Source organism: Amycolatopsis sp. NPDC051758, from assembly GCF_044453095.1.
Classification (GTDB): domain Bacteria; phylum Actinomycetota; class Actinomycetes; order Mycobacteriales; family Pseudonocardiaceae; genus Amycolatopsis.
On record NZ_JBITCJ010000006.1, the window covers coordinates 1 to 55,127 of the forward strand.

Here is a 55,127-nt window from a genome sequence, read left to right on the forward strand (position 1 = left end):
TGGGTGCCCGGGGCCCACCCCCCCTTCTGGGGGTAGGCGGCCACCCCCATAATTTTGGCCGGGGGGGGGGGGGGGGGGCCCCCCCCCCCCAAACCCCCGGGGGGGGGGGGGGGGGGCCCCCCCCCCCCCCCGGCCGGTCCGGCTGCGCTGGCGCGAGCCGGACCGGTTCTCGACCACGCACGTGTTCCTGCCCGCGGGCCTGCTCGAGCGCACCGCGGCCGAGCTTTACGGAGCGGCCGCCGCGCGGCTCGGCTGGCCGGACGCGCCGACCCTCGACGACTCGCTGCTGGCCGCAGTGGCCGGCGGGCTCGGCGAAGCCGCGCTGGCCGGCGCCGACCCGCTCTACGCGGAAACCGCCGGGGCCTACCTGGCCGCGCACCTGGCGACCCGGTACGGCCCGCCGCTCGCCCAGCGTCCGGTCCGGGGCGAGGACCTGCGCGTCCGCCGGGCCATCTCGTACATCCACGACAACCACCACCGGGCGCTCACGCTCACCGACATCGCGGCGGTGGCCACGCTCAGCCCGTTCCACTTCCTCCGTGTGTTCAAGCTGGCGACCGGCCGAACCCCGCACCAGTTCCTCACCACCGTCCGCGTCAACCGGGCCCGGCACCACCTCGAACGCGGTGATCTGTCCGTCACCGACGTCGCCGAGCTGTGCGGCTTCAGTTCACCCGCCCGGCTGACGACGGCGTTCCGGCGCGAGACCGGGGTGTCGCCGAGCACCTACCGGACCACGCGCCGGAACATCGACGCCTAGGGCGCGTCACCCGCGAACCGGGGCCGGCCGCGGTCAGGGGTGATCCAGTCCTGCGCCCGCCGCGACCACACCTCGGCGGCCGGTTCGAGGCCGCTGCGGTCGTCGAGCGTGCCGCCCTTGACGATGATCAGTTCGGGCCGTTCGTGGAGGATCGTGAGGATCGGGGTTCCGCAGTCCCCGCAGAACAACCTGTCCCGGAGCTCGCCGTTCTCGGTTCCCTTGGTCTGGTACGACCTGGGAGTTCCGCTGATCTCGACCGCGTCCCTCGCCACCAGGACATTGAGCGAGAAGGCCGAGCCGGTGTGGCGCTGGCAGTCGTCGCAGTGGCACAGGACGACGGCTTCAGGCTCCCTGTCGAAGCGGTAGCCGACCGCGCCGCACAGACAGTGCCCGGACCTTGTTTCGGTGCTGCTCATTTCCGGTTCTCCTTCTTCACTTGGCTTTTTGCGGGAAGGCATGACGCTTTCCGCCGAAGACCGCGGCGGCCGCCGCGGCCAGCAGGACCAGCGAGGCCCAGGTGAGTGACGAGGCGCCCAGGTCCGCGACCAGCAGTCCCCCGAGGAACCCACCGAGGGCGATGGACGTGGAGAACACCGTGATGGTGATCGACTGGGCGACGTCCGACGCCTCCTTCGTCGCGGTGATCGCCGCGCCGACGAACAGGCTCGGCGAGCTGCCGAACGCCAGGCCCCAGGCCGCCGCGGCCAGGTACACCAGCGCAGGCACCCCGGAGAGCACCGCCAGCACCAGCACGCTCGCCGCGAACAGCACCGTGCTCCCGACGACCAGCTTGCGGAGGTGGCGGTCGATGTGGGAGCCGACCACGACCACGCTCAACACGGACGTGACGCCGAAGGCGAACAGCACCCAGCCGGCCTGGCTCGCCATGCCGGCGGAGCCGAGGAAGTCCGTGATGTAGGTGTAGAGGATGTTGTGCGCGACCATGTACGCGGTCAGGGCGAACAGGATCGTGCGCAGGCCGGGGAGCACCAGGACCTGCCGGACGGTGAAGCGGTCCGTCACCTGCTGTCCCGGCAGGTTCGGCAGCGTCGTGAGCACCCACACCATGGTCAGCCCGATCAGCGCGACCGAGGCCCAGAACGCGGTCTGCCAGCCGCCGAAGCCGCTGAGCCAGGTGCCTAGCGGAATGCCGAGCGCCAGGCCCAGCGGAGTGCCGGCGAGCGCGATGGCGATGGCGCGGCCCTGCCGGCCGTCGGGCGCGAGCCGGGCGGCGTACCCGCCCAGCAGCGGCCAGATCAGCCCGGTGCCCAGGCCGGCGGCGAACCGGATCACCATGGTCAGGGTGTAGCCGGTGGACACCGCGGTCAGCACGTTCGCGACCGCGACGGTGCCGAGCGCCAGCAGCAGCACGTTCCGGCGGGGCCACGCCGAGGTGACGCGCGAGAACGGGATCGCCGCCAGCGCCGTGGCCAGCGCGTAGATCGTCACGATCTGGCCGGTGAGCGCGACGTCGGTGCCCAGCGTCCGGCTGATCTCCGGCAGCAGACCGGCCGGCAGGCATTCGGTGAGAATGCTGATGAACCCGGCCAGGAAGAGGCCGGACAACGCGGCGTGCGGAAGGCGGCCGCGGGTCACCGCGGGCGCGCCTCGGGTAAGTGTTTCGGTCATGCTCCCAAGGTGCGCCGGCGGTGGCGGGTTACCCAGACCCACGCTTTGCCTACGCACCGCGTGCCTACCACTGCCGGGGACAGGCGGTGTTCCCGCCCGTCCCCCGCACCGCGTCACTGCGCGACACGCACCAGCTTGCGGTTCAAGAACTCCCCGATGCCCAGTTCGGACAGTTCACGCCCGAAGCCGGAGTTCTTGACCCCGCCGAACGGAAGGCTCGGCGAATCGACGAAGCACGAGTTGATGTACACCATCCCGGCCTCGAGCCGCGCCGCCACCTCCTGGGCGTGCTCCACGTCGGCGTCGAAGACGTAGCTGCCCAGCCCGAACCGGGTGGCGTTCGCCAGCCGGATCGCTTCCTGCTCGCTGTCCACGACGTAGAAGGACAGTACGGGGCCGAACGCCTCCTCCTGGTAGAGGGGGTTCGTCTCGTCGATGTCGGTGATGATCGTCGGCTCGAGGTAGAACCCCGGGCGATCCACCCGGTGGCCGCCGTGCACGATGCGCGCTCCCCCGGCCTTCGTCTCCGCGATCTGGCCGAGCAGCACGTCCAGCGCGCGTTCACTCGACAGGGGGCCGACCAGGGTGTCCGGGTCCTTCGGGTCGCCCACCTTGATCTCGGCGAAGCGTTCCTTCAACGCCGCAAGCATTTCCTGGCCGCGGTCCCGGCCGACCACGATCACGCGCTTGATGTTGACGCAGCCCTGCCCCGAGTTGTACGTCCGGCCCATCACGACCTGCTCGACCGCGTGGTCCAGCGGCGCGCCCGGCAGGATGAGCGCGGGGTCGCTGCCGCCCAGTTCCAGCACCGCCTTCTTGAGGTTGCGGCCGGCGCGCTCCCCCACTGCCGTCCCGGCCCGTTCACTGCCGGTCAGGGTGACCCCGCGCACGCGGAAGTCGTCGACCAGCGCGGCGATCTGCTCGATGCTGCAGAAGAGGTTCGTGTACGCCCCTTCCGGGGCACCCGCCTCCTCGAACAGCCGCGCGAACGCCAGTGCGCTCTGCGGCACGCTTTCGGCGTGCTTCAGCAGGACCACGTTGCCGGCCACGAGCTGGGACGCGGCCACCCGGGCCAGCTGGTAGTAGGGGAAGTTCCACGGCTCGATGGCCAGGATGACCCCGATGGGTTCGGTGACCAGCTTCGCTCCGGGTTCACCGGGAAGCTGCTGTTCCGCGAGGAATTCCTCGCCCTGCTCGGCGTAGTAGTCCAGGATATCGGCCACGAGGTCGACTTCGAAGTAGCCGAACCGGGTCACCTTCCCCATTTCCAGCGTCAGGTACTCGACGTATTCGTCGCGCTTATCGCGCAGGATCTGCGCGGCTCGCCCGACGATGCGAGCCCGGTCCGCAACGGGCCGGAACTTCCAGTCCTCGCGGTAGAGCCGGTCCGCCTTTTCCAGCGCCGCGAACACTTCCGCGTCCGACTGCAGCTGGTATTCCTTCACCACTTCGCCGGTGGCCGGGTTGATCGACCGAAAACTCATCACCATCTCCTGTTTCTTCGCGACCGTGAGACAAGATCAAGCCTGCTTCGGAACTGCGGTGTCAGCCAGGCATCCGTTCGTCCTACCTCCCGCATGCCTACCACCGGCAGGGACAGGGTCGGGCGACCCGCAAGAAACCGAACGAAGAACCGCAACCAGGCGAAAGCGCGGCCCGACGTCACCTCCTACCGTCGCCGTATGTCCACGAACGACTCGACGCACCCGCTGGCCTGCTCGGTCAACGGCCGCGCCGTCCGGCTCAGACCGGACCCGCGGGAATCGCTGCTCGACGTGCTGCGCGAGCGGCTCGCGCTGACCGGCACGAAGAAGGGCTGCGACCAGGGCCACTGCGGCGCGTGCACGGTCCACGTGGACGGCCGGCGCGTGCTGTCCTGCCTGACCCCCGCCGTCCAGGTCGACGGCCAGGCGGTGACGACCATCGAGGGTGTCACCGGTGACGACGGCGGCCTGCACCCGCTCCAGCAGGCGTTCATCGACAACGACGCGCTGCAGTGCGGCTACTGCACCCCCGGCCAGATCATGTCCGGCATCGCCTGCATCGCCGAGGGGCACACCCGTACCGACGACGAGATCCGCGAGTACCTCAGCGGCAACATCTGCCGCTGCGGCGCGTACGTGGGAATCGTGGCCGCGGTACGCCAGACCGTGGACGGGTCGTGACGTGATGCACGCTTTCACCTACACCGCAACGAAAACCCTGGCCGCCACCCTCGACGCGCTGCGCACCGCGCGGCCCGGGACGAAGATCCTTGCCGGCGGCACCACGCTCTACGACCTGATGAAGCTGGACATCGAAACCCCGCCCGCGGTCATCGACGTGCACCGGCTCGCCGAGCTGAACACCATCGAGGTCGGCGAGGACGAACTGGTCTTCGGGTCCGGGGCGCGCATGGCGGACGTGGCCGATCACCCGGCGATCCGCACGGACTACCCCGGGCTGTCCGAGTCGTTGTGGCGTGCCGCGTCGCAACAGCTGCGGACAATGGCGACCGTCGGCGGAAACCTGTTGCAGCGCACCCGGTGCGCGTACTTCCGCAACGGCTCGGAATTCCCGTGCAACAAGCGGGAGCCCGGCAGCGGCTGCGCGGCCATCGGCGGGCACGACCGCGGCCACGCCCTCCTCGGCGGCAGCGGCTCGTGCGTCGCCACCTACGCCGGCGACTTCGCCATCGCGCTGATCGCCTTCGACGCCGTGGTGGACGTCGCCGGGCCCCGCGGGGAACGCAGTCTTCCGCTGGCCGAGCTGCACGTCGAGCCCGGCGACGACCCGGCCCGCGAACACGTCCTCGAGCCGGACGAGCTCATCGTCCGCATCCGCGTGCCCGCGACGCCGGCCGGGCGCGGCTCCACCTACCTCAAGATCCGCGACCGCGAGTCCTACGCGTTCGCCCTGGCGTCGGCGGCCGTCGGCCTGACCTTCGACGCCGACGGCTTCGTCGACGAGTGCCGGATCGGGCTCGGCGGGGTCGCGACCCGGCCGTGGCGGGCCACCGAGGCCGAACAGGCTTTGCTCGGACGGCGGCTGACTCCAGAGGCGACCCGGCACGCGGGGGAGGTCGCGTTCGCGGGGGCACGACCCGGTGCCGCCAACGGATTCCGCGTCGAACTGGGCATCCGCACCGTCGCCGACGCGCTGCGCACCGCCGGAGAGCGAGCCGTCCGATGACCGCCACCGAAGAGCCGGACACCCGCCGCGTCGACGCCCTCGAGAAGGTCACCGGCCGCGCCCGCTACGCCGCCGACCGCGTGCCCGACGGGATCGCCTACGCGGCCTACGCCACCGCGCGGATCGGCAAGGGACGCATCATTCGCGTCGACACGGCCGCGGCCGAAGCGGTGCCCGGCGTCCGCCTGGTGATCACGAAGTTCGGCCCGGACGATCTGCGCGACGTCGGCTTCCTCATGGCCAACGGCTATGCGGTGCAGAGCCTGCAGCCGCTGCGCGACGACCACATCGCCTACCGCGGCCAGCCGATCGCGCTGGTCGTCGCCGACAACCTGGTCGCCGCGACCGAAGCCGCGCTGGCGATCACGGCCGAGTACAAAACGGAGCCGTTCACGGTCAAGATCGGTGCGGAAGGCGCCGAGACCGTGCTGCAGGAACAGGCGATCCCCGTCCCGGACCTGGCCGACATCCACGTCGGCGACGCGGACGCGGCCTTCGAAGCCAGTCCGGTGCGGATCGCCGAAACTTACGAGCACCCGCCGCAGCACCCGGTGCCGATGGAGCCGTTCGCCACCGTCGTGCACTGGGACGACGGCAAGCTGATCGTGAACGACAGCACGCAGAACGCGGACGCGGTCCGGTTCGGCCTGGCCACCCAGCTCGGCCTGGACCCCGCCGACGTGGAAGTCAGCTCCCCCTACCTCGGCGGCGGGTTCGGCAACAAGAACTCCCTGTACGGCCACCTCGGGCCGATCGCGGTCGCGTCGCGCCGGCTCGGCCGGCCGGTCAAGATGGTGGTGCCCCGGCCCCAGACCTTCCACGTCGGCAGCTTCCGGCCGAACTCGGTGCACCGGGTGCACCTGGGCGCGGACGAGAACGGGCAGCTCCTCGCCGCGATCCACGAGGTCGACCAGCAGACTTCGCGCCACGACCTGTTCATCTCCTTGGCGACGGACGTCTCGTCCCGGCTCTACGCGACGCCGGCGTTCCGCGGCCGGCAGAGCCTCGTGCGCACCGACGTGCAGACCCCCGGGTTCATGCGGTCGCCGTTCGAGAGCCCGGCCATGTTCGCGTTCGAGTCCGCCGTGGACGAACTGGCGCACGCGACCGGCCGCGACCCGGTACAGCTGCGGCTGGCCAACGACGCCGCCGTCGACCCGGTCACCGGCCTGCCGTTCTCCGGCCGGCACCTGGCCGAGTGCCTGCGGCGTGGCGCGGCCCGCTTCGGCTGGGAGAACCGCTCCCCGGAACCGGGCTCGATGGTCGCCGACGACGGTTCGCTCATCGGCTGGGGTGTGGCGGCCGGCTGCTACCCGGGTGGGATGGTCCCGAACATCGCGCACGTGACGGCGAGGGAGGACGGCACCGTCACCGTCGCCGCCGGCGGGCACGAGATGGGCCAGGGCATCCGCTCGGCCATCGCGCTGCTCGTCGCGCGCGACCTGGGCGTGCCGGTGCACCGGGTGGTGGTCGAGGTCGGCGACACCCGCGTCGCCCCGCAGCACCTCACGGCCGGTTCCTGGGGCACCGCGAGCGCGCTGTCGGCGGTCCAGGCCGCCCTCGACGAGCTGCGGAAGGCCCTCGACGTCGCCGGTTCGGGCGACGTGGACATCTCGGCCGCGGTCCGGGCCAAGGGCGAGCCCGAGGTGTGCGCCGAGTCCGCCGTCGTTGCACCCGGCCAGGGCCGGCCGGCCCTCGACCGGCTCAGCGGCGGCCTACTCGCCTTCGCCGGCCCTGTCTACCCCGAGTTCGTCACGTTCAGCTGGGTGGCGCACTTCGTCGAAGTCCGCGTCGAGCCGACCACGCGGCGCATCCGCGTGCCGCGTGTCGTCTCCGTCGTGGACTGCGGCCGGGTGGCCAGCCCGGTCACCGCGGCGAGCCAGGTCCGCGGCGGCGTGGTGTGGGGCATCGGCGAGGCGCTGCGCGAGGAAAGCGCCGTGGACGAGCGGTTCGGTGGCTTCCTCAACACCACGCTCGAGGAGTACCCCGTGCCGGTGAACGCGGACATCCACCGGATCGAGGTCGACTTCATCGACGAACCCGACCTGACGTTCAACCCGGTCGGCATGAAGGGCGCCGGCGAGGTCGCCATGGTCGGCTCGGCGGCCGCCATCGCGAACGCCGTCTTCCACGCGACCGGCCGCCGCGTGCGCCGGCTGCCGATCCGGCTCGAAGATGTCCTCTGAGGACAGACCGGCGGTCAGCCGGCCGGACGCGCTCAGCCCGGCCGCGCTGGCCGATGCCCGAAGCCACCAGCCGCGGCGGGGGCTGATCGGCCTGGCGTTCGTCGTCCCCGTGACGGTGCTGCTGTCCGTCGGCGCGGGCGGAGCCCACCACTCGCTGGTCCTTTTCGGACCGCTGATCATCTTCGCGCTGCCGATCATGGCGGTGGTCGCGTTCTGGTGGGAGGACTGGCCCGGCACGCTGCTCCCGCGACCCTGGTCTGGCCCGACCGACACCGCCCTCGTCGTGGCCGGCGGCCTGGTGCTGGCCGCGCTGGGCCAGCTCATCGTCCACGGACCTGACCTGATCGGGGTGTTCGCGCCGAGCGCGGAACACCCCGGCCTCGATCCGGCCGCGAACTCGCTGTCCGGCAGCATCTTCACGATCGTCCTGCAGCTCACCCTGGTCTGCGAACGCCGGCCCCTGAACCGGCTCGGCCGCCTTCCGGCCGGGCTCACGGCCGTGGCGCTGTGCTGGGTGCTCGGCCTCGTCGCCTGGCTGGCCGTGGTGCACTCACACGCGATCGAATCCGAGGAGTACGGCGCTTGGTTCACCTCGATCGGCGCGTGGCAGATGCTCTTCTGGGTCGCGCTGCGCGGCTGGCCGTTCGCGCGGATCGGCCGGACGCGGCTGCGGCTGATGCTCGGCAACGTCGTCGTGGTCGCCTGCGGGTGGGGCGCCTACCTGCTCGCCGCCGGCGTCCTCGGCTGGCCAGGGGTCCGGATCACCGCGACCGCCGGGACCGCCGTCGGCTGCGTCCTGCTGGTGACCATGCTGTTCGAGGCCTGGCCGGCGATCCGGCTGACCCCCGCACCCGGCCGCACCCTCGCCGTGGCGATCGAGCTGATCCTCACCGCACTGCTGGTGTGGCTGCTGCCCAAGCTCGCGCGGGCGCTCGACGTGCCCGCCGCGCGCGAGTGGAGCTGGACCACGCACGTCATGCTCAACGCGCTGAGCACCGCGGTGATCCTGCACGTCGCGGTGTGGAAGCGGTGGCCCGTGCGGGACGACGGGTGACACCCGGACGGGCGTCGTCGCTGCCTGCTACTGCCAAGGACAGGCTCGGGGGCGGTTCCCGCGCGATACTGGAGACATGGCCACCCCTCCCGATCCCGTGATCGCGCCGGTCGACCCGCGCGCGGAGCTGAGCGAGTTCCTGCGCAGCCGCCGGGCCCGGCTGCAGCCCTCCGACGTCGGGCTGCCCGAGTACGGCCGTCGTCGCCGGGTGCCGGGTTTGCGGCGGGAAGAGCTGGCTCAGCTCGCCGGCGTCTCCGTCGCGTACTACACGCGTCTGGAGCAGGGCAACGGCCGCAACGTCTCGCTGGAAGTGCTGAACGCGATTTCGTCCGCTCTCAAGCTCTCGGAGACGGAGCACGCCCACCTGCTGCACCTCACGAAGCCCGGGCCGAGGCGGCGTTCCGCGCCCCAACGTCAACACGTGCGGCCGGTGCTCCTGCAGATGCTGAGCGCGATGGAGAGCGTGCCCGCCTACGTCTGGGGCCGCCGTACGGACGTCCTCGCCTGGAATCGGACAGCCTCTGCACTCTTCGGCGACTGGGCCGCCCGCGACCCGCGGGACCGCAACTGGGCCCGGATCGTCTTCCTCGACCCCGCGTCCCGCGACCTGTTCCCCGACTGGCGCAGAAAGGCCGCCGACGTCGTCGGCCAACTGCGGCTGGACTCCGGCCGGCACCCGGACGACCCCCTGCTGGCCGAACTGGTCGGCGAGCTGTCGGTCAAGAGCGACGACTTCCGCACCATGTGGGCCGCCCACGACGTCAAGCGGAAGACCCACGACACGATGCGGCTTCAGCACCCGCTCGTCGGGCCGCTGACCGTCCACTACGAAACGTTCAGCCTCCCCGGCGACCAGGACCAAGCCTTGTCGATCTACCACGCGGAACCCGCCTCCCCCTCGGAAGAAGCGCTGCGCCTGCTCGCCAGCTGGGGAACCGACGCCGCATGGGTCGGCAGCGGAGGATCCGGGGGGTCACCTTTCCCGTCGCACGAGTCAGAGGCCTTCCATGCGCATCATCACCCTCGAGGAGCACTTCGCCGAGCCGGCGATCACGGCGCTGTCGGCGAAGAAAATTCTTGAGCTGAGCCCGGGTTTCGCCACCGCATACGCCGCCGGCAGCGGGCTGCCGTACGCGCCGTCCTCAGAAGTCCTGGCGGACATCGGCGCGGCACGGGTGGCGGACATGGATCGCACCGGCATCACGATGCAGGTGCTCTCGTGCCAAACCGCGTTCCTGCCACCCGACGTCGCCCCGGCGCTGACTCGCGCCGCGAACGACCGCGCTGCCGAGGCGATGCGCAGCTTCCCCGGCCGGTTCTCCGCGTTCGCCGCGTTGCCCACAGCCGTGCCCGAGATCGCCGCCGGGGAACTGCGGCGCTGCGTCTCCGAACTGGACTTCGTCGGCACCATGATCATGGGCCGCACCGACGACGAGTTCCTCGACCGGCCACGGTTCGATCCCATCCTGCGCACCGCGGCGGAGCTGGGCGTCCCCCTCTACCTGCACCCGGCCCCACCGCCGCGAGCGACGAGCGCGGAAAACTACGACGGCCTCTCGCCCCAGGTCACCGCCCGGCTGCAGACCGCGGCCTGGGGCTGGCACCAGGAAACCGCGGTCCACTTCCTCCACTTGACCCTTTCCGGCGTCCTCGACCGCTACCCGGATCTGCAGTTCATCCTGGGGCATTGGGGCGAGATGATCCCGTTCTACCTCGACCGGATCGACGAGGCCCTTCCCCCACGGATCACGGGACTCGACCGGACGTTCCGCGAATACTTCGCCGACAACGTCTTCATCACTCCGAGCGGCATGTTCAGCCACGCCCAGCTGCGGTACTGCATCGACACCGTCGGCGCCGACCGGATTCTCCACGCCGTCGACTACCCGTTCATCGGCAACGACGGGGCGGCAGCTTTCCTCGAGGAGGCGACCATCTCCGAGGCGGACAGGGCGAAAATCGCGCACCACAACGCCGAGCACCTGCTCGCGCTCGGCGGCACGGCCCCGAACTGACACCGGGCAGGCTGCACGAAGCGCTCGTTGTTCAGCCCTGCCGTGTCACGAAGGCTTCCTGCGCCTGGTAGTACACCTTGACGACCGCCTTGATGACGGGTCACGCCACTTGGCGCGCGCTCGCTGTCACCCAAAGCGATGGCGGCATCATCCAGCGCGGTCGCTTCCGCCGAGATTTGGCGTCGCAACCGTCCTCGAGCATCGCGAATCGCTGAATCACGGTGCAGCGAATGAGCCGCACCATCGATGGGCCTATGCACAAGCGGCGCCGGGTGATGCCGGCGACGGATCGGCCCGCAGTAGTTGGCCGCTGCCGTGCCAACTCACCGCTGGCCTGGCTCCACGATGGTCAGCCGGCGAGCCACGGAGCGAGCAGCTTCTCCAGGTCAGCATCCGACAGCGCCCGCGGGCCACCGTGGAACTCGTGCCACCGCGACGCGTCACACGCCGCGGTGTACTCGACCTCGAACGCCCGCATCAACACGTACATGAACGTCACCGAGCTGAACCGCTCACCCAACAACGTCCGCGCCTCGCGCGCCACCTCAGTAGCGCCGCGACCGCACACGTCCCCGAGCCGAAGCTCGTCCGCAGCCGGGTCCAGCAGGCTGGGGGCATACATCACGACGAACTCTCCAACATCGAAACGAACAAAATCAGCCTTCAGCAGCCAGCTGACCACAGGCAGCCGCGATATCCTGGCCCCGGGTGTCCCGCACCGTGCAGGCTACTCCGCCGGCGTTGACCAGCCGCACGAACTCCCGCTCCACCGGCTTCGGCGACGCGTCCCACTTCGACCCCGGCGTCGGGTTCAGCGGAATGACGTTCACGTGCACCAGCTGACCCAGGTGCTTACGCAACCGCTTCGCCAGCAGCTCCGCCCGCCACGGCTGGTCGTTGATGTCCCGAATGAGCGCGTATTCGATCGAGACCCGGCGCCCGGAGGTGTCGGCGTAGTACCGCGCCGCCGACAGGACCTCGTCCACCGACCACCGCTCGTTCACCGGCACCAGCGTGTCCCGCAGCTCGTCGTCCGGCGTGTGCAACGACACCGCCAGCCGCACCTGCATCTTCTCGTCCGCCAGCTTCCGGATCGCCGGCGCCAGACCCACCGTCGACACCGTCACCGACCGCTGCCCGATGCCCAGCCCGCCCGGAGCCGGATCGGTGATGCGCCGGACCGCCGCCACCACGCGCTTGTAGTTGGCCAGGGGCTCACCCATGCCCATGAAAACGATGTTGGACAGCCGGCCGGGCCCACCCGGCATCGTGCCGTCGCGCATGACCGCCGCGGCCGAGCGGACCTGGTCCACGATCTCCGCCGTCGACAGGTTGCGGTCGAGGCCACCCTGGCCGGTCGCGCAGAACGGGCACGCCATGCCGCAGCCGGCCTGGCTCGAAATGCACAGCGTCGCGCGGTCCGGGTAGCGCATCAGGACGCTCTCCAGGAGCGTGCCGTCGTGCGCGCGCCAGAGCGTCTTGCGCGTCGCGCCCTTGTCGGCCTCCAGCGCGCGGACCTCGGTCAGCAACGTCGGCATCAACGACTCGACGAGCCGGGAGCGCGAAGCCGCCGGGATGTCGGTCATCTCCGCCGGGTCGACCGTCAGGCGCGAGAAGTAGTGGTTCGACAGCTGCTTCGCGCGGAAGGGCTTCTCCCCCAGCTCGGCCACCGCGGCGGCCCGCTCGGCAGCCGAGAGGTCGGCGAGGTGGCGCGGCGGCAAGCCACGCTTGGGCGCGTCGAAGACGAGGGGAAGGGCAGTCATAACCTAGCCAGTGTCCCACGCGCCCTCCGGCCGCGCCCGGGCCACCCTGGCCGGGTGTACCCCAGGTCACGGGCGAAACCGGGAGGGGCGTTCGTGAGTCCAAGGGCGGACGAAAGAGGTGAGCCCGTGTCCTTCCGGCACATCGTCGTGGCCGTCGCGGCCGTGTTGAGCGCTGCGGCCTGCAGCACGTCGACCGCGGGGCAGGCGCAGCCCGTGCCGACGGTGACGAAGGCCGCGGGGCCGCAGCTCGTCGTCGGGACCCTGCACGTGGCCCTGCCGGTCGGCGCGAAGTACACCACTCGCACTGACGACGGCCTGCTCGACGGGTGCATCAGCGAAGGCACCGTCGTCTGCGAAGCGCGGTTGCTGGACCTGCGCGAAGCGACTTCGGACCCGAACGCGCCCATCAACCTCCCGAGCGCGAAGCGGCCCTTCGGCTGGTACACCGGCACCGACGTGCCGACGTGCATCACCGCCGCTTCGCCGCCGGGTCAGGCCGCGGTGGCCACCGGCAGCAACCTGCTCGAGTCCGGGTTCGCGCCGGTCGGCCCGAAGAAGGCCGAGTACGGCCGCTGGCAGGTCACCTGCGAGGACGAGACGCAGAACAACCAGGTCCGCATGTGGTGGCTGCCGACGAGCAAGATCCTCGTTGTCCAGTACGGGTCGTTCCCCGGCTGGGACGACAAGATGAACACCATGCTCGCCGGCGCGACGTTCTCCTAGGCGACCACGTCGAGCGCCGCGCGGATGATCGCGTCGGCGTTGATGCCGTGGTAGCGGTAGACCTCCTCGAGCGACCCCGACTGGCCGAAGCCCGTGACGCCCAGCGCTACCGACGGCACCCGGTTGATCCCGGCGAGGAACGCCAGCGTGTGCGGGTGGCCGTCGAGCACCGTGACCAGCGGCCGCGCCCGGGACGCCGGGAAGACCTGGTCGAGGATCCACGCCTGGGCGCTCCCCTGCCCGGACCGCGCCTGGGCCGCCTCGAACAGCAGGCCCGGGCTGGTCACGCAGACGACGTCGGCCTCGACGCCGACCTGGGCCAGCCGCTCGGCCGCCGCCAGGGTGTCCGGCACCAGCGCGCCCATCGCGGCCAGCGTGACGGCCGGCGACGAAGCACGCCGCAGTAGGTACGCGCCCGCGACGACCTGACGGCGACGGCGTTCGCGGGCGGCCGGGTCGGCGGGCACGTCGGCCAGGGTCTGGTCGACGGGACGGGTCGAGAGCCGGAAGTACGCCGACGTGCCGCCCGGCTTGCCGAGCCGGCCGAGCGCCGCCAGCAGCGTCCATTCGGTGTCGATCGCGAACGCCGGTTCGTAGCTGGTGCAGCCGGGCTGTTCGATGCCGATCGAGGGGGTGGTGATCGACTGGTGCGCGCCGCCTTCCGGGGCGAGCGTGACGCCGGACGGCGTGCCGATCAGGATCGACTGCCCGCCCGCGTAGATCCCGAACGACCACGGCTCCAGCGCCCGCTCGACGAACGGGTCGTACATGACGCCGATCGGCAGCAGCGGCTCGCCCCAGCGGCTCCAGGTCGCGCCGAGCTCGCCGAGCAGGCCGACCAGGTTCGTCTCGGCGATGCCCAGCTCGACGTGCTGGCCGGTGGGCTTCTCCCGCCAGTGCATGATCGTCTCGGGGTCGTCCTCGAACCAGTCGCGGCGCTCGGTCGCCGACCAGACGCCGACCTTGTTGACCCAGCCGCCGAGGTTGGTCGTCGAGCTGACATCGGGGCTGACCGTCACGACGCGCTTCGCCGCTTCGGGAGCTTCGCGCGTCAGGTCGAGCAGAACGCGCCCCAGTGCGGCCTGCGTAGTCGCGGTCCCGGACGGAGTACGTCCGATGTCGACCGGCAGCTCCAGCGAAGGCGCCGAAGGGACGTCCGGACGGCGAAGGCGCGAAGCAACTTCAGCGCACAACGCGGCTTCGGACGACCCGTCCGCGAAGCCCTCCCACGGCGAAGCGAGGTCCGTCCCCAGCGACGATGCCAGCTCCTCCATCTGCGCAGCGGTCAGCAGCGAAGAGTGGTTCTGCGGATGTCCCTGCGTCGGCAGGCCGCGGCCCTTGACGGTGTAGGCGAAGATGACGGTCGGACGACTGTCCGAAATGGACTCGAAGACTTCGTCGAGCGAGCCGAGGTCGTGGCCGCCGAGGTTCCGGATCGCGGCCAGCAGCGTCTCGTCGTCCAGCGACGCCACCAAGCCGGCCAGTGCGGAGTCACCCGCGGGAAGCCGGTCGCGCAGCTGGGCGGCGTCACACCGCAGCAGCCGCTGGTACTCCGGGTTCGGCATCGCGTCGATCCGCGCGCGCAGCTCGGCGCCGCCGGGCCGGGTGAACAGCTCCTCCAGCAGCCGCCCGTACTTCAGCGTCAGCACCTGCCAGCCGGCCGCGTCGAACATGCCCTGCAGCCGCCCGGCCGCGATGTTCGGCACGACGCGGTCCAGCGACTGGCGGTTGAGGTCGACGATCCAGACGATCTCGCCCAGCTCGGCCACCGCCGGGTCGAGGATGGCCTCCCAGATCGCGCCCTCGTCCAGCTCGGCGTCGCCGACCAGCGAGTACTGCCGCCCGGTACCGGCGGAAGAGCCCCGCGTCGTCAGGTAACGGCGGGCCAGCGCGCCCCAGATCGGCGCGGTCGCGCCGATGCCGACCGAGCCGGTCGAGTAGTCCACCGGGTCCGGGTCCTTCGCGCGGCTCGGGTAGCTCTGCAGCCCGCCGAACTCGCGCAACGTCGGCAGGTACGCCTCGTCCAGCTCGCCGAGCAGGTAGTTGATCGCGTGGAGCACCGGCGACGCGTGCGGCTTCACCGAGACGCGGTCCTCGGGTCGCAGGTGGCGGAACCACAGCGACGTCATGATCGACACCAGCGACGCGCACGACGCCTGGTGCCCGCCGACCTTGAGCCCGGACGGGTTGGGGCGGACCCGGTTGGCCTGGTGCACGATCGCCGTGGCGAGCCACAGCACCCGCTGCTCGATCGAGGCGAGTGTGCCGGTCGCCTGAGCGGACGGGGAGACCTGGGTCATCGTCGACACCTTTCGTGCAGGAAGCGCCCACCAGGACAGCACCAGTGGACGCATCGCACAACCGATGTCACCGTGACTGCGCAGAATGCACACCACGGAAGGACGGCTCAGGCCTCCGGGTGCGCAGAATGCGCACGCTCCAGCAGGGGTGTCAGCCGGTACGGGACGAGCTCGCGCATGACGAGCGAGATGTTCGTCCGCTCCACGCCCGGCGACGCGAGGATGCGCCCGGCGATCCGGTAGAGGTCGTCGGCGTCGACCGCCACGACCTGCACCATCAGGTCGCTCGCCCCGGTCAGCCCGCAGACCTCGGTGACCTCGGGGATCTCGGCCAGTGCGTCCGCGATCTCGGCGAGGCGCCGCTGGTCGACCTGCGCGTTGACGAACGCCCGCAGCGGGTAGCCCAGCCGCGCCGGGTCGATGCGGCGCTCGAACGACCTGAGCACCCCGCGCTGCTCCAGCCGCGTGAGCCGGGCCTGCACCGTGTTGCGGGACAGGCCCAGCCGCTCGGCCAGTGCGACCGCCGTGGACCGGGGGTCCTCCCCCAGCGCCTGCAGCAGGCGCGCGTCGATCTCGTCGATGGTTTCCGGCACGCCGCGAATCTTCTCAGCCGAGGTACTTCTTCAGGTCGTCGAGGACCTGCATCGCCCCGATCGGGCCGAGGCCGAGGAACCACACCGAGTCGTCGACCCGGATCGCGTGGTTCGCCTTGACCGCGCTCAGCCCGGCCCACAGCCCGCTGCTCGTGACGGCCTTCTCGTCCGCGCCCGGCCCCGCGCCCAGGCTGGAGTAGAAGATCCAGTCGGCGTCGGCCTCGTCGATGCGTTCTCTCGAGATCTGCGCGGCGAGCTCGTTCATGTCCTGGTTCGCCGGCCGTGCCAGACCGGTGTCCTTGAGGATGACGCCGATGAACGACAGGTTGCCGTAGAGCCGGATACCGGTGGAGTGGAACCGCAGCAGCGAGATCTTCGGCGTGCCCTTGACCGCGGCCTTCACCTCGTCGGCGCGCTTCTGGTAGTCGTTCAGCAGTCCGGTCGCCTGCGTCTCCGCCCCCAGCGAAGCGCCGATCAGGAGCAGGTTCTCCTTCCACGGGAACCCGGGCCGGATGCTGAACACCGTCGGCGCGATCTTCGACAGCTGCGGGTAGAGGTCGTTGGCGCGCAGCTTGCTGCCGAGGATCAGGTCCGGGTTCAGCGCGGCGATCGCCTCGAGGTTGAGGTTGCTGACCCCGCCGATCGCCGGGATGCCCTTGGCGCGGCCGGCGAGGTAGGCCGGCACGTCGTTCTGCCCGGCGTTGGTGGCCATGCCGACCGGCGTGATGCCGAGCGCGAGGACGTCGTCCAGCTCACCGCTGTCGAGCACCACGACCCGCGTGGGCTTCTTCTCCAGCTTGGTCTTGCCCAGCGCGTGCGTGACGGTCCGCGGGAAGACGCCGGGCCCGGCGTCCGCGCCGAGCTTCGCGGTCTCGGTGTCCGCGGTCGAGAACAGCCGGCCGCCGGTGGCGACGTCCTGGTCGCCGACACCGGACGTGCTCGGCCTTTCCGGCCGGCCGCAGGCGGCGAGCAGCGTGACGGCCGCGAGCGCGGCGGCCAGTCGCGTCCACTTAGGACTCATGAGGGCTTCCTTCCGGGGTGGCCCGCCGGCGGCCGATCGGGACGACCATGGGGGTGCGGGAAACGGGGTCTTCGATGATGCGGCAGGGCATGCCGAAGACGTCGGCGACGAGGTCGGCGGTGAGGATCTCGGCGGGCGCGCCCTCGGCGGCGATCCGGCCGTCCTTCATCGCGATCAGGTGATCGCCGTAGCGGGCGGCCAGGTTGAGGTCGTGCAGGACGATGACGATCGTGCGGCCGTCCTCGGCGTTCAGCTCGGAGAGCAGGTCGAGGACCTCGACCTGGTGGGCGATGTCGAGGAACGTCGTGGGCTCGTCGAGCAGCAGCATCGGCGTCCGCTGCGCCAGCGCCATGGCGATCCAGACGCGCTGGCGCTGCCCGCCCGAAAGCTCGTCGACGGCGCGGCCGGCCAGCTCGACGGTGTCGGTCGCGAGCATCGCCTTCGCGACGGCGTCGTCGTCCTCGTCGCTCCAGCGGCGGAAGACACCCTGGTGCGGGTAGCGGCCGCGGCCGACGAGGTCGGCGACGGTGATGCCCTCGGGCGCGGTCGGCGACTGCGGCAGCAGGCCGAGCACGGTGGCGACGTCCTTGCTGCGCAACGTCGTGATGCCCTTGCCGTCGAGGTAGACGGCGCCGGCGGTCGGCGTGAGCAGCCGCGCCAGGCCGCGCAGGAGTGTCGACTTCCCGCACGCGTTGGTCCCGACGATCATCGTCACGCGACCCTCGGGAATGCGTACGGACAGGTCCTTGACCACGCGCAGCGGCCCGTAGCCGAGGTCGAGGTGTTCGGTGTGCAGTGTCATGGCGTTCCCCTCACACTCGCCCGGCCCGGTTGGCGGTGCCCAGGAGCCACAGCAGGTACGGCGCGCCCACGGCGCCGGTGACCACGCCGACCGGCAGCTGCTCGCCGAGCAGGTGCTGGGCCACGAAGTCGCCGAGCAGCACCACGAGCGCGCCGGTCAGCGCAGCGGGCAGGAGGCCCGCGCGGGCGCCGCCGACGAGCCGGGTCGCGATCGGGTTGGCCACGAACGCGACGAACGAAATCGGGCCGGCGGCCGCGGTCGCGAAGGCGGCGAGGGCGACGGCGACCAGCAGCAGGGCCAGGCGGCTGCGTTCGACGCGCAGGCCGAGCCCGGCGGCGGTGTCGTCGCCCAGCTGCAGCCCGGTGAGCGCCCGGCTCTGGACGAGCGCCGCCGGCAGCAGGACGACGAGCGCGGCGGCCAGGGGGACGGCGTGGTCCCAGGTGCGGGCGTTGAGGTTGCCGGTCAGCCAGATCAGGGCCTGCTGTGCGAGCGCGACGTCGGCCCAGGTCATCAGGTACGAGACGACGCTGGTGAGCACCGCGCCGACCCCGACGCCGACGAGCACCAGCCGGTAGCCGTGCACACCGCCGCGCCGGGAGAGCAGGTAGATCGTGGCGCCGGTGAGCAGCGCGCCGGCCAGCGCCGCGGCCGAGACCACCGTGCCCGCGGCGCCGAAGAGCACGATCGCCACGACCGCCGCCGCGCTCGCGCCCTGCGTCACGCCGATGACGTCCGGACTGGCCAGCGGATTGCGCAGCAGGCGTTGGAAGAGCGCACCGGACATGCCGAACGCGAGGCCGACCAGGAGGCCCGTGACCGCGCGCGGCAGGCGGAGTTCCGTGACGACGTAAGCGGCGCGGCCGGCACCGTCACCGCCGAAAACGAGGCCGGGCAGGTCGCCGAGCGGCACCGGGAAGTCGCCGACCGCCAGGGAAAGCGCGAAGACCACGACGATCGCGACGAAGAGCAGCAGCGACACCGAGCGGGCCCGGACCGCCCCGCGGCGGCGCACGGCGACGACCACCTCGACGGCGTTCACACCGCCACGACCTTCCGGCGGCGCACCAGGACCACGAACACGGGCGCGCCGACGAGCGCGGTGATGATCCCGACCTGGACCTCGGCCGGGCGCGCGACCACGCGGCCGACGACGTCGGAAACCAGCAGGAGCAGCGGTGCGAGCAACGCGGAGTACGGCAGGAGCCACCGGTGGTCGGGCCCGGTGACCAGCCGGGCGGCGTGCGGCACGGTCAGCCCGACAAATCCGATCGGCCCGGCGATCGCCGTCGCCGAACCGCACAGGACCACCACGGCCAGCGCGCACACCAGCCGCGCCACCGGCACGTTCTGGCCGAGCGAGCGGGCGACGTCCTCGCCGAGGGCGAGCGCGTTGAGCAGCCGGGCGGCGACCAGCGCGAGCACCACGCCGACGACCACGAACGGCACCGCCTGGCTGACGGTCGTCGCGTCCCGGCCGGTCAGCGAGCCGACCTGCCAGAACCGGTACTGGTCGAACGTCGTGGCGTCGGTGAGCAGCAGCGCGCTGGTCACCGAAGCCAGGGCCGCCGTCACCGCGGCCCCGGCCAGGGCGAGCTTCACCGGTGTCGCCCCCGCCCGGCCGAGGGAGCTCACGCCGTAGACGACAGCTCCGGCGGCCGCGGCGCCCGCGAAGCCGAACCAGACGTAACCGCCGACGCTGGTGATGCCGAACGTGCCGATGCCGAGCACGACGAACAGCGCCGCACCGGCGTTGACGCCGAGCAGCCCCGGGTCGGCCAGCGGGTTGCGCGTCGCGCCTTGGATGACGGCGCCGGACAGGCCCAGCGCGACACCGGCGAGCACTCCGGCGAGCGTGCGCGGGAGCCGGAGCTCGCGGACCACGAGGTGGTCGGGGTTCGCCGGGTCGAAGTGGAAGAGCGCGTCGAGCACGGTGCCCGGGGCGAGGCCGCGGGTGCCGACGGCGACGCTGAGCAGCACGGCGGCGACCAGAGCCGCGGCGAGGACCAGCAGCCCGGCCGTCAGCGGGAGCGAGCGGGTCCGCACGGGTCGTTACCTTTGCTAACAGGTGTTTAGGCTTGCCTAATCTATGGCGCGGCACTTGAAGGCTCAAGCTCCGTGAGCGGTATCACCGGACCGAGGTTGCCATCCGACTGTTTCCGATATATCGTGAACGTGTCGCAACAGTTCGAGAAAGGAACACAGACATGCGTAGGCAACGACACCCCTTCGCCCACGAGCGTGGGCGCGCACCTTTTGGCCCCTTCGGTGGTTTCGGCGAGTTCCCCCCGGGCTTCGGCCCTGGTGGTGGACGCGGTCGCGGCCACGGACCGGGCAGGCGGGGTCACGGTGGACGGCGCAGCCGCCGCGGTGACGTCCGCGCCGCGATCCTGGCGCTGCTCGCCGAGCAGCCCCGGCACGGCTACGAGATCATCCGCGAGATCGGCGAGCGCTCCGGCGGCTTCTGGCGCCCGAGCCCCGGCTCGGTCTACCCGACACTGCAGCTGCTGGCCGACGAAGGCCTGGTCATCAGCAAGGACGAGCACGGCAAGAAGCTCTTCGAGCTGACCGACGCCGGCCGCACCGCCGCGGAAGAGCAGGACAGCACCCCGCCGTGGGAGCACATCGCCCAGGACGTCGACGCGTCCGAGGTCGGGCTGGCCAAGGCCGGCAAGAACCTGGCCGCCGCCGTCGTGCAGATCATGCGCGCGGGCACCGAGAGCCAGCAGGCCCGCGCGGCCGAGGTGCTCAACGACGCCCGGCGCTCGCTCTACGGCATCTTGGGCGAAGACGAGGACGAGTCCTCGGCTCCTTCCGACGAGACCGCAGAGTGACCTGGCAGGACGAGGCCGGTGGGCTTGACCCGCGTGTGCACGCGGTAGCCCACCGGCAGCGTCAGGTCTTCGCCGCGATTCCCGTTACGCTGCAAGGACTCCGTGATCGCCTGTTCGGCAACGGGCTTGCTGAACTCGATCTTCAGCACGGCTTCGAGGTCCGCGGCGGTCGCGAAGCGCCACTCGGTGGCCACGCGGCGGCAGCCGAACCCGGCCCGGGCGAAGAACCGCTCGACGGCGGCCGGATCGTAGTGCGGTAGGTCCGCACGCATCCAGCCGCCGTAGGGCTCGCTGGTCACGTCGAGGTCGACGATCAGGATCACCCCGCCCGGCCGCAGCACCCGGTCGGCTTCGGCCAGCCCGGGCTCGCAGCCGGGCCCGAAGAAGTACGCCGTGCGCGCGTGGACGACGTCGACACTCGCGCTGCGGACCGGCAGCCGCTGGGCCCGGCCCAGCTTCACCTCCACGTTCGGCAGGCCGTCCACCCGCTTCACCGCGTCCCGCACCAACGGCTCGTGCGGCTCCACGCCGAGCACCGAACGCGCGTCACGGGCGAAGCGCGGCAGGTGGTACCCGTCCCCGCAGCCGACGTCCAGCACGTCCCGGCCGGCCCAGTCGAACTCCTCGCGCAGCACGCGCCAGATCTCGCCGCCGACGTCCTGCGCCCGGTTCTCCAGCTCGTAATCGGCCTGGTAGTACCAGATGTTCGGACTCGGCACGACTTCCGCGCGCCGCGACGACCACCGCACCGCTGCTCCTTCCGGGGCTCATCTCGCCGGCAGTGATTTTCCGGCGACGAAATCTTGGCGGAAACCTTACGGATCACGCCTAGAATTCGGTGGGTCTCGGGAGGAGCACTTCATGGCATTCGGCCCGTCCAGTACCCCGTCCCCGGTCCCGGCCGGAATTCCGTGCTGGATCGAGCTGGCCTGCCGCGAGCAGGCCATCGCGGAAAGATTCTACGGTGCCCTCTTCGGCTGGACGTACGCCACTCAGCGAGATCCGGCGACGTCCGACGGGCGGTACGCCATCGCAACGCTCAACAGCGTTCCCGTCGGCGGGCTCTACCGCGCCGCGCAGGGTGCGCCGCTGGGCTGGATGCCGCACATCTCCGTGCCGCACACGGCAAGTGCGGCCGAATGGGTGGAACACCTCGGCGGCCGGCTGACCCTCGGCCCGATGCCGATCCCCCAGCGCGGCACGATCCTGCACGCCTACGACGCGTGCGGCGCGCCGGTGGTGTTCTGGGAGGTCCCGCCGGACTGGGAGTTCGTCACCGGGATCCCCAACACCTTCAGCGGCGCGGACCTCAACACCCACGACGGCGTCGCGGCGGATCACTTCTACACCAAGCTCTTCAACTACTCCAGCCACCAGATCGGCGACGGCGAATCGCTCGACTACGCCGAATGGCTCATCGAGCACGAGCCCGTGCTGTACCGCTACGTGATGGGTTCGGAGTACCGGCTCGAAACGCCACCGCACTGGCTCGTGTACTTCGACATCGACCCCGCCCGCGGCGTCGACGCGGTTGCGGGCGAGGCGCTCATGAACGGCGGCACCGTCGTGATCCAGCCCTACGACACCCCGTTCGGCCGGATGTCGATCCTCGCCGACCCGGAAGGCGCCGTCTTCGCCGTGATCGACCACTCGCGCGTCGCCGAAGGCTGGGGCCGCGCCGAGGTCGACGACCCCTACGACGACTGACGCACGAGGAGCGCCAGCCCCGCGACCAGCGCGTACCCGGCCGCCACCAGCCACATCCCGGCGGCCGGGAGCAGCGCGCCGACCAGCGCGACCCCGATCGCGCCGCCGGTCTGGCGCGACGCGTTGAGCACGCCGGCGGCCAGCCCGGCCTTGCCCGGCAAGGAGTTCATCGCCAGCGACGTCATCGCGGGCATCGCCAGCGAACAGCAGCCGAAGACGACCGAGACCACAACGAACACCACGAGCGCGCGGTCCGCGGGCAACAGCGCGAAGCCGACCGAACCGGCGAGCCCGGCCAGCGCACCCGCGACCATCGGCACCCGCGGGCCGAAGCGGCCGGTGAGGCGTCCGCTGAAGAACGCGTTCAGCCCGACCACCAGCGTCAGCGGCACCAGCGCGAGCCCGGCGGCGAGCGCGCCGAGCGACCAGGCGCGTTGCAGGTACAGCGCCAGGCAGAAGAGCGTGCCGTAGAGGCAGAAGTTGAACAGGCCGCCGATCCCGGTCGCCACCGCGAAGTTCCCGATCTTCAAGATCTTCAGCGGGAGCACGGGTTCCCGGACGCGCTTCTCCACCACCACGAACACCACACCGGCCACGGCTCCCCCGGCCACCAGGGTGAGGGTCGCCGGCGCGGACCAGCCGGCGTGCCCGGACTCGATGAACCCGGCGACGAACCCCGCGAGTGACGCCGTGCCGAGGATCTGGCCGGCGAAGTCGAGCCGGGTCGAGGGGTGGCGCGGCGGTTCCACGACCGCACGTCGGGTCAGGACGATGGCGACGATCCCGACCGGGACGTTGACCGCAAAGACCAGGCGCCAGTCGGCGAGGCCGACCGCGAGCCCGCCGAGCACCGGCCCGGCGGCGAGCCCGGCCCCGCTCATGCCACCCCACACCCCGAGGGCGTGGGCTCGCTCCCGCGCGTCCGGGAACTGGTGGACGATCAGCGCCAGCGACGACGGCAGCAGCGCCGCGGCGCCCGCGCCCTGCACGGCCCGCGCCGCGATCAGCCACGTCGCCGAGCCGGCCAGCGCGCAGGCGATGGACGCGAGAACGAAGACGGCGACGCCCACTTCGAAGACGCGTCGTGAACCCCACCGGTCCCCGGCGGCGCCCCAGGTGAGCAGGAACGCGGCCAGCGTGACGGTGTAGGCGTCGACGACCCACTGCAGCGCGGCTGTCGACGGCTCGCCGAAGTCGGCGCCGATCGCCGGGAGCGCGAGGTTCACGATGGTCGCGTCGAGCGCGATCATCAGGAAGCCCAGGCAGACGGCGGCGAGCGCGAGCCTGGCCGGGGCACGGGTTTCGGCGGGCATACCCCGAGTGAAACCCGGGGACACTTCGGCGGTCCACGAACCATCACCTATCGCTGGTAGGCGGAACCTCCCACCGCAGGTGGGTGGGGCCGGGCGGGTGACCGCCCGAGACCGATCCCACTCAGCCCAGCGGCACGAACGCCGAGAGCAGCAGCCAGGACACCACGGCCGAGGGCAGCAGCGAGTCGAGGCGGTCCATGATCCCGCCGTGCCCGGGCAGCAGCGTGCCCATGTCCTTGACGCCGAGGTCGCGCTTGATCAGCGACTCGACGAGGTCGCCCAGGGTCGCGGTGAGCACGATCGCGACACCGAAGATCACGCCCTGCCAGACGTGGCCGTCCAGCAGCAGGCTGAGGGTCAGCGCGCCGGCCACCACGCCGCCGACCAGGGAACCCGCGAAGCCTTCCCAGGTCTTCTTCGGGCTGATGCTCGGCGCCATCGGGTGCTTGCCGCCGAGGACGCCGGCGATGTACCCGCCGGTGTCCGACGCGACCACGCCGATCAGGAAGGTGAGCACGCGCCCGACGCCGTCCGAAGGTGGCACGAGCATCGCCGCGAACGCGCCGAACAGCGGCAGGTAGGCGGCGGCGAACGTCGACGCGCTGATGTCGCGCAGGTAGCCCTTCGCGCCGCCGGGCAGGCGCCACAGCAGGCAGGCGAGCACGGTGAGGACGAACGCGGTGAGCGCGCCCTCCCGGCCGAACGGCCAGGCCAGCCAGATCATCGCCTGGCCACCGACCAGCACCGGGATCATCGCGACCCGGATGTCGGCGACCCGGCGCAGCACCCCGGCGAACTCGAAGGTGCCGACCGCGATCGCGATCGCGATGATCCCGATGAACAGGAACCGGACGGTGAGCAGGGAAACGATGATCGCGGCGCCGAGCAGCAGCCCGACCCCGATGGCCGCGGGCAGGTTCCGGCCCGCCTTGGAGGCCTTCTTGGCTTCGGGGGAAGCCTCGGCCGGCGCCGTTCCCTCCGGAGCAGCCGATGCCGGCTCGCCGGCCACGGCCGGTTCCGGTGTCCCGGGACCGGCCGCCGGTTCTTCGCCGGCGCCGTCCACCCGGTCTTCGCGTTCCTCGCTCACCTGTGCCATCAGACCTCGAGCAGCTCGGCTTCCTTGTGCTTGACCAGCTCGTCGACCTTGTGCGAGTACGTGTCGGTGAGGTTCTGCAGCTCCTTCTCCGCGCGCACGACCTCGTCTTCGCCCGCTTCGCCGTCCTTGCCGATGCGGTCGAGCTCTTCCTTGGCCTTGCGGCGGATGCTGCGGATGGTCACCCGCGCGTCCTCACCCTTGCCCTTGGCGACCTTGACCATCTCCTTGCGCCGCTCTTCGGTGAGCTGCGGGATGACGATCCGGATGACCTGGCCGTCGTTGCTCGGGTTGACCCCGAGGTCGGACTCGCGGATGGCCTTCTCGATGGCGTTGAGCTGGGTCTGGTCGTAGGGCTTGATCAGCGCCATCCGGGCTTCCGGCACGTTGACGCTGGCCAGCTGGTTCAGCGGGGTCGGCGCGCCGTAGTACTCGACCACGATGCGCGAGAACATCGACGAAGTGGCCCGGCCGGTGCGCACCGACGTCAGGTCGTCCTTGGCGACGGACACCGCTTTTTCCATCTTCTCCTCGGCATCGAGGAGGGTCTCGTCGATCACGGCTACTCCCGTTGTTGTGATGGTGTGGCCCTGGCTGATCCCAGCAGGTCTAGGCAGGTACCCCGTCGGCGGGGGTGCTGACCAGTGTGCCGATTCTTTCACCACTCACCGCGCGGGCGATGTTCCCCTCGGTGAGCAGGTTGAACACGATGATCGGCATGTTGTTGTCCATGCAGAGGCTGAACGCCGTCGCGTCGGCGACCTTGAGGTCCCGCTCCAGCACCTCGCGGTGGGTGATCTCGCGGAACATCTCGGCGGTCGGGTCGCTCTTCGGGTCCGCGGTGTAGACGCCGTCGACGGCCTTCGCCATCAGCACGGCCTCGCAGCCCAGCTCGAGCGCGCGCTGCGCGGCCGCGGTGTCGGTGGAGAAGTACGGCATGCCGACCCCGGCGCCGAAGATCACGACGCGCCCCTTCTCCAGGTGCCGCTCGGCGCGGCGCGGGATGTAGGGCTCGGCGACCTGGCCCATCGTGATGGCGGTCTGCACGCGGGTGGGCAGGCCCTCCTTCTCCAGGAAGTCCTGCAGCGCCAGGCAGTTCATCACGGTGCCCAGCATCGCCATGTAGTCGGCGCGGTCACGGTCCATGCCGCGCTGCGAGAGCTCGGCGCCCCGGAAGTAGTTGCCACCGCCGATCACGACGGCGACCTGGACGCCGGTGCGGGCGACGTCGGCGATCTGCTGCGCGACCGAGTGGACGACATCCGGATCGACGCCGATCGAACCACCGCCGAACATCTCGCCGCCCAGCTTCAGCAGCACCCGCCGGTAGCCACCTTCGACCCGGTCACCCATCTATGTCGCCTCCTAGGCCCCTCGACCGCTGTTTCTTCTTCAGACCTGACAGTGCCCCGTCCCCGATGGACGGAGACGGGGCACTGGGTGGAACCTACGCCCGGACCTGGCCTCAGGCCTGGCCGACCTCGAAGCGCGCGAACTTCGTGACGGTCACGCCCGCTGCGTCGAGCAGGGCCTTGACGGTCTTCTTGTTGTCCTTGACCGACGCCTGCTCGAGCAGGACGTTGTCCTTGTAGTAGGCGTTGACCTTGCCCTCGATGATCTTCGAGATGGCCTGCTCCGGCTTGCCCTCTTCACGAGCGGTCTTCTCCGCGATGGAGCGCTCGTTCTCGACGATCTCGGCGGGCACCTCGTCGCGGGTCAGGTACTTCGCGCGCAGCGCGGCGACCTGCATGGCGGCGCCGCGGGCGGCCTCGACGTCGTCACCGGTGAACTCGACGAGCACCCCGACGGCCGGCGGCAGGTCGGAGCCGCGGCGGTGCAGGTAGGTCGCGGTCTGGCCCTCGAAGGCCACGACGCGGCGCAGCTCGAGCTTCTCGCCGATGCGGGCCGAGAGCTCCTGGACGACCTCGGCGACGGTCTTGCCGTCGAGCTCGGCGCCCTTGAGCGCCTCGACGTCGTTCGTCTTGAGGGTCTTCGCGACCTCGACGACCTTCGCGGCGAGCGCCTGGAAGTCGGCGTTCTTCGCGACGAAGTCGGTCTCGGAGTCGAGCTCGATCAGGACACCGCCTTCGCCGGTGACCAGGCCCTCGGCGGTGGCGCGCTCGGCGCGCTTGCCGACGTCCTTGGCGCCCTTGATGCGGAGGAACTCGACGGCCTTCTCGAAGTCGCCGTCGTTCTCCTCCAGCGCCTTCTTGCAGTCCATCATGCCGGCGCCGGTCATCTCGCGCAGGCGCTTCACGTCAGCGGCGGTGTAGTTCGCCATTCTGGTAAATCCGTCCTTTTCAGGTACGTGAAATCTCTGGGGGCTGCCACACCCGTGCGGCCGGCCGCGACGGCCGGCCGCACGAGTGGGTGGGACATCAGGAGGAGGCGGTCGCCTGCTCGGCCTCGGCGGGGGCCTCGGCCGGCGTCTCGACGGGGGCCTCGACGGCCGCGGCCGCCTCGGTCGCGTCGGCGGCGGCGGTCTCGGAGCCGGCGAGCAGCTCCTTCTCCCACTCGGCCAGCGGCTCGTCGGTGGCGACACCCGGCTCCGGCTTGGAGTCGGCCGAAGCACCGTTGCGGCTGGAACGCTGCATCAGACCGGCGGCCGCGGCCTCGGCGACGACCTTGGTCAGCAGTGCAGCCGAACGGATCGCGTCGTCGTTGCCCGGAATCGGGTAGTCGACCTCGTCCGGGTCGCAGTTGGTGTCCAGGATCGCGACGACCGGGATGTTCAGCTTGCGAGCCTCGCCGACGGCGATGTGCTCCTTCTTGGTGTCGACGATCCACACGATGCTCGGCACCTTGGCCATGTCGCGGATACCGCCGAGGGTCTTCTCGAGCTTGTCCTTCTCGCGGGTCAGCGTCAGGATCTCGCGCTTGGTGAGACCCTCGAAGCCGCCGGTCTGCTCACGCGACTCGAGCTCCTTCAGGCGGAGAAGACGCTTGTGCACCGTCTGGAAGTTGGTCAGCATGCCGCCGAGCCAGCGCTGGTTCACGTAGGGCATGCCCACGCGCGAGGCTTCGGCCGCGATGGCTTCCTGCGCCTGCTTCTTGGTGCCGACGAACATGATCGTGCCACCGTGCGCGACGGTTTCCTTGATGAACTCGAAGGCACGGTCGATGTAGGTCAGCGTCTGCTGCAGGTCGATGATGTAGATGCCGTTGCGCTCGGTGAAGATGTAGCGCTTCATCTTCGGGTTCCACCGACGGGTCTGGTGCCCGAAGTGCACGCCGCTGTCGAGCAGCTGCTTCATGGTGACGACGGCCATTGCCGGAATCAACCTCTTCTGTGTCGTGCGCGCTCGCAGGCGCGCTTTCTCGGTTTTGTCGCTCACGGCCGGGTGGCCGATCGCCCTGGTGCCCGTGCCGGTGCCCGGACCCTGGAGCTACGACTTCAGGGACCGCCGGACACCGTGCGAATCGCCCGGGTGGATGGTGCTGAACCGGGGAAACGCGCACGTGCACGCGAAGTCAGCCCGCTCACGCGGACCGCGGAGAAGATTCTACCCCCTGCCACCAGCCCCTCCCCCACCGGCGGCCGCTGGAGCGCGGAGTTGTCCACATCGGGTCCGGTTGTCCACAGATTCGGCGACGCGCCCCCACGGCGGGTGGTGGTGCCGCAGGCTGGAGCCATGGAGTTGATCAGTGGTTTCCGGCGCCGGGCGCCGGGGTGGTTCGTGGTGGTGGTTGCCCTGGTCACGGGCATTTTCTTGAGTCTTGGAGGTGCTGCTGGGCCGACGTCTGCGGCGGTTTTGCCGGACGCCGGGGTGCAGGTGGCGAACGGGTTGGGGATGGCTGCTGCTCCGGGCGGCCTCGGACCATCGCCACCCGTGTCGACGGGATGGGCCGGCGAGCTCACGTTTCTTGCGGGGTCGGGACCGCCCTCGCCGGCGGCAGGCAGCGCGACCGTCCCGGCGGGGGCGAGCGGCAGGCCGATCTCGGACGCGGCCGGCATCTCCGACGCCGGCTCCCGGCCGGTGCCGGCCGGCGAACCTGCCATGTCCGTGGCCTGGACGAGCGAGCCCGCCTCGGCGTTCGCCCCGCGAACCGCCCGGCAAGCGCGGCTGTCCTGGCCGTTATCACCCGTTCCGGTGGTTACGAAGTACTTCGACGCCCCCGAAACACCGTACGGCCCCGGGCATCGCGGGGTCGACCTGGCCGCCGTCCCCGGTCAGGAGGTGCTGGCGGCCGATGTGGGAGTGGTCGTGTTCGCCGGGCTCGTGGCCGGGCGGCCGGTGCTGTCCGTCGACCACGACGGCGGGCTCCGCACCACCTACGAGCCCGTCGCGGCGAATGTGGCCGTCGGCGAGCAGGTCTACCGGGGCCAGGTGCTCGGCACCGTCCTCACCGGGCACCCCGGCTGCCTGGTGGCGGCCTGCCTGCACTGGGGCGTCCGGCGCGGCGAGGAGTACGTCGATCCGCTCGCGCTGATCGGCGAGGTCGGCGAATACCGGCTCAAGCCGTGGGGAGGTGGTCGGTGATCAGGCGCCGGTCTGCTCGACCAGCTTGGCGCGCAGCCGCATGACCGCGCGGGTGTGCAGCTGGCTGACCCGCGACTCGGTGACACCGAGGACCTTGCCGATCTCGGCGAGGGTCAGGCTCTCGAAGTAGTAGAGGCTGACCACGATCTTGTCGCGCTCGGTGAGCTGCGCGATGGCCTGCGCCAGCTGACGGCGGTTGTCCTGGTCGACGAGCACCGCGACCGGGTCGACGGCGTCGTCGTCGGGCAGCGTGTCGACCAGCGAGCCGCTGTCCTTGCCCGCGGCCACCAGGTCCTCCAGCGCGACGACGCTGGTGAGCTGCAGCTGGCCGTAGAAGTCGCGCAGGTCGTCGAGGCCGATGCCGAGCTCGGCGGCGAGCTCCGCGTCGGTCGGGGTGCGGTGCAGGCGGGCGCCGAGGCGCTCCATCGCCCGCTCGGCCTCCTTGGCCTTGCTGCGGACGGCGCGCGGCACCCAGTCCTGCGAGCGGAGGTCGTCGAGGATCGCGCCGCGGATGCGCTGCATCGCGTAGGTCTCGAAGCGCAGGCCGCGTTCGGGGTCGAACTTCTCGATCGCGTCGACGAGCCCGAAGATGCCGGACTGCACGAGGTCACCCACGTCGACGTGGGTCGGGAGACCGGTGCCGACCCGGCCGGCGACGTACTTGACCAGCGGGGCGTAGTGCAGCACGAGCCGATCGCGCGACGCCTGGTCGGGGCTGTCGGCGAACTGGCGCCACAGCACCGCGATCCCGGCGTCGACCTCGGTGCCGTCCCGGGCTTCCCCGGGCGCGGCGACGTCACCGCGAGTGCTCACTCCGGTGGCTTCGGTCACGTGCGGTCCTGCGGTCATTGCACAGTCGTTCTCGGCATGCGGCTCAGTGTCGTCTCCGTGCTCGTGCGGATGCGCGTGCGCCGCCGGGCCCGCTGGTGACGACCCCGGCGAGGCTCCCCGGGCCGCCTCAGGCCCTGGGATGCGCTCGGTCATGGATCGCTTTCAACCGGTCGACGGTCACATGAGTGTAGAGCTGCGTCGTGGCAAGCGTAGCGTGACCAAGCAGTTCCTGAACGCTCCTGAGATCGGCGCCCCCTTCGAGCAGATGTGTCGCCGCGGAATGACGCAGGCCGTGGGGCCCCATGTCGGCCGCGCCGGGCACCGCCGAGACGGCGTCGTGCACGACGCGCCGCACCGCGCGCGGGTCGAGGCGTTTGCCCCGGACGCCAAGGAAAAGCGCGGGCTCGACGCCGTCACCGGCGGTTTCGGCGGCGATCTTCGGACGCCCCTCCTCGATCCAGTCGGTCAGCGCCGCCGCGGCCGGGACGCCGAACGGCACCACGCGTTCCTTCCCGCCCTTGCCGAGGACCGTCACGACACGACGGGAGAAATCCGCCCCGCCGACGTCCAGACCGCACAACTCGGACACGCGGATGCCGGTCGCGTACAACAGTTCGACGATCGCGCGATCACGCAGGGCGACCGGATCCCGTTCGGCCGCGCCGGCCGCCGACGCCTGCATCACCTCCCCCGCCTGCCCGGCGCGCAGCACCCCGGGCAGGGTGCGGTGCGCCCGCGGCGCGGCGAGCCGGCCGCCAGGGTCGGTGCCGAGGACCTCGGTGCGGTGCGCCCAGGCGGTGAACGTCCGCGCCGACGCCGCCCGGCGCGCGAGCGTCGTGCGGCTCGCCCCGCCGGTCTGCTGGGCGGCGAGCCACGCCCGCAGCCGCGCGAGGTCCAGGTCCGCGAGCGCGCCCCCACCGTCCACGACGAATCCCAGCAGCGACACGGCGTCGCCGACGTACGCGCGGACGGTGTGCGCGGACAGGCCCCGCTCGAGCCCGAGGTGCCGTTCGTAGCCGGTGACGACGGCCTGGACCGGCTCGGGCAGGGCGGCCCGGAGCGCGCGCAGGTCCGGACGGCGAGCACGACCGGAGCGTGGTGGCGGCATGGATGTCACGCTGCGCGAACAACCGCCGCCGGTCAAGGATCGCCACGCGGGCCCACCGGACCGGCCGAACACTTTCGACGATTTCTCCCGGAATTCGTGGCTTTCACGCGTTTTCCTTTCGTCGTCGCCAGCCCGCTTCCCCGCGGACGGCGAATCCGTCGATCTCCAGTGCCGGCAGCAGGGAGCGCACCGTCCGCAGTGGAAGGCCGGCTTCGGCCGCGATCTCGGCATCGGACCGGTCGGCGCGCACCGCGAGTGCCTCGTAGGCCCGCAACGCATCGGGGCCGAGCCGGTCGGTCGGGCGTTTCGGCCGGGCCGAGGTGTCCTCGGCGATCCCGAAGCGGCCCACGGTCTCGAGAACCTGGTCGACGGTGGAGACCAGCGTCGCCCGGGCGTCGCGGATCAGGTCGTGGCAGCCGACGGACATCGCGGACGAGATCGGGCCCGGCACCGCCATCACCACCTTGCCGAGCGCGCCGGCGGTGCTCGCGGTGTTCCGGGCGCCGCTGCGCCGCCCCGCCTCGACCACCAGGGTGCCCTCGGTGAGCGCGGCGATGAGCCGGTTCCGGACCAGGAAGCGGTGCCGCGCCGGTGGCGTGCCGGGCGGGTACTCGCTGACGACCGCGCCGCCGTTGCGGACGATCCGGTTCAGCAGGCCGACGTGCCCCGACGGGTAGCCCGCGTCGACGGCACAGCCCAGCACCGCAACGGTGACCCCATCGGCGGCGAGGGTGCCGCGGTGCGCCGCACCGTCGATGCCGTAGGCCAGGCCGGAGAAGACGGGCACACCCCGGGTGGCCAGGCCATAGGACATCTCGGCAGCGTGGTTCTCGCCGTACGGCGTCGCCGCGCGAGCGCCGACAACAGCAACGGCGCGATCAGCGGCAGTGCCGAGCGCAACGTCACCGGCGACCCACAAGGCCAGCGGAGGCACGGCTTCGGCCACCCCACGCCGGGCGGCGAGGTCCAGGGTGAGCAACGGCCAGGCCGGCCATTCGTCGTCCTCGGGCACAACCAGCCGCGCACCCGCCGCCGCGGCCCGGGCGAAGTCCTGGTCGACGAGGTCGTAACCCCGGCGCGCCTCGGTCGCCTTCAGCACCTCGGCCGGGCAGTCGCCCTGGCGAACCAGCTTGGCGGCTTTCACCGGCCCGTGCTGGGCCACGAAGGCGACCAGTGCGGGCGCGGGTGGCTCCGCTACTCGCAGCAGGTAGGCGCGAGCCCGGTGCAGCTCGTCGACGCTCATGCTGCAACCCGCTCGCGGAAGGACAGCGCCGACCCCACCTGTTCGGCACCAGGCTGGGACTCGCCGTCCAAGTCCGCCAACGTCCATGCGATACGCAGGCAGCGGTCAGCTCCGCGGCCGCTCAAGGCACCGCGGTCCATTGCGCGGTCGAGAAGGATCGTCGCCTCGGCCGGCAGGGCAAATTTGCGTCGCAAGGCGGGCCCCGGCACCTCCGAGTTGGAGCGCCAACCATGCTCACGCCACCTGGCCAAAGCACGGTCACGAGCTACAAGCACTCGTTCCCGGACCGTCTCCGACGACTCCGCCGTCCCGGTGTCATGCGCACTCATCGCGCTCAGCGGCCGGAGGCGGACCCGCAGATCGACGCGGTCCAACAATGGTCCGGACAGTCGGCCGAGGTACCGCCGCCGGGCCGTCGGTGAGCACACGCAGTCGACATCCTTCGGTGGTGCGCACGCGCACGGATTCGTGGCCAGCACCAGCTGAAACCGCGCCGGGTACGTGATCGAACCCTTGACCCGCGCAATGCGCGCCTCGCCCTCCTCGAGCACCGTCCGCAGCGATTCGAGACGCTGCCCGCCGAACTCACAGACCTCGTCGAGGAACAGCACCCCACGGTGGGCGCGGCTGATCGCACCGGGTCTGGCGATTCCGCTACCGCCCCCGATCAGCGCCGCAATGGAGATCGAATGGTGCGGTGCGACGAACGGCGGGACCGTGACCAGCGGTGAAGACTTCGACAGCGAGCCGTCGACCGAATGCACCGCTGTGACTTCCAGGGATTCCTCGGACGACAACCGTGGCAGCAGCCCGGGCAGCCGCCTCGCCAGCATCGTCTTGCCCACGCCTGGCGGTCCGGTGAGCAGGAGGTGGTGGCCACCTGCCGCGGCGACTTCGAGGGCCCAGCGTGCCTCCGGCTGACCGACGACGTCGGCCAGGTCCGGTACCTCCGGCGTCGCCGCCGGGGCAGGCGGTTCCGGATGCGCCAGGTCGGCTTCACTCTTCAACCAGGCCACCAGGTCGCGTAGGTGAGGCGCTCCCACGACTTCGATGCCGTCCACCAGAGCCGCCTCGACGAGCGAGTCTTCGGGAACGACAGCCCGGCCATATCCCGCAGCACGTGCCGCCAGGAGGCCCGGGAGGATGCCGCGAACCGCCCGAATCCGTCCGTCCAAGGCGAGTTCGCCGAGCAGCACGGTGCCGAGCAACCGCGTCGCCGGGACGGCGCCCGTCGCGGCCAGGATGGCCGCCGCGATGCCGAGGTCGTAGGCCGAGCCGACCTTGGGCAGGTTCGCCGGCGAGAGCCCCAGTGTCACCTTGCCGTCTGGCCAAGGCTGACCAGAATTCCGGACAGCCGATCGGACGCGGTCCTTCGCCTCGCGCAGCCCGGCGTCGGGAAGCCCGACGAGCGTCACGCGACTCAGCCCGCCGCCGAGGTCGGCTTCGATCTCGATCACCCGGCCGTCGATCCCGAGGAGAGCGGCGGACCAGGCTTTGGCGATGGGCATCAGAACGCCGCCTCGATGTGCTGGATGCGGGGGCTGGTGCCGACTTCGGCGAGGATCGTGACGACGTCGTAGCGGACCGAGCACCAGCCGATGCGGTACTCGCGCAGCCAGCGCTGGGCGGCGCGCCGGACGCGGCCGACCTTCTCTTCGGTGACGGTTTCCGAGGGGAGGCCGAACTCGGTGCCGGTGCGGGTCTTCACCTCGCAGAAGATGACGCGGGCGCGGTCGGTGAGGACGAGGTCGAGCTCGCCTTCGCGGCAGCGCCAGTTGCGGTCGAGCAGGACCAGGCCGCGGTCCTGCAGGTGCCGCGCCGCGAGGTCTTCGCCCCAAGCGCCCAGTTCGCGGCGGTGTCTTGCGAGCTGGTCGGTGCCCGTCATCGTGTGCGCCCCCTCGTCGGTCCGCGCCGGTCACCAGGACGGTCCCGGCGATCACGGTGCGTGTGCGTTCGACGATGCCGGGGCGCGGGGCGGGGGAACCAGCCCCGGATCGCCGGGCTGTGGACAACCGGGGGTATGTGGACAACTGGTGCACGGAATGCCGGTGGAACCGGCAAAATGTCGGCCCGCTGTGCTAGGGCGATGCGGCCCAGTGGTGACTGGAGGGTCGACACGGGTGAACCGCCGCCGAAACGACTCGCGCCGGCTCATCCGTCTGGGATGAGCCGGCGCGAGCCGAACTAAGAACTCAGCCTGAGAACGGGCCGTCCTCGGGCAGGCGGAGGTCCGGCTTGTCGAGCTCTTCGACGTTGACGTCCTTGAACGTGATCACTCGCACGTGCTTGACGAAGCGGGCCGGGCGGTACATGTCCCAGACCCACGCGTCGGACATGCGGACCTCGAAGTACACCTCGCCGCCGCCGTCGCGGACCTGGACGTCGACCGCGTTGGCCAGGTAGAACCGCCGCTCGGTCTCCACCACGTACGAGAACTGGCCGACTATGTCGCGGTACTCGCGGTACAGCGAGAGCTCCATCTCGGTCTCGTACTTCTCGAGATCCTCTGCGCTCATGAAATCCGCGCCCCTCCTCGGGATCGTGCTGCTGCTCCGCCGGCGGAGCGTTCATTGTGACCCACACCCGCGGCCGGGGCATGCAACGGCAGGGTGAGTTGTGGCTCGAGTGCTTCGTCGAGGACCGCGGCCAGGCCCGCGGTGGCCCCCGGTTCCATGGCTTTTTCCAGCGCCGCGTAGGTCAGCAGGACCGGCCGCGCGGGGCGTACGCCGTGCTTGATGGCCACCGTTGCGACGTTCGTGTACGACCAGCGGTGGACGTCGCTGGGGCCGTGTTCGCTCAGCGCCGCCAGGTGGTCCGACGTGCTGTAACCCTTGTGTACGTCGAAACCGTAGTGCGGGAGGTCGTCGTGGTAGCCGGCCATGATGCGGTCCCGCGTCACCTTTGCCAGCACAGACGCCGCCGCGATGCAGGCCACCGAACGGTCGCCCTTGATCACCGCCGTGTTCGGGGCGGTCAGGCCCGGGACCCGGAACCCGTCGGTGAGGATGTAGCCCGGAAAAACCCGCAGGGCCGCCGCGGCGCGGCGCATGCCCTCCAGGTTCATCACCCGGATGCCGTAGCGGTCGACCTCCGCGGTCGGGATGACGATCACCGAATAGTCGACGGCCCGGGCGAGGACCAGGTCGTAGACCCGGTCCCGCGCCTTCGCCGTCATCAGCTTGGAGTCCGTCAGCTCGGTCAGCCTCGCCGCATCGCCCTGCTTGAGCACGCAGGCCGCGACCACCAGCGGCCCCGCGCACGCCCCGGCGCCGGCTTCGTCCACACCGGCGACCGGGCCGAGGCCACGACGGTCGAGCGCGCCCTGCAGACCCCAGAAGAGGTCGCCGCGCACCACGGCCCGCGGCGGCCGGATGGGCTCGGCCACGGTGAGGGGAACGGGAAGAGTCAAGGCTGGATCACCCGTCTGCCGACACGGATCGGGGTGGTTAGCGTTTTCGCCCGGCCGCCCGGCTCAGTCCGGACTTGAGCTTGCGCCCGAAGAACAGCACCGGCCAGGCCGCCGCGATCCCGGCGCCGAGCGGGAGACCGCTCTGCCACGCCGGCGCGCCGAGCGCCACCGGCTGGGCCGACTCCTGCGGGTTGTGGTCGGTGATCCCGCCCCACCGGCCCGGCGGCAGGACGATGATCCGCGCCTTGCCGATGATGTTGTCCACGGGGACCGCGCCGTTCACGCCGCCGCCGCCCTGGAACCGGGAGTCGTCGGAGTTGTTGCGGTTGTCGCCCTGGACCCAGACCATCCCGGCCGGGACCTTGACCGGGTCGAAGGTCTTCTGCTCCTGGACGGACGGGTCTTCCCAGTGGATGTACGGCTCGTCGAGCGACTTGCCGTCCACGATCATCCGGCCCTGCGGGTCGCAGCACTGGACGGTCTGGCCGCCGACGGCGATCACCCGCTTGACGAAGTCGCGCTCGTCCGGCGGGGCGAACCCGACCAGCGAGCCGAGACCGCGCAGGCCCTGGACGACGATGTTGCTCGACTCCTGCGGCGCGATCTCGTTGTTGATCCACGCCTGCGGGCCCTTGAACACGATCACGTCGCCCGGCGAGGGCTCGGTGAAGTCGTAGGTGACCCGGTCGACCAGGATCCGGTCGCCGGTGCACCCGGGACACCCGTGCAGGGTGGCCTCCATGGACCCCGAGGGGATCATGAAGACCTTCGCGAGGAATGTCTGGATCAGGATCGTGAGCACCAGGGCGATCACGAGCAGGATCGGCAGTTCCTTCCAGAACGACCGTTTCTTGGCGGGTTTGGCTCGCCGCCGGCGGGATCCCCCGCGCTCCTCGGAGCGGGACAGCCTGGGCTTGTCCTCCTCGGAGCGATCGGGGTCATCCTCAGGAGCGTTCTGGGACACGGGTTCGGCCACGTCGTCAGGCTACCGGTTACCGCGGTGTCGCTTACTTGGCCGAGGCCGTCTCGCGGTTCTCGCGGCGCTCCTTGATCTTGGCCTTCTTGCCGCGCAGGTCACGCAGGTAGTACAGCTTCGCGCGCCGCACGTCACCACGCTTGTGGACCTCGACCTCGGCGATGTTCGGCGAGTGCACCGGGAAGGTGCGCTCCACGCCGACGCCGAAGGAGACCTTGCGGACGGTGAAGGTCTCCCGGATGCCGCCGCCCTGACGGCGGATCACGACGCCCTGGAAGACCTGGTTGCGCTCGCGGTTGCCCTCGATGACGCGGACGTGCACCTTGAGCGTGTCGCCCGGGCGGAAGTCCGGGATGTCGGAACGCAGTGACTGCTTGTCCAGCGCGTCCAGGGTGTTCATCGGTGGTCCGTCCTCGTCTTCGGTATGGCTTGCGTACAGATCCCGGGCGCGCAACGGTGCCGCTGCGGGCGACCCGGGGGGCTGATGGCGGGCTCGTGGACGAGGAGGTCCACTCACGCCAACCTGTCAAGTATTACAGACCGGGATTCCGGCACGGGAACCGGCCCTATGCCTGCTCGGGGTCCAAGCCCTCCAGGACCCCGCGATCGTGCTTGTCGAGACTACCTTCCGGCAGCCTGGCCAGGAGATCGGGGCGGCGGCGGGCGGTGCGGTCCAGGGCCTGGTCACGCCGCCAGCGGTCGATCAGCGCGTGGTTTCCGGACCGCAGCACGTCCGGCACCGCCAGGTCGCGCCACACTTCGGGGCGCGTGTAGCTGGGCCCCTCGAGCAGGCCGTCGGAGAACGAGTCCTCGGCGGCGGACCGCGAGTTGCCGAGCACGCCGGGCAGCAGCCGGACGACGGCCTCGACCATGACCAGCACCGCCGCCTCGCCGCCGACCAGGACGTAGTCGCCGATCGACACCTCGTCGACCGGCATCCGGCGCGCGGCGTCGTCGACGACCCGCTGGTCGATGCCCTCGTACCGGCCGCAGGCGAACACGAGGTGCTTCTCCTCGGCGTAGGCGTGCGCCAGCTCCTGGGTGAACGGCCGGCCCGCCGGCGTCGGCACGACCAGGCGCGTCTCCGGACGGCAGACGTCGTCCAGCGCCGGGCCCCAGATCTGCGGCTTCATCACCATGCCGGGGCCGCCGCCGTACGGCGCGTCGTCGACCGCACGGTGCACGTCGTGGGTCCAGTCGCGCAGGTCGTGCACGCCGACCTCGATCAGGCCGCGGTCGATCGCCCGCCCCAGCAGCGCGGCGCGCAGCGGGTCGAGGTACTCCGGGAAGATCGTGACGACGTCGATCCGCACGCGGTCACCACTTCCAGTATTCGGTGGCCTCGGCGTGCCACGGCGACTCGACCTGCTGGTCGATGCTGAAGGCCATGCCCAGCCCCCGGGCGATCTTGATGTCGCGGCGCAACGTCTCGCGGATCGGCGAGCCGGCGGGCAGGTCCTGGTCGGACGACCACGACTCGCTCTGCGTGATGCAGGTGCGGGCGCCAAAGCGGGCGGAGCTGCACGGCGCGGGCGCGCCCCAGGTCTGCGTGTGCCGGAACCGGAAGGTCTTGCCGCTGCTCTGCTCCGTGACGACGCCGTCGGCGACCAGCCGGTAGTCCGAAGCCGGCACGGTCCACCGGACGTAGTGCTGCTGCCCGCCGTGTGAAGGCAGCGCCGTGCAGGCGCCGCCCAGGCAGAGCGACTCGCTGGTCACGCGCTCGGTGTAGTACGTGCCGTTGCCGCCCCAGCCGTCGAGCAGCACCCAGTCGCCGTCGCGGACGAAGTGCTCCGCGTACGACGGCGGCCAGCTGACCGGGTCACCCCAGGAAATCTGCGACTCGGTGGCCGACTGCGGCGACCAGGCCCACTGGTACGCCTTCTCGCCCGGCGGCGCGTACTGGCCGGCGCTGCGCTGGAACATCATCGAGAAGTCGCCGTAGACCGGGCTCGCGGCCTGTGCGGGCGCCGCGACGACAGCGGCGGCCGAAACGACGACGGCCGCCGTGAAGGCGGCCTTCTTCCGGAACTTCACTCGCTCCCCCTCATTCGGCGTCGAGCAGGCCCTCGGGCGGGTCGAGCACGACCCGGCCGCCCGCGACGTCCACGGTGGGGACGATCGCCCGGACGAACGGCACCAAGACCTCGCGGCCTTCGACGTCCAGCTGCAGGAGCTCGCCGCCGGGCGAGTGGACGATCTCGACGACCTTGCCCACGACGGTCCCGTCGAGCAGTTCGGCCCGCAGGCCGGCCAGCTCGTGGTCGTAGAACTCGTCCGGGTCGGTGGTGGGCGACAGCGTGTCGGTGTCGGCGAGCAGGAGGGCGCCCCGCAGCGTCTCGGCGACGTCGCGGGTCAGGACCTCCTCGAAACGCACCAGCAGCCGCCCGCTGTGATCGCGGGCGGCTGCGATGGTGAGTTCCCTGCTGCTGCCGTCACGCAGCTTCGTCGTGACGGCCGCACCGACCTTGAACCGCTGGTCCGGTGAATCCGTGCGCACGTCCACCGCGAGCTCCCCGCGGATTCCGTGCGCCTTGGCGATGCGGCCGACTACGACGTCCATCTTGACCGTTCTGTGAAAGACCGGCTCAGCGGTCGGTGTCGACGACGTCCACGCGGACGCCGCGGCCACCGATGCCGCCCATGACGGTGCGCAAAGCGGTCGCGGTGCGACCACCCCGGCCGATCACCTTGCCGAGGTCGTCGGGGTGCACGTGCACCTCGAGCGTCCGGCCACGGCGCGTGGTCAGCAGCTCGACCCGGACCTCGTCCGGGTTGTCGACGATTCCGCGCACCAGGTGCTCGAGGGAGTCAGCCAGAAAGCTCACTCGGCCTTCTCACCCTCGGCGGCTTCGGCCTTCTCGGCCTCGGCCTTCTTCGGGGCGGACTTCTTCTTCGGCGTGGTGGCCTCGGTGGAGGGCTCCTCGCCGGCCGCGGCCAGGGCCGCGTTGAACAGGTCCTGCTTGGACGGCTTCGGCTCGGCCACCTTCAGGGTGCCCTCGGCGCCCGGCAGGCCCTTGAACTTCTGCCAGTCACCGGTGATCTCGAGCAGGCGCTGGACGGGCTCGGTCGGCAGCGCGCCGACACCCAGCCAGTACTGCGCGCGCTCGGAGACGACCTCGATGAGGCTCGGCTCTTCCTTCGGGTGGTACTTGCCGATCGTCTCGATGGCCTTGCCGTCCCGGCGGGTGCGCGCGTCGGCGACGATGATGCGGTAGTACGGCGCACGGATCTTGCCGAGGCGCTGCAGCTTGATCTTGACGGCCACGGGTGTGGGTTCTCCTCGAATCTCTCTGGTGCTGGGCTGGGCGCACGCGGGCCGAGTGGGGACACGGACGCGGGCACCCGGAGGTCAGAGCTTTCGCACGGTGAGAGGGTCCGGCGGAAGCAGGCAGTGTGCCATTCTGCCAGACGGCGTCGGCGGGCCCGGAAAGAGGCTCAGAAAGAGGCCACCCCGAGCGCGCCGAGCAGGATGGTGAGCGCCGGGAGGAAGTTGTTCACCTGGTGCGCGACGATGCTGCCGGGCAGCCGTCCGGTGACCAGCCGGGCCAGGCCGATCGGGATCGCGATGACCAGCAGCAACGTCGTCCTCAACGGCTCGAGATGGCTGGCCGCGAACACCGCCGTCGACAGCAGGAAGGCCGCCGCGCCGGCCCAGCGTTCGCTGCGCCACTGCAGCTGTTCCGCGGCGCCCCAGAGCAGGCCGCGGTAGATGACCTCTTCGCAGATCGGGCCGAGCAGCCACAGGTAGACGAACATCACCACGGCCGCCGAAACCGACATCTTGCGGTCCTCGACCAGCGCGCTGATCGCCGACGTCGCGTTGGCGTCGCCGACCAGCTGCGTCCAGAGGTAGGCGCCGAGGGTGGTGAAGACGAGCCCGACGCAGCCGTACCGGAAGCCGGTCTTGACGTCGGCCCAGCGCCACTCGAGCCGCAGGTCGATCACCGGCCCGTTGCCGCGCACGTAGGTGATCAGCACCGCGACGGCGGCCGCGATCATCGTCGGCAGCATGGTGCCGAGCAGCACGACCCGGATCGGCAGCGGGCCGGGGCCGGTGTCGCCGACCAGCACCGACACGAACGCCGCGGACGACAGCAGGACGACTTCGACCAGCAGGAACGCCCCGAACCCCCACCGGTGCCGCGGCGCGGCCGGGAGGAAGGCGGCCGCCGCGGGCTCCTCGGGCTCGGGCAACGCGTCGGGAGCCGGGTCCCGAGGCTGGGAAGTGGTCACGCCTGCCCTCCGCGATCGCTCGGCTCCTGCCCCGAGCCTAGCCGCCGGAAGGTGATCACACAGTATCCGTCCGACTACTGTCCATCGATCATCGCAACGTCAGTGCGCGACGAAGAGCAGGACCGCGGGCGGCAGGTTGTTCGCCGCGTGCGCGATCACCCCGGCGCTCACCCGGCCGGACAGGTGCCGGGCCAGCCCGATCGCGATGCCCTGGCCGAACAGCGCGATGGTGCGGGTCGGCTCGCCGTGCAGCTGGGCGAACACCAGCGCCGTCACCACGAGCACCACCCACGGCGGGATCCGGTGGAACGACAGCGCGTTCCACAGGGTGCCGCGGACCAGCAGCTCCTCGGTGATCGGCGCGCCGGCGATGACGATCACCGCGGCGAGCACCAGCCAGACGGTGTCGCCGTCGAAGGTGTCGGCGAGGTCGGTCAGCGGGCTGTCGGAGACGTCGTCGGCGCCGTAGACCGCGATCAGCATCAGGTTGAGCCCGTACCCGGCGACCAGCGCGAGCACCCCGCAGGCGAGGCCGATCCGGACGTCGCGCCAGGTCGGTTTGAGGCCGAAGTCGGCACGCAGCCCGTGGCCCCAGAGCCACGAGCCCACCGCCGGGCCGAGCCCGAGCAGGAGGTTGGGCACGAACGCCAGGAGCAGGAGCGGGCCGATGTCGCGCAGCTCCAGGGGGTCGAACTCACCGACGTTGCGGTTGACCGCCGCGGCGATGACGAGGTTGATCAGGTAGTAACCGGCGATCCCGGCCAAGAACGCCACGAAACACCAGTGCGCCCCCAGCACGCGCCGTGCGCCGTCGTCGTCCGTCACGGCCCCAACGCTAAAGTGCCGACCCCGTAAGGAAAAAAGCGGGGTCTACCCGTACACCACACCGCCGAGCACGATGTGCCGCGGATGCCGGAGGACGCCCAGGTCCTCGCGCGGATCGCTCGGGTAGACGAGCAGGTCGGCGGGTGCGCCGTCGCTGATGCCCGGATGACCGAGCCAGTCGCGGGCCGCCCAGGAGCCACTCGCGAGGGCCTGCTCCCGGGTCATGCCCGCGCGGTGCAGGGCCTCGATCTCGTCGACGAGCCGGCCGTGCTCGACCATGCCGCCCGCGTCACTGCCCGCGAAGACGCGTACGCCCGCTTCGACGGCCGTGGCGACCATCTCGCCGACGCCGGCGTGCAGCGCCCGCATGTGCGCCGCGTAGGCCGGGTACTTGCCCGCCTTGTCCGCGATGCCCGGGAAGTTCTCGATGTTGATCAGGGTCGGCACCAGCGCGACGTCGTGGTGCGCCAGTTCCTCGAGCTGGCCGGCACTCAGACCGGTGCCGTGCTCGAGGCAGTCGATGCCGGCCGCGATCAGCCCCGGCAGCGCGGCTTCGCCGAACACGTGCGCGGTGACGCGGGCGCCGTGGTCGTGCGCGACCTTGACCGCTTCGGCCAGGACGTCGTCCGGCCACAGCGGCGCGAGGTCGCCGGCGCCGCGGTCGATCCAGTCCCCCACCAGCTTGACCCAGCCGTCGCCGTCGCGAGCCTGGTCGGCGACCGCGGCGGGCAGCTGCGCCGGGTCGTCCAGCTCGATGCCGAGCCCCGGGACGTAGCGCTTGGTCAGCGCGAGGTGCCGGCCGGCGCGGATGATCGTCGGCAGGTCCGCGCGCTGCTGCAGCGGCCGGACGTCGATCGGCAGGCCGCAGTCGCGGATGAGCAGCGTGCCCGCGTCCCGGTCGGCCACGGCCTGGGCCGCTGCTTCCTCGAGCGAGACCGGCCCGCCGACGCCGATGCCGGGGTGGCAGTGCGCGTCGACCAGGCCGGGCACCAGGTAGCCGTCCCGGCCCAGCGTCTCGGCGCCCGGCACCGGCTCGAACGAGATCCGGCCGTCACGAACCCAGAACTCCCCGGGCTCGCCGCCGGGCAGGATCACCCCGGCGACGTGGAGCGCGGTGCTCAATTGTCCTTGGGGTTCTTCGGCAGCTTGAACTTCGACGGGTCGAAGCCCGGGACGTCGTTCATGCCGCCGAGCTGCGACAGGTCGGGCATGCCGCCCGGCATCTGGCCGCCGGGGGGCAGCATCGGCATGCCGCCGCCGGGGAAGCCGCCGCGGACCTTGGGCTGGGTCGGGCCGCGGCCCTTCTTGCCCTTCTTGCCCTTGCGCGACTTGGAGCCGCCGCCCCCGCCGCCGAAGCCGAACCGGCCGGCCATCTGGGCCATCATCTTGCGGGCCTCGAAGAACCGGTTGACCAGGTCGTTGACCTCGCGGACGGTGACGCCGGAGCCGTTGGCGATGCGCAGCCGGCGCGAGCCGTTGATGATCTTCGGGTCGTCCCGCTCGGCCGGGGTCATGCCGCGGATGATCGCCTGCAGCTTGTCCAGGTGCTTGTCGTCGACCTGGGCCAGCTGGTCCTTCATCTGGCCGGCACCCGGGAGCATGCCGAGCAGGTTGCCGATCGGGCCCATCTTGCGGACCGCGAGCATCTGCTCGAGGAAGTCCTCCAGGGTCAGCTGGCCGCTGGACAGCTTCGCCGCGGCCTTCTCGGCCTGGTCCTGGTCGAAGGCCTGCTCGGCGTGCTCGATCAGGGTCAGCACGTCACCCATGCCGAGGATCCGCGACGCCATCCGGTCCGGGTGGAAGGTGTCGAAGTCCTCGAGCTTCTCGCCGTTGGAGGCGAAGAGGATCGGCTGGCCGGTGACCTCGCGGACGCTCAGCGCGGCACCACCGCGGGCGTCACCGTCGAGCTTGGTGAGCACGACGCCGCTGAAGCCGACGCCGTCGCGGAACGCCTCGGCCGTGGTGACGGCGTCCTGGCCGATCATCGCGTCGACGACGAACAGGGTCTCGTCCGGCTGGACGGCGTCGCGGATGTCCGCGGCCTGCTTCATCAGCTCTTCGTCGACACCCAGGCGGCCCGCGGTGTCGACCACGACGACGTCGTGCTGCGCGTGCTTGGCCTCGGCGATGGCGCGGCGCGCGACGTCCACCGGGTCGCCGACGCCGTTGCCCGGCTCGGGCGCGAAGGTGACGACGCCGGCGCGCTCGCCGACGACCTGCAGCTGCGTCACGGCGTTCGGGCGCTGGAGGTCGCAGGCGACCAGCATCGGCGCGTGGCCCTGCTTCTTCAGCCACAGCGCGAGCTTGCCCGCGAGCGTCGTCTTACCGGCACCTTGCAGACCGGCGAGCATGATCACGGTCGGCGGGGTCTTGGCCAGGTTGAGCCGCCGGGTCTCGCCGCCGAGGATCCCGACGAGCTCCTCGTTGACGATCTTGACGACCTGCTGCGCGGGGTTGAGCGCCTGGGAGACCTCGGCCCCCTTCGCCCGTTCCTTGATCCTCGCGATGAAGGTCTTGACCACGCCGAGGGCGACGTCGGCCTCCAGCAGCGCGATGCGGATCTCGCGCGCGGTGGCGTCGATGTCGGCGTCGGACAGCCTGCCCTTGCGCGTGAGCGTCTGAAGGGCGGCGGTGAGCCGATCGGAGAGGGTGTCGAACACGGGTGTGCACGCTCCAGCTGGGTCGAGAGTGGCGCGCCGGACCGGGCCGGCCCCTCCGAGGGTAGTCGCTCCGGCTCCCACACCTTGCGGGTACGCGAAGGTCGCGCACGCGAGTAGTACACATACGTTTAGTACTATGCACGCGAAACTCGGTAAAATTGGCTTTACCTGGGGATATTCGCTGGCTTGCGTCCGCCGATTCGGTAAACATACGTGTATGACTTCCGCGACCAGACCCCGGCCGTCCCTCGCCGAACCGGCCGTCGACACCGACGAGCCGGTCTCCCTCCGGCGGATCGCCGGCCTGTTCCGCCCGCACCGCGTGCCCCTCACCGCGCTGTTCGCGCTGATCGTCGTGCAGGCCGGGCTCGGCGTCGTCTCGCCGTTCCTCCTGCGCGAGATCCTCGACGACGCCCTCCCCCACCGCGACACGCTCCTGATCAGCCTGCTCGCCGCGGGGATGATCGTCTGCGCGGTCGGCAGCGGCTCCCTCGGCGTCGCCACCACCGGTCTGTCCAACACGATCGGGCAGCGGGTGATGAACGAGCTGCGCGTCTCGGTCTACGGCCACCTGCAGCGGATGTCGCTCGGGTTCTTCACGCGGACGAAGAGCGGCGAAGTGCTCTCGCGGGTCTTCAACGACATCGGCGGTGTCGACAACGTCATCACCACGACCGCCGGCTCGGTGGTGCAGAACGCGACCACGACCATCGCGATCACCGTGGCGCTCGTCGTGCTCGACTGGCAGCTCGCGCTGCTGTCGCTGATCGTCGTCCCGCTGTTCCTGCTGTTCACGCTGCGGCTCGGCAAGCGGCGGCGGAACCTGGCCCGCGGCCGGACACGGCGGATGGCGAGGTTGACGACGATGGTCGAAGAGTCCCTCTCGGTCACCGGCGTGCTGCTCGCCAAGACGATGGGCAACGAGCGGGCGATGCGCGAGCGCTTCGGCGCCGAGTCGCGGGAGATCGCGACGCTCGAGCGGGCCGCCGCGCTGGCCGGGCGCTGGCAGATCGCGTCACGCGGGATGAGCCTGACCGTCATCCCCGCGCTCGTCTACTGGATCGCCGGCCTGGCGCTGGCGGGCGGCGCGTCGCCGATCTCGCTCGGCACCGTGGTGGCGTTCACCAGCATGCTCAACCGGCTGGTCGCGCCGGCCAGCGCGATGCAGACGATCGGGCAGAACGTGGCGACGTCGAAGGCGCTGTTCGGGCGGATCTTCGAGGTGCTGGACCTGCAGGTGGAGATCAGCGACAAGCCGGACGCGGGCACGCTGGAAGTACGGCGAGGCGACGTCGCGATGCGCGGCATCTCCTTCCGCTACGACGAGGACGGCCCGCTCACCCTGGAAGACATCACCCTCGACGTCCCGGCCGGGACCACGACGGCGCTCGTCGGCTCGACCGGCTCGGGCAAGACGACGCTCGCGTACCTGGTGGCCCGGCTGTACGAGGTGAGCAGCGGATCCGTGGAGATCGACGGCACCGACGTCCGCGACGTGACGCTCGCCTCGCTCGCCGCCGGCGTCGGGATGGTGTCGCAGGAGACGTACCTGTTCCACGACACCGTGCGGGAGAACCTGCGGTTCGCGAAGCCGGACGCGACCGACGAGGAGATCGAAGCCGCCGCGAAGGCCGCGCACATCCACGACACGCTCGCCGGGCTGCCCGAGGGTTACGACACCGTCGTCGGCCAGCGCGGCTACCGCTTCTCCGGCGGCGAGAAGCAGCGGATGGCGATCGCCCGGATCCTGCTGCGCAACCCGCCCGTGCTCATCCTCGACGAGGCGACCAGCGCGCTCGACACCCGCACCGAGCGCTCGGTGCAGGCCGAGCTCGACCGGCTCGCCGCCGGCCGCACCACGCTGACGATCGCGCACCGGCTGTCCACTGTGGAGCACGCCGACCAGATCGTGGTGCTGCACGAGGGCCGGATCGCCGAACGCGGGACGCACGAGGAGCTGCTGGCGCGCGACGGGCGTTATGCCCGGCTGGTCCGCGGAACCGCCTAATCTGGGCTCATGCAGCCCGAACCCGACGTCGCCTCGCCCGTCAGCGCGGACCCCGAGCTGGCCGATCTGGCGTGGCGGGTCCGCGAGGGGGTCGGACGGCTGAACTGGCGGATGCGCGCCGAGCGCGACCCGAACGGCCCCGGCCCGGCGGTGCTGGCGGTGCTGAGCCGGCTCTACCGGGCGGGCACGCACACGCCGACCGAGCTGGCCGAGGCGGAACGGCTGCAGCCGCAGTCGCTGACCCGGATCCTCGCCTGGGTGACCGAACGTGAGCTCGTCACCCGCACGACCGACCCGGAGGACGGCCGCCGGTCGCTGATCAGCATCACCCCGGACGGCCTGATGGTGCTGCGGCACTACAGCATCCAGCGCGAACGCTGGCTGGCGGGCGCACTGGAGTCGACGCTGTCGCCGACCGAACGGCAGCTGCTGAAGCTGGCGTCGGAGCTGCTGATGCGGGTCGCGGACGCCTGAAAGCCGCCGCGGAGACCCCTCGACCTCTCCGCGGCGACCTTCAAGACACCCCCTTCGCTCACACCGCCTCCCCGCGGTGCGAACACGGGTTCCGGCACGGGCCGCTCCTCCCTCGGCCCGCCCCGGAACCCTGGTGCCCGGACGGCTCACCTCCCCAGGGGCCGTCCGGTCATTCCCCCCTTGCCGGCGATCCGGTATCCGCCGGCAGAAGGAAGTCTGCCGCGCCGGGGACCCGGCCAGCAGTGGGAGAACCCTCAATTACCCGTGGGTAGTAATACTCAGCCGGACGTCTTCGTGCGTCCACGGCTGCGCGTCGCGGCTCGCTTCGCCGTCGTACGCGCCTTCGCCGCCCTCGAAGCGGCAGCCTTGGCCTTCGCGACGGCCGCGTTGCGCGCGTCCTCCGCTTCGGAGGCACTGTCCTGCAGCGCCGCCAGCAGCCGGGTGACACCTTCCGCCTGCTCGGCGGCCGTCGGCTGGACGACCTCGGCGCCGTCGATCTTCGACCGGATCAACGCCTGGAGCGCTTCACGGTACCGGTCGGGCACCTCGCCGGGGTCGAACTCGCCGGTCAGCTCCTCGACGAGGTTCACCGCGCGGCGCAGCTCGCCGGGCCGGATGTCGACGTCGGTGTGCTGGAACGGGAAGTCGGGGGTGCGCACCTCGTCGGGCCACAGCATCGTCTCGAGGACGATCACCTGGTCGCGCACGCGCAGCGCACCGAGCGTCTCGCGACGCCGAAGCGCGACGGTGACCAGCGCGATCCGGCCGGACTGCTGCAGCGCCTCGCTGAACAGCACGTACGGCTTCGTGCCCGCCGGCTCGGGTTCGAGGTAGTAGCTCTTCGCGAACCAGATGGGGTCCACGTCGGCCGCCGGGGCGAAGCCGCGGATGGCGATCGTGCGGGCGGGCATCGGGAGCGACGCGAGCTCGTGGTCCGACAGCAGCACGACGTCACCGCCGGGCACGGGGTAACCGCGGACCATCTCCTCGGGCGGGACCTCTTCGCCGTCGACCTCGCAAACGCGCTTCACCCGGACGCGGCCGCCGTCGGCTTCGTGCACCTGGTGCAGCGGGATCTCGTGCTCCTCGGTGGCGCTGTACGCCTTCACCGGAACGGCGTAGTCGCCGAACCCGATCGTGCCCGTCCACACTGCGCGCATGCGAGCCACCTCCGCAGCTCCCAGGCTAACCACGCGGCCGAGCGTGCCGACAGCTACAAACGGGTGTCAGGCGCGACGGATTCGCTCACACATTCGAACGACGGCGTGACCTCGTCGAGCGCTTCGGCCGAACACCTGGCCGCGATGGCCGCCGCGCGGAGCACCTCGGTGACCACCTCGACGTCCAGCGGCGGGGCCGCGGCGAGGGCGTTCGAACCGCCTTCGACGCGGGCGGCAAGCCCGGCGAGCGCGTGCGAGATCGCTTCCTGGCCGGCCACCAGCTGCGCGACGACGTCGGTGAGTTCGGTGGTGGTGGCGCCCGGGCCACCGGTGCGCAGGCCCGCGGCGAGGTCCTCGGCGCAGGAACGCAGGTGGGTGGCGACGACCGTCGGCGGCAGCGTCAGCCGCGGCGGGTCCTGCATCGCTCACCCCCTCAGGCCGGTCAGAGCAGCCATAGTGCCACCGCACGCCGCGTCATCGGAGACGACACACCGCCGTCCACTTATTTGACCGATCGTTCTCGATAAGGCTAGGATTTTGATCATGTCCCGGGCGAAGGAGTTCGACGTCGACGAAGCGTGCGACGCCGCGCTTGCGCTGTTTCGGCGTCAGGGCTACGAAGCGACGTCGGTCAGCGACCTCGTTACGCACCTCGGCGTCGCGAAGGCAAGCCTTTACGCCACCTTCGGCACGAAGCACGACTTCTACGTGACGGCGTTGAAGCGCTACGCAGAGCGGACCGACGCGCGGGTCATGGCCGACCTCTCCCAGCCGGGCCCCGGCGTGCCCGCGGTGCGCCGGCTTCTGGAGGGCTACGTCGCGGACATCCTCGGCGAAGCCGGGCCCATCGGCTGCTTCGTCGTCAACGCGGCGATCGAGCTGCTCCCCCGCGACCCCGAGGTCGCCCGCGTCGTGGAGCGCAGCTGGGACACCCTCGAGGTCGCCCTCACCATGGCGCTCGAACGCGCGAAGGCGCAGCACGAACTCCCCGGCGGCAGCGACCCGGCGGCGCTGGCCCGGTTCCTGCTCACGGTGCTCCAGGGCCTGCGTGTCCTGGGCAAGGGCAATGACGCGGCGAGCCGGCTCGAGGCGGCCGTCTCGCAAGCGATGCGACTACTCATTCAAGACTGATCGGACCAGAAAGAAGGCAGACATGGGGGCACGCTTCGCGGGCAAGATCGTCCTGGTGACCGGCGGCGGCTCGGGCATCGGGCTGACGACGGCGAAGGCGTTCGCCGCCGAGGGCGCGACGGTCGTCGTCGCGGGCCGGGACGAGCAGCGACTGGCGTCCGCGGTGAAGGAGATCGGGGGCGCGGCGAGCGCGGTGACGGTCGACGTGACCGACTCCGCAGACGTGGCTCGGATGGTCTCCACCGTCGTCGAGCGACACGGCGGGCTGGACGTCGCGGTCAACAACGCAGGCATCCTCGGGTCGCCGGCCCCGGTGGCGGACCTCGACGAGGAGGACTTCGGCGCGGTGATCGGCACGAACCTCACCGGCACCTGGTTGTGCCTCAAGCACGAGATCGCGCACATGCGGGCGCACGGCGGCGGCGCGATCGTCACCATCGCGTCGAACATCGGCGTGCACGGCCGGCTGCCGAACATGGCGGCCTACGCGGCGTCGAAGGCCGCGGTGAGCGCGCTGACCCGCACGGCGGCGCGCGACCACATCGCCGACGGCGTCCGCATCAACGCGGTCAGCCCGGGGGCGACCGACACGGACATGTCGCTGCGTCCCGGCGAGACGGACGCGGACCGCGCCGCGCGGCTGAAGAACGCGATTCCGCTGGGCCGGGTGGGGGCCACCGCCGAGGTGGCCGCCGCGGTGCTGTGGCTGGCTTCGGACGAAGCGGCCTTCACCGTGGGGCACGACCTCGTGGTCGACGGCGGCGCGACCGCCTGAGCGGCCCCACCCGGGCCGGCGGCTCCTCAGGATTCACGGTTGCGCATGGTGACGTTCCCCTCTCGTACTGGGATCGGTTCGGGTGCACGGCGTGGTCAGGACTCGCGGTTGCGCACGGCTGTTCTCCTTCCGGACCTGATGACGGGCGGGCGTGGGTTCAGGACTCGCGATTGCGCACGACAGGCTCCTTTCAGACGTGGTGACGGACTGCGACGGATCAGGATTCGCGGTTGCGCACGGCGGTCTCCCTTCGCTGCTCCGAACGTGTGGCAATCGTCGATCGCGGTCGCCCGATGTGGTGAAGTGGACGCGGATCGTCGGATCACCCAGGGGAGTTGCACCCGCCTTGAGTATGGACGGCGCCCGTCCGGCCGAACCCCGCGTGGGCCGGATCCGTGGGGCGCTGAACCCTGCTCACTGGACCCTCTGGCGGCAGCGCGGGTCGCTCCTCTTCTACTGCCTCTTCATCGAGTCCGTGGCCCTCGTGGCCACCGTCCGGACCGCCGTCGCGGTGCCGGTCCACACGTGGGACCTGGTCGTCTTCGGCGTCCTCGCCGGCCTCGGCGTGCTGCAGGCGGAGCTGGGCCGGCAGGTCGAGCGCGTCCGGCGGCTGGTGTCCGACACCCCGCACATCAACCTGACCTCGGTCTGGACGTTCGCCGGCGTGCTGCTCCTGCCGCCCGCACTCGTCACGGCCCTGATCGCCGTCCTCTACCTGCACCTGGCGACGCGCAGCCTCGCACGGATGAAGCGCGTCCCGCCCTTCCGGACCACGCTGAACGCGACGCTGGTCGTCGTCACGTGCTACTCGGCCGAGCTGGTGCTCGCCCGGCTCGGCGTCGGCGACATGTACACGGCGCTGACGTCGGGCTGGCGCGGCGTCACGGCCATCACGCTCGCCGCGGTCACGTACTTCCTGGTCTCGGCGATCACGATCGTCCCGGCGCTGACGATCACGACGCGTTCGGTGAAGGCGTTCTTCGGTGGCCTCGGCGACAACCTCCTCGAGGTCGCGACGCTCTGCCTGGGCCTGCTCACGGCGTTGACCCTGGCGACGCTGCCCGCGCTCGCCGTCGCGATCGTGCCGCCGCTGCTGGTGCTGCACCGGGCGGTGCTGATCAAGCAGCTGGAGATCGCCGCGACGACCGACGAGAAGACCGGCCTGTTCAACACGACCGGCTGGCACCTGCTGGCGTCGCGCGAGCTGGCCAGGGCGCAGCGCAGCACACGAAGCACGTTCGGCGTGCTGATGATCGACCTGGACCACTTCAAGCTGATCAACGACGCGCACGGCCACCTGGCGGGCGACACGGTGCTGCGCGCCGTGGCGTCGTCGATCAAGAGCGCGGTCCGCGACTACGACTCGGTCGGCCGCTTCGGCGGTGAGGAGTTCGTGGTCCTGCTCCCCGACATCGGCCCGGCAGCGGTCCTCGCGGTCGCCGAGCGCATCCGGTCGTCGATCGAGAGCCTCCAGGTCGAGTACGAGGACGGCAGCCAGGTCCGCGTCATCGGCGCCCTGTCGGCGTCCATCGGCGTGGCGACCTACCCCGACGGCGGCACGGCCGTCGAGCGGCTCCTTCAGGCGGCGGACAAGGCCCTGTACCGAGCCAAGGACGCGGGCCGCAACCAAGTGGTCGACGGCACCGCGACCGCCTGACCCGCTCCCCTCTTTCCCACCGCTGACCAGGCGACTTGTCATTTTTGCTTGAGCGAGCTAAATTTTGCTCATGCGAGCAAGAACGTTCACCGAGTCCGGCCGGCGGGCCCAGATCGTGCGGGCGGCGATCGAAGTGATCGCCGAGGCCGGTTACGCCAAGGCGTCGTTCAGCCGGATCGCGAAGCACGCCGGCCTGTCGAGCACCGGCATGATCAGCTACCACTTCAAGGGCAAGGACGACCTGCTCGCGGCGTGCGTCACGGAGATCGAAGAGATCACCGGGGCGTTCATGGGGCCTCGCATCGACGCCGCGGTCGGGCACGTCGCGCAACTGCGTGCCTTCGTCGAATCGAACGTCGAGCTCGTCGGCGAGCACCCGGCCGAAGTCCGCGCGCTGATCGACCTGGTGAAGAACGCCGGTTCGCAGAGCGCCGGCGTCAACGGGCGGCTCGCGCTGTTCGAAGAGCACTTTCGCACCGGACAGGCAGCGGGGGCGTTCGGGCCGCTCGACGCCCGGACCACGGCGCTCGCCCTCACCGCCGGCCTCGACGCCGTCGTCGCCACCGCGGCCGCCGCCGTGCCCGAACCCACCGAGCTCGCGCGCATCGGCCGTGAGCTCGCCGACCTGTACGTGCGGGCCACCGCACCCGAATCCGCTGGGGGATCCGAATGATGATCGAACAGAAGTCCGAGCCCGACGCCGGCCTGCGCCGGGTGGTCCGTGCCAACGTGCTGAACGTCGTGTTCGAAGTGCTCGTGCCGATGGCGCTCTTCTACGGCTTGCGCGCGGCGGGCGTCAGCCAGTGGTGGGCGCTGATGGCCGGTGTCCTGGTGGCCGCGCCGTACGTGCTGTGGACCGTCGTGCGCAACCGCAAGGTCGACCTCATCGCTCTGGTCACGATCAGCGTCCTGGTGCTGTCGGTGGTGCTCGGCCTGCTGTCGGACGACCCGCGCACCCTCGCCATCCGGGAAGGCTGGACAGCCGCGCTGGGCGGCCTGTTCGGCGCGTGGATGCTGGTCACGGTCTTCGTCGGCAAGCCGGCCCAGCTGACCCTCGGCCGCACGATCGCCGAGGTCAAGCGCGGCGCCGAGGGCGCGGACGCGTGGGCGGCCCGCTGGGACACCGATGCCCGGTTCCGCCGCGGTCTGCGGATCAACACCGCGGCCTGGGGCGGGGTGCTGGTGGTCAGCGCGATCACGCACATCGTGCTCGTCTACACGTTGCCGATCGACCTCATCTCGCTGGTCACGAACGTGCAGTGGTTCGCCATGCTGGCCGCGCTGATCGTCTGGCACCTCTGGTACCTCAAGAAGGAGAACCTCGATGCCTGACGTCCTGGTCGCGGGCGCGGGCCCGACCGGCCTGCTGGCCGCGTTCGAGCTGGAGCGGGCCGGGCTCGACGTGCTGGTCCTGGAACGCGACGCTCAGCCCACGACACAGTCGAAGGCGCTCGGCCTGCAGCCCCGGTCGGTCGAGGTGCTGGCCGAGCGTGGCCTGCTCGCCGCGATCGAGCCGCACGTCCAGGTGCGGCTGCCCGCGGGGCACTTCTCGGGGCTCCCGATCGGCTACACCGACCTGCCGACCCGCTTCCCGTACCAGCTCGGCGTCGAGCAGGCGCACGTCGCGGCGGCCATCGAGGCGCGGCTGCGCACCCCGGTGCTGCGCGACGCGGCCGTCACCGCCGTGGCGCAGGACGACGACGGCGTCACGGTCACCGCGGGCGGCCGCGACCACCGGGCCGGCTGGCTCGTGGCGGCCGACGGCGGGCACAGCACGGTGCGGACGCTGCTGGGCGCCGCGTTCCCGGGCACGTCCGCGCGGATCTCGCTGGTCGTCGCCGACGTCACGCTCGCCGCGAAGCCCACCGGGCTGGCCGACGGCTGGCAGCTGCCGTCCCAGGCGTCGGGTTACCTGCTGCCGCTTTCCGGCGGGCGCTATCGCACCGTCGTCTTCGGCGAAGAGCAGCAACGGCTCGGCCGCGACGAGCCGGTCACGGCGGACGAGGTGCAGCGGGCCCTGACCGCCGCGCACGGCCCCGGGATCGAGGTGGGCGAAGTGCTTTGGGCGTCACGCTTCGGCGATGCTGCGCGACAGCTGGAGCACTACCGCCACAGCCGCGTGCTGTTCGCCGGCGACGCCGCGCACATCCACCTCCCGGTCGGCGGCCAGGGGCTCAACCTGGGCCTGCAGGACGCCGTGAACCTCGGCTGGAAGCTGGCGGCGCAGGTCCGCGGGCACGCTCCCGACGGCCTGCTCGACAGCTACCACGACGAACGCCACCCGGTCGCCGCGCGAGTGCTGCTCAGCACGCGGGCGCAGGCGGTGCTCGGGGTGCCGGATCCCGACGCCGCGGCCGTCCGGGAGATCGTCACGGGACTGCTCGCGGTCCCGGAGGCCCGGCACGCGGTCGCACTGGAGATCTCGGGGATCGGGCTGACCTATCCGGGGGTGTCCGCTCGCGCCGACGTTCCGGCCGCAGCCGACGGCCGCGCCGTGCTGGCCGGTGCGGCGCTTCCGGACGGGTGGGCGGACCGGGTCGAGACGCGCGCCGGTGCCGAGCCGCAGCTCGTCCGGCCGGACGGCTACGTGGTGTGGTCCGGCGGGCCGGGCCTGGAAGACGCGCTGCACACGTGGCTCGGTCAGCCCACCACCGCGGCGCTGCTCGCCTGAGCCGGGCGACGACCCGGCTCAGGCGAGACCACTCACGAAGCCGCGGCCAGCACCGCCTGCTCGACTTCCCGGCGCCACCCCGGCTCGATGCGGCCGGTGCGGGGTGTCACCGCGAACGAGTCCACCACCGCGCCGCCCAGCGTCGCGACCTTCGCCCAGCGAACCTCCGCGTCACAGCGGCGCAGGGCGCCCGCCACCCGGAACAGCAGGCCGATCCGGTCGGCGGCGCGCAGTTCGAGGACCACCGTGTCGGGGCCGCTCGTCTCGTCGTCGAACCAGAGGACCTTCGGCGGGACGGTGGCCGCGTCGGGCGAGCCGTAGTCGCGTTCCTTCGCCGCCAGGCGCTGGGTGAGCGGGAGGGTGCCGGCAACCGCGCGGGCGAACTGCTCGCGCAACAGCGTCACGTCCGGCAGTGAGCCGAACTTCGGCGACGCCGTGAACACCCCGGCCCGGCCACCGTCGTGCCCGCGCAGGACCGCCGAGTGCACCTCCATCGAATTCAGCGCCAGCACACCCGCGGCGGG

The 55,127-nt window shown here is 71.2% G+C and carries 58 protein-coding genes (1 of these 58 running past the window's edge); 19 read left to right on the top strand and 39 right to left on the bottom strand.

Going from position 1 to position 55,127, the window contains the following annotated elements:
- Window positions 1-181 precede the first annotated feature (181 nt).
- Window positions 182-760: a helix-turn-helix domain-containing protein gene (locus tag ACIA5G_RS27245; RefSeq protein WP_395928053.1), complete on the top strand. Its 579-nt coding sequence runs from the start codon at window positions 182-184 to the stop codon at window positions 758-760.
- On the opposite strand, the gene ACIA5G_RS27250 is transcribed toward ACIA5G_RS27245, so the two are convergent.
- From ACIA5G_RS27250 to ACIA5G_RS27260, 3 genes are all read right to left on the bottom strand, one after another.
- Window positions 757-1,176, bottom strand: coding sequence for a GFA family protein (locus tag ACIA5G_RS27250; protein ID WP_395928055.1), 420 nt, complete (start codon window positions 1,174-1,176; stop codon window positions 757-759). The two genes, ACIA5G_RS27245 and ACIA5G_RS27250, sit on opposite strands and share 4 nt — an antisense overlap.
- A gap of 16 nt (window positions 1,177-1,192) precedes the next feature.
- A complete protein-coding gene (locus ACIA5G_RS27255) occupies window positions 1,193-2,389 on the bottom strand; it encodes an MFS transporter (protein ID WP_395928057.1) in 1,197 nt (398 codons plus the stop codon).
- Window positions 2,390-2,502: 113 nt separating this feature from the next.
- Window positions 2,503-3,873 carry an NAD-dependent succinate-semialdehyde dehydrogenase gene (locus ACIA5G_RS27260; RefSeq protein WP_395928059.1) on the bottom strand — a complete coding sequence of 457 codons (1,371 nt, stop codon included), beginning with the start codon at window positions 3,871-3,873 and terminating at the stop codon, window positions 2,503-2,505.
- A 198-nt stretch (window positions 3,874-4,071) separates the two neighbouring features.
- Between ACIA5G_RS27260 and ACIA5G_RS27265 the strand changes: the two genes are divergently transcribed.
- The 6 genes from ACIA5G_RS27265 (at window position 4,072) to ACIA5G_RS27290 (ending at window position 10,815) form a co-directional block, all read left to right on the top strand.
- A complete protein-coding gene (locus ACIA5G_RS27265) occupies window positions 4,072-4,554 on the top strand; it encodes a (2Fe-2S)-binding protein (protein WP_395928061.1) in 483 nt (160 codons plus the stop codon).
- Between the two features lie 4 nt (window positions 4,555-4,558).
- Entirely contained in the window at window positions 4,559-5,560 is a 1,002-nt protein-coding gene (locus tag ACIA5G_RS27270; RefSeq protein WP_395928063.1) for an FAD binding domain-containing protein, read from the top strand.
- On the top strand, window positions 5,557-7,746 hold the full coding sequence (locus ACIA5G_RS27275) for a xanthine dehydrogenase family protein molybdopterin-binding subunit (RefSeq protein WP_395928065.1): 2,190 nt from the start codon (window positions 5,557-5,559) through the stop codon (window positions 7,744-7,746). The genes ACIA5G_RS27270 and ACIA5G_RS27275 overlap by 4 nt, the downstream gene beginning before the upstream one ends.
- Window positions 7,736-8,800, top strand: coding sequence for a hypothetical protein (locus tag ACIA5G_RS27280; RefSeq protein ID WP_395928067.1), 1,065 nt, complete (start codon window positions 7,736-7,738; stop codon window positions 8,798-8,800). The genes ACIA5G_RS27275 and ACIA5G_RS27280 overlap by 11 nt, the downstream gene beginning before the upstream one ends.
- A gap of 76 nt (window positions 8,801-8,876) precedes the next feature.
- Window positions 8,877-9,881 (top strand): helix-turn-helix domain-containing protein, encoded by a 1,005-nt coding sequence (locus ACIA5G_RS27285; RefSeq protein WP_395928069.1) that lies wholly within the window; start codon window positions 8,877-8,879, stop codon window positions 9,879-9,881.
- Entirely contained in the window at window positions 9,808-10,815 is a 1,008-nt protein-coding gene (locus ACIA5G_RS27290) for an amidohydrolase family protein (protein ID WP_395928071.1), read from the top strand. The genes ACIA5G_RS27285 and ACIA5G_RS27290 overlap by 74 nt, the downstream gene beginning before the upstream one ends.
- Window positions 10,816-11,164: 349 nt before the next feature.
- Here the strand turns inward: ACIA5G_RS27290 and ACIA5G_RS27295 are convergent, their stop codons facing one another.
- Together ACIA5G_RS27295 and rlmN are read right to left on the bottom strand one after the other, a co-directional pair.
- Window positions 11,165-11,437: a hypothetical protein gene (locus ACIA5G_RS27295; protein ID WP_395929235.1), complete on the bottom strand. Its 273-nt coding sequence runs from the start codon at window positions 11,435-11,437 to the stop codon at window positions 11,165-11,167.
- 34 nt (window positions 11,438-11,471) lie between these two features.
- Window positions 11,472-12,578 (bottom strand): 23S rRNA (adenine(2503)-C(2))-methyltransferase RlmN, encoded by a 1,107-nt coding sequence (rlmN, locus tag ACIA5G_RS27300; protein ID WP_395928073.1) that lies wholly within the window; start codon window positions 12,576-12,578, stop codon window positions 11,472-11,474.
- A gap of 126 nt (window positions 12,579-12,704) precedes the next feature.
- On the opposite strand from rlmN, the gene ACIA5G_RS27305 reads away from it, so the two are divergent.
- Window positions 12,705-13,301, top strand: a complete 597-nt coding sequence (locus ACIA5G_RS27305) for a hypothetical protein (RefSeq protein ID WP_395928075.1) — start codon at window positions 12,705-12,707, stop codon at window positions 13,299-13,301.
- Here ACIA5G_RS27305 and ACIA5G_RS27310 read toward each other — a convergent pair.
- The 6 genes from ACIA5G_RS27310 to ACIA5G_RS27335 all read right to left on the bottom strand — a co-directional run bounded on the left by ACIA5G_RS27310 (window position 13,298) and on the right by ACIA5G_RS27335 (window position 20,060).
- On the bottom strand, window positions 13,298-15,601 hold the full coding sequence (locus ACIA5G_RS27310; RefSeq protein ID WP_395928077.1) for a transketolase-like TK C-terminal-containing protein: 2,304 nt from the start codon (window positions 15,599-15,601) through the stop codon (window positions 13,298-13,300). The two genes, ACIA5G_RS27305 and ACIA5G_RS27310, sit on opposite strands and share 4 nt — an antisense overlap.
- Before the next feature lie 107 nt (window positions 15,602-15,708).
- Window positions 15,709-16,194: an Lrp/AsnC family transcriptional regulator gene (locus ACIA5G_RS27315; protein ID WP_395928079.1), complete on the bottom strand. Its 486-nt coding sequence runs from the start codon at window positions 16,192-16,194 to the stop codon at window positions 15,709-15,711.
- A gap of 13 nt (window positions 16,195-16,207) precedes the next feature.
- Entirely contained in the window at window positions 16,208-17,215 is a 1,008-nt protein-coding gene (locus tag ACIA5G_RS27320) for an ABC transporter substrate-binding protein (RefSeq protein WP_395928081.1), read from the bottom strand.
- Window positions 17,205-18,017 (bottom strand): ABC transporter ATP-binding protein, encoded by an 813-nt coding sequence (locus tag ACIA5G_RS27325; protein WP_395928083.1) that lies wholly within the window; start codon window positions 18,015-18,017, stop codon window positions 17,205-17,207. Before ACIA5G_RS27325 ends, ACIA5G_RS27320 begins: the two co-directional genes overlap by 11 nt.
- Before the next feature lie 10 nt (window positions 18,018-18,027).
- Window positions 18,028-19,056 (bottom strand): FecCD family ABC transporter permease, encoded by a 1,029-nt coding sequence (locus ACIA5G_RS27330; protein WP_395928085.1) that lies wholly within the window; start codon window positions 19,054-19,056, stop codon window positions 18,028-18,030.
- Entirely contained in the window at window positions 19,053-20,060 is a 1,008-nt protein-coding gene (locus tag ACIA5G_RS27335; protein ID WP_395928087.1) for a FecCD family ABC transporter permease, read from the bottom strand. Before ACIA5G_RS27335 ends, ACIA5G_RS27330 begins: the two co-directional genes overlap by 4 nt.
- Before the next feature lie 161 nt (window positions 20,061-20,221).
- Between ACIA5G_RS27335 and ACIA5G_RS27340 the strand changes: the two genes are divergently transcribed.
- A complete protein-coding gene (locus ACIA5G_RS27340; protein WP_395928089.1) occupies window positions 20,222-20,848 on the top strand; it encodes a PadR family transcriptional regulator in 627 nt (208 codons plus the stop codon).
- Here ACIA5G_RS27340 and ACIA5G_RS27345 read toward each other — a convergent pair.
- Window positions 20,785-21,597, bottom strand: a complete 813-nt coding sequence (locus ACIA5G_RS27345) for a class I SAM-dependent methyltransferase (protein ID WP_395928091.1) — start codon at window positions 21,595-21,597, stop codon at window positions 20,785-20,787. The genes ACIA5G_RS27340 and ACIA5G_RS27345 overlap by 64 nt on opposite strands.
- Before the next feature lie 112 nt (window positions 21,598-21,709).
- On the opposite strand from ACIA5G_RS27345, the gene ACIA5G_RS27350 reads away from it, so the two are divergent.
- Complete coding sequence (locus ACIA5G_RS27350; RefSeq protein ID WP_395928093.1) at window positions 21,710-22,555, top strand: VOC family protein; 846 nt, start codon at window positions 21,710-21,712, stop codon at window positions 22,553-22,555.
- Here the strand turns inward: ACIA5G_RS27350 and ACIA5G_RS27355 are convergent.
- From ACIA5G_RS27355 to rpsB, 6 genes are all read right to left on the bottom strand, one after another.
- Complete coding sequence (locus ACIA5G_RS27355; RefSeq protein WP_395928095.1) at window positions 22,543-23,868, bottom strand: MFS transporter; 1,326 nt, start codon at window positions 23,866-23,868, stop codon at window positions 22,543-22,545. The genes ACIA5G_RS27350 and ACIA5G_RS27355 overlap by 13 nt on opposite strands.
- A 121-nt stretch (window positions 23,869-23,989) precedes the next feature.
- Window positions 23,990-24,964 carry a phosphatidate cytidylyltransferase gene (locus ACIA5G_RS27360; protein WP_395928097.1) on the bottom strand — a complete coding sequence of 325 codons (975 nt, stop codon included), beginning with the start codon at window positions 24,962-24,964 and terminating at the stop codon, window positions 23,990-23,992.
- Window positions 24,964-25,521 carry a ribosome recycling factor gene (gene frr, locus ACIA5G_RS27365; protein WP_247062391.1) on the bottom strand — a complete coding sequence of 186 codons (558 nt, stop codon included), beginning with the start codon at window positions 25,519-25,521 and terminating at the stop codon, window positions 24,964-24,966. Before frr ends, ACIA5G_RS27360 begins: the two co-directional genes overlap by 1 nt.
- 49 nt (window positions 25,522-25,570) lie before the next feature.
- The gene (pyrH, locus tag ACIA5G_RS27370; RefSeq protein ID WP_072480944.1) at window positions 25,571-26,314 is read right to left on the bottom strand and encodes a UMP kinase; all 744 of its coding nucleotides are present in this window, start codon (window positions 26,312-26,314) and stop codon (window positions 25,571-25,573) included.
- Between the two features lie 112 nt (window positions 26,315-26,426).
- Window positions 26,427-27,242, bottom strand: a complete 816-nt coding sequence (gene tsf / locus ACIA5G_RS27375; RefSeq protein ID WP_395928100.1) for a translation elongation factor Ts — start codon at window positions 27,240-27,242, stop codon at window positions 26,427-26,429.
- Window positions 27,243-27,339: 97 nt separating this feature from the next.
- Complete coding sequence (gene rpsB / locus ACIA5G_RS27380) at window positions 27,340-28,230, bottom strand: 30S ribosomal protein S2 (RefSeq protein WP_395928102.1); 891 nt, start codon at window positions 28,228-28,230, stop codon at window positions 27,340-27,342.
- A gap of 729 nt (window positions 28,231-28,959) precedes the next feature.
- On the opposite strand from rpsB, the gene ACIA5G_RS27385 reads away from it, so the two are divergent.
- Window positions 28,960-29,442: a murein hydrolase activator EnvC family protein gene (locus ACIA5G_RS27385; RefSeq protein WP_395929237.1), complete on the top strand. Its 483-nt coding sequence runs from the start codon at window positions 28,960-28,962 to the stop codon at window positions 29,440-29,442.
- Here ACIA5G_RS27385 and ACIA5G_RS27390 read toward each other — a convergent pair whose 3' ends face one another.
- From ACIA5G_RS27390 to ffh, 18 genes are all read right to left on the bottom strand, one after another.
- A complete protein-coding gene (locus ACIA5G_RS27390; protein ID WP_395928104.1) occupies window positions 29,443-30,291 on the bottom strand; it encodes a FliA/WhiG family RNA polymerase sigma factor in 849 nt (282 codons plus the stop codon).
- A gap of 109 nt (window positions 30,292-30,400) precedes the next feature.
- A complete protein-coding gene (locus ACIA5G_RS27395) occupies window positions 30,401-31,381 on the bottom strand; it encodes a tyrosine recombinase XerC (protein ID WP_395928106.1) in 981 nt (326 codons plus the stop codon).
- A gap of 103 nt (window positions 31,382-31,484) precedes the next feature.
- A complete protein-coding gene (dprA, locus tag ACIA5G_RS27400; protein ID WP_395928109.1) occupies window positions 31,485-32,624 on the bottom strand; it encodes a DNA-processing protein DprA in 1,140 nt (379 codons plus the stop codon).
- Window positions 32,621-34,132: a YifB family Mg chelatase-like AAA ATPase gene (locus ACIA5G_RS27405; RefSeq protein ID WP_395928112.1), complete on the bottom strand. Its 1,512-nt coding sequence runs from the start codon at window positions 34,130-34,132 to the stop codon at window positions 32,621-32,623. The genes dprA and ACIA5G_RS27405 overlap by 4 nt, the downstream gene beginning before the upstream one ends.
- On the bottom strand, window positions 34,132-34,509 hold the full coding sequence (locus ACIA5G_RS27410) for a YraN family protein (RefSeq protein WP_395928114.1): 378 nt from the start codon (window positions 34,507-34,509) through the stop codon (window positions 34,132-34,134). The genes ACIA5G_RS27405 and ACIA5G_RS27410 overlap by 1 nt, the downstream gene beginning before the upstream one ends.
- A 307-nt stretch (window positions 34,510-34,816) precedes the next feature.
- Window positions 34,817-35,140 carry a DUF2469 domain-containing protein gene (locus ACIA5G_RS27415; protein ID WP_003096226.1) on the bottom strand — a complete coding sequence of 108 codons (324 nt, stop codon included), beginning with the start codon at window positions 35,138-35,140 and terminating at the stop codon, window positions 34,817-34,819.
- On the bottom strand, window positions 35,137-35,979 hold the full coding sequence (locus ACIA5G_RS27420) for a ribonuclease HII (RefSeq protein ID WP_395929239.1): 843 nt from the start codon (window positions 35,977-35,979) through the stop codon (window positions 35,137-35,139). Before ACIA5G_RS27420 ends, ACIA5G_RS27415 begins: the two co-directional genes overlap by 4 nt.
- A 91-nt stretch (window positions 35,980-36,070) precedes the next feature.
- Entirely contained in the window at window positions 36,071-37,009 is a 939-nt protein-coding gene (gene lepB, locus ACIA5G_RS27425) for a signal peptidase I (RefSeq protein WP_395928116.1), read from the bottom strand.
- A 31-nt stretch (window positions 37,010-37,040) separates the two neighbouring features.
- Window positions 37,041-37,409, bottom strand: a complete 369-nt coding sequence (rplS, locus tag ACIA5G_RS27430; protein ID WP_285989249.1) for a 50S ribosomal protein L19 — start codon at window positions 37,407-37,409, stop codon at window positions 37,041-37,043.
- A 166-nt stretch (window positions 37,410-37,575) separates the two neighbouring features.
- Entirely contained in the window at window positions 37,576-38,322 is a 747-nt protein-coding gene (gene trmD, locus ACIA5G_RS27435; protein WP_395928119.1) for a tRNA (guanosine(37)-N1)-methyltransferase TrmD, read from the bottom strand.
- A 4-nt stretch (window positions 38,323-38,326) separates the two neighbouring features.
- The gene (locus ACIA5G_RS27440) at window positions 38,327-39,043 is read right to left on the bottom strand and encodes a hypothetical protein (RefSeq protein ID WP_395928121.1); all 717 of its coding nucleotides are present in this window, start codon (window positions 39,041-39,043) and stop codon (window positions 38,327-38,329) included.
- A gap of 10 nt (window positions 39,044-39,053) precedes the next feature.
- A complete protein-coding gene (rimM, locus tag ACIA5G_RS27445; protein WP_395928123.1) occupies window positions 39,054-39,569 on the bottom strand; it encodes a ribosome maturation factor RimM in 516 nt (171 codons plus the stop codon).
- 25 nt (window positions 39,570-39,594) lie between these two features.
- Entirely contained in the window at window positions 39,595-39,834 is a 240-nt protein-coding gene (locus tag ACIA5G_RS27450; protein ID WP_003103110.1) for an RNA-binding protein, read from the bottom strand.
- The gene (gene rpsP / locus ACIA5G_RS27455) at window positions 39,831-40,274 is read right to left on the bottom strand and encodes a 30S ribosomal protein S16 (protein ID WP_395928125.1); all 444 of its coding nucleotides are present in this window, start codon (window positions 40,272-40,274) and stop codon (window positions 39,831-39,833) included. Before rpsP ends, ACIA5G_RS27450 begins: the two co-directional genes overlap by 4 nt.
- 170 nt (window positions 40,275-40,444) lie before the next feature.
- On the bottom strand, window positions 40,445-41,242 hold the full coding sequence (locus tag ACIA5G_RS27460; RefSeq protein WP_395928127.1) for a lysostaphin resistance A-like protein: 798 nt from the start codon (window positions 41,240-41,242) through the stop codon (window positions 40,445-40,447).
- 99 nt (window positions 41,243-41,341) lie between these two features.
- Window positions 41,342-42,067: a lysostaphin resistance A-like protein gene (locus ACIA5G_RS27465; RefSeq protein ID WP_395928129.1), complete on the bottom strand. Its 726-nt coding sequence runs from the start codon at window positions 42,065-42,067 to the stop codon at window positions 41,342-41,344.
- Window positions 42,068-42,112: 45 nt separating this feature from the next.
- Window positions 42,113-43,189, bottom strand: coding sequence for an amidohydrolase family protein (locus ACIA5G_RS27470; RefSeq protein WP_395928131.1), 1,077 nt, complete (start codon window positions 43,187-43,189; stop codon window positions 42,113-42,115).
- The gene (gene ffh / locus ACIA5G_RS27475; protein ID WP_395928133.1) at window positions 43,186-44,727 is read right to left on the bottom strand and encodes a signal recognition particle protein; all 1,542 of its coding nucleotides are present in this window, start codon (window positions 44,725-44,727) and stop codon (window positions 43,186-43,188) included. Before ffh ends, ACIA5G_RS27470 begins: the two co-directional genes overlap by 4 nt.
- Before the next feature lie 217 nt (window positions 44,728-44,944).
- Between ffh and ACIA5G_RS27480 the strand changes: the two genes are divergently transcribed.
- Both ACIA5G_RS27480 and ACIA5G_RS27485 read left to right on the top strand, forming a co-directional pair.
- Complete coding sequence (locus ACIA5G_RS27480; RefSeq protein WP_395928135.1) at window positions 44,945-46,735, top strand: ABC transporter ATP-binding protein; 1,791 nt, start codon at window positions 44,945-44,947, stop codon at window positions 46,733-46,735.
- A gap of 9 nt (window positions 46,736-46,744) precedes the next feature.
- Entirely contained in the window at window positions 46,745-47,209 is a 465-nt protein-coding gene (locus ACIA5G_RS27485; RefSeq protein ID WP_395928137.1) for a MarR family winged helix-turn-helix transcriptional regulator, read from the top strand.
- A gap of 278 nt (window positions 47,210-47,487) precedes the next feature.
- Here ACIA5G_RS27485 and ACIA5G_RS27490 read toward each other — a convergent pair whose 3' ends face one another.
- Window positions 47,488-48,369, bottom strand: coding sequence for a Ku protein (locus ACIA5G_RS27490; protein ID WP_395928139.1), 882 nt, complete (start codon window positions 48,367-48,369; stop codon window positions 47,488-47,490).
- Between the two features lie 53 nt (window positions 48,370-48,422).
- A complete protein-coding gene (locus ACIA5G_RS27495; protein WP_395928141.1) occupies window positions 48,423-48,791 on the bottom strand; it encodes a hypothetical protein in 369 nt (122 codons plus the stop codon).
- 121 nt (window positions 48,792-48,912) lie between these two features.
- Between ACIA5G_RS27495 and ACIA5G_RS27500 the strand changes: the two genes are divergently transcribed.
- The 6 genes from ACIA5G_RS27500 to ACIA5G_RS27525 all read left to right on the top strand — a co-directional run bounded on the left by ACIA5G_RS27500 (window position 48,913) and on the right by ACIA5G_RS27525 (window position 54,603).
- Window positions 48,913-49,500, top strand: a complete 588-nt coding sequence (locus ACIA5G_RS27500) for a TetR/AcrR family transcriptional regulator (protein ID WP_395928143.1) — start codon at window positions 48,913-48,915, stop codon at window positions 49,498-49,500.
- A 22-nt stretch (window positions 49,501-49,522) separates the two neighbouring features.
- Entirely contained in the window at window positions 49,523-50,275 is a 753-nt protein-coding gene (locus ACIA5G_RS27505) for an SDR family NAD(P)-dependent oxidoreductase (protein ID WP_395928145.1), read from the top strand.
- Between the two features lie 352 nt (window positions 50,276-50,627).
- A complete protein-coding gene (locus tag ACIA5G_RS27510; protein ID WP_395929241.1) occupies window positions 50,628-51,932 on the top strand; it encodes a diguanylate cyclase in 1,305 nt (434 codons plus the stop codon).
- 70 nt (window positions 51,933-52,002) lie between these two features.
- Window positions 52,003-52,605: a TetR/AcrR family transcriptional regulator gene (locus ACIA5G_RS27515; protein ID WP_395928147.1), complete on the top strand. Its 603-nt coding sequence runs from the start codon at window positions 52,003-52,005 to the stop codon at window positions 52,603-52,605.
- Complete coding sequence (locus ACIA5G_RS27520) at window positions 52,602-53,264, top strand: VC0807 family protein (protein WP_395928149.1); 663 nt, start codon at window positions 52,602-52,604, stop codon at window positions 53,262-53,264. The genes ACIA5G_RS27515 and ACIA5G_RS27520 overlap by 4 nt, the downstream gene beginning before the upstream one ends.
- A complete protein-coding gene (locus tag ACIA5G_RS27525) occupies window positions 53,257-54,603 on the top strand; it encodes an FAD-dependent oxidoreductase (RefSeq protein WP_395928151.1) in 1,347 nt (448 codons plus the stop codon). The genes ACIA5G_RS27520 and ACIA5G_RS27525 overlap by 8 nt, the downstream gene beginning before the upstream one ends.
- Window positions 54,604-54,635: 32 nt before the next feature.
- On the opposite strand, the gene ACIA5G_RS27530 is transcribed toward ACIA5G_RS27525, so the two are convergent.
- Window positions 54,636-55,127 carry the 3' end of a [protein-PII] uridylyltransferase gene (locus ACIA5G_RS27530; protein ID WP_395928153.1) on the bottom strand. 1,824 nt of this gene lie beyond the right edge of the window, so 492 of the gene's 2,316 nt are visible here — the last part of the coding sequence; the start codon falls outside the window, past its right edge; the stop codon is at window positions 54,636-54,638.

What these genes read in the sequence shown, in the direction of transcription:
- ACIA5G_RS27250 (WP_395928055.1), bottom strand. Translation starts at nt 1,176, where the DNA reads ATGAGCAGCACCGAAACAAGGTCCGGGCACTGTCTGTGCGGCGCGGTC.
- ACIA5G_RS27255 (WP_395928057.1), bottom strand. Translation starts at nt 2,389, where the DNA reads ATGACCGAAACACTTACCCGAGGCGCGCCCGCGGTGACCCGCGGCCGC.
- ACIA5G_RS27260 (WP_395928059.1), bottom strand. Translation starts at nt 3,873, where the DNA reads ATGAGTTTTCGGTCGATCAACCCGGCCACCGGCGAAGTGGTGAAGGAA.
- ACIA5G_RS27265 (WP_395928061.1), top strand. Translation starts at nt 4,072, where the DNA reads ATGTCCACGAACGACTCGACGCACCCGCTGGCCTGCTCGGTCAACGGC.
- ACIA5G_RS27270 (WP_395928063.1), top strand. Translation starts at nt 4,559, where the DNA reads ATGCACGCTTTCACCTACACCGCAACGAAAACCCTGGCCGCCACCCTC.
- ACIA5G_RS27275 (WP_395928065.1), top strand. Translation starts at nt 5,557, where the DNA reads ATGACCGCCACCGAAGAGCCGGACACCCGCCGCGTCGACGCCCTCGAG.
- ACIA5G_RS27280 (WP_395928067.1), top strand. Translation starts at nt 7,736, where the DNA reads ATGTCCTCTGAGGACAGACCGGCGGTCAGCCGGCCGGACGCGCTCAGC.
- ACIA5G_RS27285 (WP_395928069.1), top strand. Translation starts at nt 8,877, where the DNA reads ATGGCCACCCCTCCCGATCCCGTGATCGCGCCGGTCGACCCGCGCGCG.
- ACIA5G_RS27290 (WP_395928071.1), top strand. Translation starts at nt 9,808, where the DNA reads ATGCGCATCATCACCCTCGAGGAGCACTTCGCCGAGCCGGCGATCACG.
- ACIA5G_RS27295 (WP_395929235.1), bottom strand. Translation starts at nt 11,437, where the DNA reads ATGTATGCCCCCAGCCTGCTGGACCCGGCTGCGGACGAGCTTCGGCTC.
- rlmN (WP_395928073.1), bottom strand. Translation starts at nt 12,578, where the DNA reads ATGACTGCCCTTCCCCTCGTCTTCGACGCGCCCAAGCGTGGCTTGCCG.
- ACIA5G_RS27310 (WP_395928077.1), bottom strand. Translation starts at nt 15,601, where the DNA reads ATGACCCAGGTCTCCCCGTCCGCTCAGGCGACCGGCACACTCGCCTCG.
- ACIA5G_RS27320 (WP_395928081.1), bottom strand. Translation starts at nt 17,215, where the DNA reads ATGAGTCCTAAGTGGACGCGACTGGCCGCCGCGCTCGCGGCCGTCACG.
- ACIA5G_RS27325 (WP_395928083.1), bottom strand. Translation starts at nt 18,017, where the DNA reads ATGACACTGCACACCGAACACCTCGACCTCGGCTACGGGCCGCTGCGC.
- ACIA5G_RS27340 (WP_395928089.1), top strand. Translation starts at nt 20,222, where the DNA reads ATGCGTAGGCAACGACACCCCTTCGCCCACGAGCGTGGGCGCGCACCT.
- ACIA5G_RS27350 (WP_395928093.1), top strand. Translation starts at nt 21,710, where the DNA reads ATGGCATTCGGCCCGTCCAGTACCCCGTCCCCGGTCCCGGCCGGAATT.
- ACIA5G_RS27355 (WP_395928095.1), bottom strand. Translation starts at nt 23,868, where the DNA reads ATGCCCGCCGAAACCCGTGCCCCGGCCAGGCTCGCGCTCGCCGCCGTC.
- ACIA5G_RS27360 (WP_395928097.1), bottom strand. Translation starts at nt 24,964, where the DNA reads ATGGCACAGGTGAGCGAGGAACGCGAAGACCGGGTGGACGGCGCCGGC.
- pyrH (WP_072480944.1), bottom strand. Translation starts at nt 26,314, where the DNA reads ATGGGTGACCGGGTCGAAGGTGGCTACCGGCGGGTGCTGCTGAAGCTG.
- tsf (WP_395928100.1), bottom strand. Translation starts at nt 27,242, where the DNA reads ATGGCGAACTACACCGCCGCTGACGTGAAGCGCCTGCGCGAGATGACC.
- rpsB (WP_395928102.1), bottom strand. Translation starts at nt 28,230, where the DNA reads ATGGCCGTCGTCACCATGAAGCAGCTGCTCGACAGCGGCGTGCACTTC.
- ACIA5G_RS27385 (WP_395929237.1), top strand. Translation starts at nt 28,960, where the DNA reads ATGTCCGTGGCCTGGACGAGCGAGCCCGCCTCGGCGTTCGCCCCGCGA.
- ACIA5G_RS27390 (WP_395928104.1), bottom strand. Translation starts at nt 30,291, where the DNA reads ATGACCGCAGGACCGCACGTGACCGAAGCCACCGGAGTGAGCACTCGC.
- ACIA5G_RS27395 (WP_395928106.1), bottom strand. Translation starts at nt 31,381, where the DNA reads ATGCCGCCACCACGCTCCGGTCGTGCTCGCCGTCCGGACCTGCGCGCG.
- dprA (WP_395928109.1), bottom strand. Translation starts at nt 32,624, where the DNA reads ATGAGCGTCGACGAGCTGCACCGGGCTCGCGCCTACCTGCTGCGAGTA.
- ACIA5G_RS27405 (WP_395928112.1), bottom strand. Translation starts at nt 34,132, where the DNA reads ATGCCCATCGCCAAAGCCTGGTCCGCCGCTCTCCTCGGGATCGACGGC.
- ACIA5G_RS27410 (WP_395928114.1), bottom strand. Translation starts at nt 34,509, where the DNA reads ATGACGGGCACCGACCAGCTCGCAAGACACCGCCGCGAACTGGGCGCT.
- ACIA5G_RS27415 (WP_003096226.1), bottom strand. Translation starts at nt 35,140, where the DNA reads ATGAGCGCAGAGGATCTCGAGAAGTACGAGACCGAGATGGAGCTCTCG.
- rplS (WP_285989249.1), bottom strand. Translation starts at nt 37,409, where the DNA reads ATGAACACCCTGGACGCGCTGGACAAGCAGTCACTGCGTTCCGACATC.
- rimM (WP_395928123.1), bottom strand. Translation starts at nt 39,569, where the DNA reads ATGGACGTCGTAGTCGGCCGCATCGCCAAGGCGCACGGAATCCGCGGG.
- ACIA5G_RS27480 (WP_395928135.1), top strand. Translation starts at nt 44,945, where the DNA reads ATGACTTCCGCGACCAGACCCCGGCCGTCCCTCGCCGAACCGGCCGTC.
- ACIA5G_RS27485 (WP_395928137.1), top strand. Translation starts at nt 46,745, where the DNA reads ATGCAGCCCGAACCCGACGTCGCCTCGCCCGTCAGCGCGGACCCCGAG.
- ACIA5G_RS27490 (WP_395928139.1), bottom strand. Translation starts at nt 48,369, where the DNA reads ATGCGCGCAGTGTGGACGGGCACGATCGGGTTCGGCGACTACGCCGTT.
- ACIA5G_RS27495 (WP_395928141.1), bottom strand. Translation starts at nt 48,791, where the DNA reads ATGCAGGACCCGCCGCGGCTGACGCTGCCGCCGACGGTCGTCGCCACC.
- ACIA5G_RS27500 (WP_395928143.1), top strand. Translation starts at nt 48,913, where the DNA reads ATGTCCCGGGCGAAGGAGTTCGACGTCGACGAAGCGTGCGACGCCGCG.
- ACIA5G_RS27505 (WP_395928145.1), top strand. Translation starts at nt 49,523, where the DNA reads ATGGGGGCACGCTTCGCGGGCAAGATCGTCCTGGTGACCGGCGGCGGC.
- ACIA5G_RS27510 (WP_395929241.1), top strand. Translation starts at nt 50,628, where the DNA reads ATGGACGGCGCCCGTCCGGCCGAACCCCGCGTGGGCCGGATCCGTGGG.
- ACIA5G_RS27515 (WP_395928147.1), top strand. Translation starts at nt 52,003, where the DNA reads ATGCGAGCAAGAACGTTCACCGAGTCCGGCCGGCGGGCCCAGATCGTG.
- ACIA5G_RS27520 (WP_395928149.1), top strand. Translation starts at nt 52,602, where the DNA reads ATGATGATCGAACAGAAGTCCGAGCCCGACGCCGGCCTGCGCCGGGTG.
- ACIA5G_RS27525 (WP_395928151.1), top strand. Translation starts at nt 53,257, where the DNA reads ATGCCTGACGTCCTGGTCGCGGGCGCGGGCCCGACCGGCCTGCTGGCC.